Source organism: Salinicola sp. MH3R3-1 (assembly GCF_001937155.1).
GTDB lineage: Bacteria > Pseudomonadota > Gammaproteobacteria > Pseudomonadales > Halomonadaceae > Salinicola > Salinicola halophyticus.
This window is the reverse complement of record NZ_MSDP01000020.1, coordinates 1-56,824: the sequence shown is the minus strand read 5'-3', so window position 1 is coordinate 56,824 and position 56,824 is coordinate 1. Positions and strand designations below refer to the sequence as shown.

General features: G+C 63.3%; 53 protein-coding genes (1 of these 53 cut by a window edge). 24 read left to right on the top strand and 29 right to left on the bottom strand.

What is annotated here, in order from left to right:
- The 4 genes from BTW08_RS13260 to BTW08_RS13245 all read left to right on the top strand — a co-directional run.
- On the top strand, positions 1-1,007 hold the 3' portion of the coding sequence (locus BTW08_RS13260) for a beta-ketoacyl-ACP synthase (protein ID WP_075563006.1). The gene continues 175 nt to the left of window position 1, outside the view; 1,007 of the gene's 1,182 nt are visible here — the last part of the coding sequence; its start codon lies beyond the left edge, outside the window; the stop codon is at positions 1,005-1,007.
- A 60-nt stretch (positions 1,008-1,067) separates the two neighbouring features.
- Complete coding sequence (locus BTW08_RS13255) at positions 1,068-1,541, top strand: hypothetical protein (protein WP_075563005.1); 474 nt, start codon at positions 1,068-1,070, stop codon at positions 1,539-1,541.
- Positions 1,542-1,582: 41 nt separating this feature from the next.
- Positions 1,583-2,320: a 3-oxoacyl-ACP reductase FabG gene (gene fabG / locus BTW08_RS13250; protein WP_075563004.1), complete on the top strand. Its 738-nt coding sequence runs from the start codon at positions 1,583-1,585 to the stop codon at positions 2,318-2,320.
- Between the two features lie 243 nt (positions 2,321-2,563).
- Complete coding sequence (locus BTW08_RS13245) at positions 2,564-3,169, top strand: hypothetical protein (RefSeq protein ID WP_075563003.1); 606 nt, start codon at positions 2,564-2,566, stop codon at positions 3,167-3,169.
- Between the two features lie 160 nt (positions 3,170-3,329).
- Here BTW08_RS13245 and BTW08_RS13240 read toward each other — a convergent pair whose 3' ends face one another.
- The 7 genes from BTW08_RS13240 to BTW08_RS13210 all read right to left on the bottom strand — a co-directional run bounded on the left by BTW08_RS13240 (position 3,330) and on the right by BTW08_RS13210 (position 11,068).
- A complete protein-coding gene (locus BTW08_RS13240; RefSeq protein WP_075563002.1) occupies positions 3,330-4,190 on the bottom strand; it encodes a universal stress protein in 861 nt (286 codons plus the stop codon).
- 52 nt (positions 4,191-4,242) lie between these two features.
- Positions 4,243-5,730, bottom strand: a complete 1,488-nt coding sequence (locus BTW08_RS13235; protein ID WP_075563001.1) for a SulP family inorganic anion transporter — start codon at positions 5,728-5,730, stop codon at positions 4,243-4,245.
- A gap of 446 nt (positions 5,731-6,176) precedes the next feature.
- The gene (mntR, locus tag BTW08_RS13230; RefSeq protein ID WP_075563000.1) at positions 6,177-6,599 is read right to left on the bottom strand and encodes a manganese-binding transcriptional regulator MntR; all 423 of its coding nucleotides are present in this window, start codon (positions 6,597-6,599) and stop codon (positions 6,177-6,179) included.
- Between the two features lie 75 nt (positions 6,600-6,674).
- A complete protein-coding gene (locus tag BTW08_RS13225; protein WP_168170663.1) occupies positions 6,675-7,952 on the bottom strand; it encodes an Nramp family divalent metal transporter in 1,278 nt (425 codons plus the stop codon).
- Between the two features lie 166 nt (positions 7,953-8,118).
- Positions 8,119-8,823, bottom strand: coding sequence for an HAD-IB family hydrolase (locus tag BTW08_RS13220; RefSeq protein ID WP_075562999.1), 705 nt, complete (start codon positions 8,821-8,823; stop codon positions 8,119-8,121).
- 80 nt (positions 8,824-8,903) lie between these two features.
- The gene (locus tag BTW08_RS13215; protein ID WP_075562998.1) at positions 8,904-9,680 is read right to left on the bottom strand and encodes a slipin family protein; all 777 of its coding nucleotides are present in this window, start codon (positions 9,678-9,680) and stop codon (positions 8,904-8,906) included.
- Entirely contained in the window at positions 9,677-11,068 is a 1,392-nt protein-coding gene (locus BTW08_RS13210) for a nodulation protein NfeD (RefSeq protein WP_075562997.1), read from the bottom strand. Before BTW08_RS13210 ends, BTW08_RS13215 begins: the two co-directional genes overlap by 4 nt.
- Positions 11,069-11,273: 205 nt before the next feature.
- Between BTW08_RS13210 and BTW08_RS13205 the strand changes: the two genes are divergently transcribed.
- Both BTW08_RS13205 and BTW08_RS13200 read left to right on the top strand, forming a co-directional pair.
- Positions 11,274-12,263, top strand: coding sequence for a GlxA family transcriptional regulator (locus BTW08_RS13205; protein ID WP_075562996.1), 990 nt, complete (start codon positions 11,274-11,276; stop codon positions 12,261-12,263).
- A gap of 98 nt (positions 12,264-12,361) precedes the next feature.
- Positions 12,362-13,654, top strand: a complete 1,293-nt coding sequence (locus BTW08_RS13200; protein ID WP_083627864.1) for a TauD/TfdA family dioxygenase — start codon at positions 12,362-12,364, stop codon at positions 13,652-13,654.
- A gap of 88 nt (positions 13,655-13,742) precedes the next feature.
- On the opposite strand, the gene BTW08_RS13195 is transcribed toward BTW08_RS13200, so the two are convergent.
- The 4 genes from BTW08_RS13195 to BTW08_RS13180 all read right to left on the bottom strand — a co-directional run bounded on the left by BTW08_RS13195 (position 13,743) and on the right by BTW08_RS13180 (position 17,600).
- On the bottom strand, positions 13,743-14,231 hold the full coding sequence (locus tag BTW08_RS13195) for a thioesterase family protein (RefSeq protein ID WP_075563077.1): 489 nt from the start codon (positions 14,229-14,231) through the stop codon (positions 13,743-13,745).
- 17 nt (positions 14,232-14,248) lie between these two features.
- Positions 14,249-15,220, bottom strand: coding sequence for a 3-hydroxyacyl-CoA dehydrogenase NAD-binding domain-containing protein (locus BTW08_RS13190; RefSeq protein WP_075562994.1), 972 nt, complete (start codon positions 15,218-15,220; stop codon positions 14,249-14,251).
- A 264-nt stretch (positions 15,221-15,484) separates the two neighbouring features.
- Entirely contained in the window at positions 15,485-16,366 is an 882-nt protein-coding gene (locus BTW08_RS13185) for a 3-keto-5-aminohexanoate cleavage protein (RefSeq protein WP_075562993.1), read from the bottom strand.
- Between the two features lie 214 nt (positions 16,367-16,580).
- Positions 16,581-17,600 carry a GlxA family transcriptional regulator gene (locus BTW08_RS13180; RefSeq protein WP_083627863.1) on the bottom strand — a complete coding sequence of 340 codons (1,020 nt, stop codon included), beginning with the start codon at positions 17,598-17,600 and terminating at the stop codon, positions 16,581-16,583.
- Positions 17,601-17,695: 95 nt separating this feature from the next.
- Between BTW08_RS13180 and BTW08_RS13175 the strand changes: the two genes are divergently transcribed.
- From BTW08_RS13175 to argC, 5 genes are all read left to right on the top strand, one after another.
- A complete protein-coding gene (locus BTW08_RS13175; protein ID WP_075562992.1) occupies positions 17,696-18,838 on the top strand; it encodes a TauD/TfdA family dioxygenase in 1,143 nt (380 codons plus the stop codon).
- Positions 18,835-19,413, top strand: coding sequence for an HD domain-containing protein (locus tag BTW08_RS13170; protein ID WP_075562991.1), 579 nt, complete (start codon positions 18,835-18,837; stop codon positions 19,411-19,413). The genes BTW08_RS13175 and BTW08_RS13170 overlap by 4 nt, the downstream gene beginning before the upstream one ends.
- Before the next feature lie 144 nt (positions 19,414-19,557).
- Complete coding sequence (locus tag BTW08_RS13165) at positions 19,558-20,514, top strand: ABC transporter substrate-binding protein (RefSeq protein WP_083627862.1); 957 nt, start codon at positions 19,558-19,560, stop codon at positions 20,512-20,514.
- A 152-nt stretch (positions 20,515-20,666) separates the two neighbouring features.
- Positions 20,667-21,887 (top strand): aminotransferase class I/II-fold pyridoxal phosphate-dependent enzyme, encoded by a 1,221-nt coding sequence (locus BTW08_RS13160; protein ID WP_075562990.1) that lies wholly within the window; start codon positions 20,667-20,669, stop codon positions 21,885-21,887.
- A 64-nt stretch (positions 21,888-21,951) separates the two neighbouring features.
- Positions 21,952-22,929, top strand: coding sequence for an N-acetyl-gamma-glutamyl-phosphate reductase (argC, locus tag BTW08_RS13155; RefSeq protein WP_075562989.1), 978 nt, complete (start codon positions 21,952-21,954; stop codon positions 22,927-22,929).
- Between the two features lie 93 nt (positions 22,930-23,022).
- On the opposite strand, the gene BTW08_RS13150 is transcribed toward argC, so the two are convergent.
- From BTW08_RS13150 to BTW08_RS13140, 3 genes are all read right to left on the bottom strand, one after another.
- Positions 23,023-23,907 (bottom strand): NAD(P)-dependent oxidoreductase, encoded by an 885-nt coding sequence (locus BTW08_RS13150; protein ID WP_075562988.1) that lies wholly within the window; start codon positions 23,905-23,907, stop codon positions 23,023-23,025.
- A gap of 133 nt (positions 23,908-24,040) precedes the next feature.
- The gene (locus tag BTW08_RS13145; protein ID WP_075562987.1) at positions 24,041-24,556 is read right to left on the bottom strand and encodes a cupin domain-containing protein; all 516 of its coding nucleotides are present in this window, start codon (positions 24,554-24,556) and stop codon (positions 24,041-24,043) included.
- Positions 24,557-24,632: 76 nt separating this feature from the next.
- Entirely contained in the window at positions 24,633-25,868 is a 1,236-nt protein-coding gene (locus BTW08_RS13140) for an MFS transporter (RefSeq protein WP_075562986.1), read from the bottom strand.
- A 191-nt stretch (positions 25,869-26,059) separates the two neighbouring features.
- On the opposite strand from BTW08_RS13140, the gene BTW08_RS13135 reads away from it, so the two are divergent.
- Positions 26,060-26,920 carry an NAD(P)-dependent oxidoreductase gene (locus BTW08_RS13135; protein WP_075562985.1) on the top strand — a complete coding sequence of 287 codons (861 nt, stop codon included), beginning with the start codon at positions 26,060-26,062 and terminating at the stop codon, positions 26,918-26,920.
- Positions 26,921-26,939: 19 nt separating this feature from the next.
- Here the strand turns inward: BTW08_RS13135 and BTW08_RS13130 are convergent, their stop codons facing one another.
- The gene (locus tag BTW08_RS13130) at positions 26,940-27,629 is read right to left on the bottom strand and encodes a DUF4396 domain-containing protein (protein ID WP_075562984.1); all 690 of its coding nucleotides are present in this window, start codon (positions 27,627-27,629) and stop codon (positions 26,940-26,942) included.
- A 297-nt stretch (positions 27,630-27,926) separates the two neighbouring features.
- Between BTW08_RS13130 and fucP the strand changes: the two genes are divergently transcribed.
- Positions 27,927-29,225 carry an L-fucose:H+ symporter permease gene (gene fucP, locus BTW08_RS13125; RefSeq protein ID WP_075562983.1) on the top strand — a complete coding sequence of 433 codons (1,299 nt, stop codon included), beginning with the start codon at positions 27,927-27,929 and terminating at the stop codon, positions 29,223-29,225.
- Between the two features lie 96 nt (positions 29,226-29,321).
- Here the strand turns inward: fucP and BTW08_RS13120 are convergent, their stop codons facing one another.
- Complete coding sequence (locus BTW08_RS13120; RefSeq protein ID WP_075562982.1) at positions 29,322-30,170, bottom strand: oxidoreductase; 849 nt, start codon at positions 30,168-30,170, stop codon at positions 29,322-29,324.
- A gap of 415 nt (positions 30,171-30,585) precedes the next feature.
- On the opposite strand from BTW08_RS13120, the gene BTW08_RS13115 reads away from it, so the two are divergent.
- Together BTW08_RS13115 and BTW08_RS13110 are read left to right on the top strand one after the other, a co-directional pair.
- Positions 30,586-32,139: a DHA2 family efflux MFS transporter permease subunit gene (locus BTW08_RS13115; RefSeq protein WP_075562981.1), complete on the top strand. Its 1,554-nt coding sequence runs from the start codon at positions 30,586-30,588 to the stop codon at positions 32,137-32,139.
- 51 nt (positions 32,140-32,190) lie between these two features.
- Positions 32,191-33,378, top strand: coding sequence for an HlyD family secretion protein (locus tag BTW08_RS13110; protein ID WP_075562980.1), 1,188 nt, complete (start codon positions 32,191-32,193; stop codon positions 33,376-33,378).
- A gap of 17 nt (positions 33,379-33,395) precedes the next feature.
- Here the strand turns inward: BTW08_RS13110 and BTW08_RS13105 are convergent, their stop codons facing one another.
- Positions 33,396-34,196, bottom strand: a complete 801-nt coding sequence (locus tag BTW08_RS13105) for an MBL fold metallo-hydrolase (protein WP_075563074.1) — start codon at positions 34,194-34,196, stop codon at positions 33,396-33,398.
- A gap of 87 nt (positions 34,197-34,283) precedes the next feature.
- Entirely contained in the window at positions 34,284-35,225 is a 942-nt protein-coding gene (locus BTW08_RS13100) for a DMT family transporter (protein ID WP_075562979.1), read from the bottom strand.
- A 92-nt stretch (positions 35,226-35,317) separates the two neighbouring features.
- On the opposite strand from BTW08_RS13100, the gene BTW08_RS13095 reads away from it, so the two are divergent.
- From BTW08_RS13095 to BTW08_RS13075, 5 genes are all read left to right on the top strand, one after another.
- Complete coding sequence (locus tag BTW08_RS13095; RefSeq protein WP_075562978.1) at positions 35,318-36,244, top strand: LysR substrate-binding domain-containing protein; 927 nt, start codon at positions 35,318-35,320, stop codon at positions 36,242-36,244.
- 81 nt (positions 36,245-36,325) lie between these two features.
- A complete protein-coding gene (locus BTW08_RS13090; protein ID WP_075562977.1) occupies positions 36,326-36,925 on the top strand; it encodes a TetR/AcrR family transcriptional regulator in 600 nt (199 codons plus the stop codon).
- 103 nt (positions 36,926-37,028) lie between these two features.
- Positions 37,029-38,063, top strand: a complete 1,035-nt coding sequence (locus BTW08_RS13085) for an NADP-dependent oxidoreductase (protein ID WP_075562976.1) — start codon at positions 37,029-37,031, stop codon at positions 38,061-38,063.
- Between the two features lie 105 nt (positions 38,064-38,168).
- A complete protein-coding gene (locus tag BTW08_RS13080; protein WP_075562975.1) occupies positions 38,169-38,855 on the top strand; it encodes a type 1 glutamine amidotransferase domain-containing protein in 687 nt (228 codons plus the stop codon).
- A gap of 4 nt (positions 38,856-38,859) precedes the next feature.
- Complete coding sequence (locus tag BTW08_RS13075; RefSeq protein ID WP_075562974.1) at positions 38,860-39,147, top strand: DUF1330 domain-containing protein; 288 nt, start codon at positions 38,860-38,862, stop codon at positions 39,145-39,147.
- A gap of 152 nt (positions 39,148-39,299) precedes the next feature.
- Here BTW08_RS13075 and BTW08_RS13070 read toward each other — a convergent pair whose 3' ends face one another.
- The 3 genes from BTW08_RS13070 to BTW08_RS13060 form a co-directional block, all read right to left on the bottom strand.
- Complete coding sequence (locus tag BTW08_RS13070; RefSeq protein WP_075562973.1) at positions 39,300-41,012, bottom strand: thiamine pyrophosphate-dependent enzyme; 1,713 nt, start codon at positions 41,010-41,012, stop codon at positions 39,300-39,302.
- 199 nt (positions 41,013-41,211) lie between these two features.
- Positions 41,212-42,639 carry an amidase gene (locus BTW08_RS13065; RefSeq protein WP_246837741.1) on the bottom strand — a complete coding sequence of 476 codons (1,428 nt, stop codon included), beginning with the start codon at positions 42,637-42,639 and terminating at the stop codon, positions 41,212-41,214.
- Positions 42,640-42,760: 121 nt separating this feature from the next.
- Positions 42,761-43,081 carry a YrhK family protein gene (locus BTW08_RS13060; RefSeq protein ID WP_075562971.1) on the bottom strand — a complete coding sequence of 107 codons (321 nt, stop codon included), beginning with the start codon at positions 43,079-43,081 and terminating at the stop codon, positions 42,761-42,763.
- A 189-nt stretch (positions 43,082-43,270) separates the two neighbouring features.
- Between BTW08_RS13060 and zwf the strand changes: the two genes are divergently transcribed.
- Positions 43,271-44,857 (top strand): glucose-6-phosphate dehydrogenase, encoded by a 1,587-nt coding sequence (gene zwf, locus BTW08_RS13055; protein ID WP_075562970.1) that lies wholly within the window; start codon positions 43,271-43,273, stop codon positions 44,855-44,857.
- 85 nt (positions 44,858-44,942) lie between these two features.
- Positions 44,943-46,118, top strand: a complete 1,176-nt coding sequence (locus BTW08_RS13050; RefSeq protein ID WP_075562969.1) for an MFS transporter — start codon at positions 44,943-44,945, stop codon at positions 46,116-46,118.
- On the opposite strand, the gene BTW08_RS13045 is transcribed toward BTW08_RS13050, so the two are convergent.
- From BTW08_RS13045 to BTW08_RS13025, 5 genes are all read right to left on the bottom strand, one after another.
- Positions 46,080-46,631: a GNAT family N-acetyltransferase gene (locus BTW08_RS13045; RefSeq protein ID WP_075562968.1), complete on the bottom strand. Its 552-nt coding sequence runs from the start codon at positions 46,629-46,631 to the stop codon at positions 46,080-46,082. The genes BTW08_RS13050 and BTW08_RS13045 overlap by 39 nt on opposite strands.
- A gap of 5 nt (positions 46,632-46,636) precedes the next feature.
- A complete protein-coding gene (locus BTW08_RS13040; protein WP_075562967.1) occupies positions 46,637-47,584 on the bottom strand; it encodes a cyclodeaminase in 948 nt (315 codons plus the stop codon).
- A gap of 51 nt (positions 47,585-47,635) precedes the next feature.
- Positions 47,636-48,622: a hydroxyectoine utilization dehydratase EutB gene (eutB, locus tag BTW08_RS13035; RefSeq protein ID WP_075562966.1), complete on the bottom strand. Its 987-nt coding sequence runs from the start codon at positions 48,620-48,622 to the stop codon at positions 47,636-47,638.
- A gap of 83 nt (positions 48,623-48,705) precedes the next feature.
- Positions 48,706-50,136, bottom strand: a complete 1,431-nt coding sequence (locus tag BTW08_RS13030; protein ID WP_075562965.1) for an aminotransferase — start codon at positions 50,134-50,136, stop codon at positions 48,706-48,708.
- A gap of 131 nt (positions 50,137-50,267) precedes the next feature.
- Positions 50,268-51,731 (bottom strand): NAD-dependent succinate-semialdehyde dehydrogenase, encoded by a 1,464-nt coding sequence (locus BTW08_RS13025; RefSeq protein ID WP_075562964.1) that lies wholly within the window; start codon positions 51,729-51,731, stop codon positions 50,268-50,270.
- 346 nt (positions 51,732-52,077) lie between these two features.
- Here BTW08_RS13025 and BTW08_RS13020 point away from each other — a divergent pair, with 346 nt between their 5' ends.
- Entirely contained in the window at positions 52,078-52,479 is a 402-nt protein-coding gene (locus tag BTW08_RS13020; RefSeq protein WP_075562963.1) for a VOC family protein, read from the top strand.
- Here BTW08_RS13020 and BTW08_RS13015 read toward each other — a convergent pair.
- The 3 genes from BTW08_RS13015 to doeA form a co-directional block, all read right to left on the bottom strand.
- Positions 52,476-52,949: an Lrp/AsnC family transcriptional regulator gene (locus tag BTW08_RS13015; protein ID WP_075562962.1), complete on the bottom strand. Its 474-nt coding sequence runs from the start codon at positions 52,947-52,949 to the stop codon at positions 52,476-52,478. The two genes, BTW08_RS13020 and BTW08_RS13015, sit on opposite strands and share 4 nt — an antisense overlap.
- On the bottom strand, positions 52,946-53,980 hold the full coding sequence (gene doeB / locus BTW08_RS13010) for a N(2)-acetyl-L-2,4-diaminobutanoate deacetylase DoeB (protein ID WP_075562961.1): 1,035 nt from the start codon (positions 53,978-53,980) through the stop codon (positions 52,946-52,948). Before doeB ends, BTW08_RS13015 begins: the two co-directional genes overlap by 4 nt.
- Positions 53,981-54,217: 237 nt before the next feature.
- Complete coding sequence (doeA, locus tag BTW08_RS13005) at positions 54,218-55,417, bottom strand: ectoine hydrolase DoeA (protein WP_075562960.1); 1,200 nt, start codon at positions 55,415-55,417, stop codon at positions 54,218-54,220.
- A 196-nt stretch (positions 55,418-55,613) separates the two neighbouring features.
- Here doeA and BTW08_RS13000 point away from each other — a divergent pair.
- A partial coding sequence (locus BTW08_RS13000; RefSeq protein ID WP_075562959.1) for a PLP-dependent aminotransferase family protein occupies positions 55,614-56,824 on the top strand: 1,211 nt, incomplete at its 3' end.

The window sequence follows — 56,824 nt, the reverse complement described above, 5'->3', positions numbered from 1 at the left end:
ACGACAGCCAGTGGCCGCAAGATCATCGCAGTCGCAACAACCGGCTGCTGGCATTGGCGCTGGCACGCCTCGACGGTCAGGTCGAGCGCCTGCTGGCGACGGTGGCGAGAGACCGGATCGGCGTGGTCATCGGCACCAGCACCTCGGGGATCGGCGAAACCGAACGGGCAATTGCCGCCAGCAGCCGAGATGCGCCGCTACCCGAGGACTTCGCCTATGCGCGCCAGGAATTGGGGGCGCCGGCGCGCTTCCTCGCCGAACGGCTGGGGATCACCGGCCCCTGCTACGCCCTCTCCACGGCCTGCAGTTCGAGTGCCAGAGCGTTGGCCAGCGCCCGGCGCCTGCTCAAGAGCGGCCAGTGCGACGCGGTAATCGCCGGCGGCGCGGACAGCCTGTGCCGATTGACCGTCAACGGCTTTCTGAGCCTGGAAGCCGTCAGCGCCGAGCCCTGCCTGCCTTTTTCCCGTCACCGCGACGGGATCAATCTGGGCGAGGCGGCTGCGCTATTCGTGGTCACGCCGGAAGCCGGCGGCATTCAGCTGGCCGGTGTCGGCGAAAGCGTCGATGCCCACCATATCTCGGCGCCACGCCCGGATGGCAGCGGTGCCGCAGACGCCATGCGCCAGGCACTTGCAATGGCCGGGCGCGATCCGGCGGAGATCGATTATCTCAATCTGCACGGCACTGGCACGCGGCTCAACGACAGCATGGAAGCCGCGGCCGTGGCGACGCTCTTTCCCACGCCGCCCGCCTGCAGTTCGACCAAGGCCCTGACCGGCCACACGCTGGGCGCGGCCGGCGCGCTGGAGGCGGCATTCTGCTGGCTGGCACTCGAACAGGGGCGATTGCCGAAGCACGTCTTCGACGGTGAATACGATCCGGAGCTTCCCGCCTTGCCACTGGTAACAACCAACTCGGCGCCAGCACAGCGGCCACGACATGCGCTGAGCAACAGCTTTGCCTTCGGCGGCAACAACGCCAGCCTGCTGCTGACCCGGGCCGACTGACGCGCCAGCTCGCCCCGCCAAGAGACACGCAAAAGACACGCAAGAAACAATGGAATCCCCTTGACTGCATTCGACCCGGTTTCCCTGCCCTGCCCCATCGCGCCGCTGATTCCTCATGCCCGGGGCATGTGTCTGCTGACGCGCCTCATCGAGGTCGATGACGAGGGCGGCGTTGCCGAAACGACGGCCCGGCGCGACGATCTGTTCGCCGAAGCCGACGGGATTCCGGCCTGGGTCGGCGTCGAGTGGCTGGCCCAGACCGTTGCCGCCTGGGCCGGCTTCCGCGCCGCAGCATTGGGCGAGTCACCGGCACCCGGGTTGCTGCTCGGGGCCAAACGCTATCACGCTCGCGTTCCCGTCTTTACCTTCGATCAGCGAATCCGGATCGCCGTGACCGTCGAATTCGTCGCCGACAACGGCGTGACTCAAATCAGCGGCAAGCTGTACCCGGCGGAAGAGGCCGAGGCGCCGCTGGCCCAGGGCAGCCTGACGCTCTATCGGCCGGATTCGATGCCGACGCTGAACGGCGTCTGATCGCCTTGATTTCATCATCCGTAGCTCTGTACCGAGGCACCATGGAAAAACGATATTCCGAGACAATTCTGGTCACCGGGGCCAATCGCGGCATCGGCGAAGCGATCGCCAAACGGCTGGCGGGGGACGGTTACGACCTGGTGCTGCACTGCCGGCGACCCGGAGAAGACATCGACTCGGTCAAGGCCGCGGTGGAAGCCGAAGGACGCCAGGCACGCGTCGTCCACTTCGACGTGACCGCACGAGAGACGGTCAAGACGGTACTGGAAGCGGATATCGCCGAGCACGGTTGCTACTACGGCGTGGTCTGCAACGCCGGTATCACCGCGGACAAGCCCTTTCCGGCACTGACGGGAGAGGATTGGGACAGCGTCCTCCGGACCAACCTGGACGGTTTCTACAACGTGCTGCATCCGCTCATCATGCCGATGATCCAGCGCCGCCAGCCTGGCCGGATCGTCACGCTCTCATCGATGTCGGGCATGATCGGCAATCGCGGTCAGGTCAACTACAGCGCGGCCAAAGCCGGGATCATCGGCGCCACCAAGGCGCTGGCCGTCGAGCTGGCCAAACGCAAGATCACGGTCAACTGCGTTGCACCGGGCTGGATCGAGACGCGGATGACCGACGAGCTTCCGCGTGACGAGGTTCGCAAGCTGATCCCCATGCAGCGTGTCGGAAAAGCCGAAGAGGTCGCCGGCACCGTGAGCTTTCTGTGTTCAAGGGACGCGGCCTGCATCACGCGTCAGGTGATCGCGGTGAATGGCGGCATGATCTAAGAGGATGTTTACAAAAGGGCTGCGATCGGCGATACGGCGTTAAAATCGGTTTCACAATGCTCATTTACCCCTCGTAAACGGCGCTTGATCAGCCGATTTCGCCTTGCCTCGCCGTCGCTCGCCTGTTTTGTATTCACCCTCTAAGCGCCTGCTGGCTATCCATTTTAGAGAACGCTCAAGAACAGCGTTGCAGCGCCGATAAAGCGCCATGGCGACAACGCCTTCTCTTGATTGGATATCAGCATGAAATCCGGCATTTCCATCGCCCTGATCATCATCGTGCTGCTGGCGCTGGCCGCCGGTGGCGTGCTGGCCAGCGACCTTGGCTGGCCGCTGCCGGCCGACGCGCTGGCACCACTGGGCGTCTACCTGTTGACGCTGGTCCTGGCGGGTTGGTTGTGCGTGCAGCTGGTGGTGCTGGTCAGAGGGCTCATGCGTCAGCAGCAGGCGCTGATCGAGAGCCAGGATGCGGTACGCCGCCAGTTGGAATCTGCCGAACTGTCTCAACTGATGGGCCAGTTCGTGCAGCACGCCGAAGCGCTATTGGACAAGGAGAGCCTCGATCCCAACAAGCGCAGCGTGATGCGCTGCCTGGCGATCGATGCCATGCGCGGCAACAGCGGCCGCGGGGATGTCAATTACTCCCGCCTGGCGCAGCTGTTCGAGTGGCTGGATGCCGAGGCACAGCGCCACGAAGACGATGCCCACCGTCTGCAACTGATGCTGCCGACGCTCATGCAGTACGCCGAGATCGCCTGGCAGCTGTGCCAGATTGGCGAAAGCCAATCTGAGCGGTTGTCGCGCTTTCTGCAACATCGGCCGGCAGCGCCATCCCGCGACGACGGCTGAACCAGACGGCCGAGCCAGACGACCGAGCCAACGGCACCCGGTTCGACTGGCGTCCTCTGGCTCTCGACATCACGACGACATCGGCGCGGCGCGACATCCGATCAATACGCGTGTCGTGCCGCGCCGTGTCTTTCAGCGCATGTCGTTCAGCGCATGTCTTTCAGCGCAGTATCAGCGTCGCCGTCCGAGCGTGTCGGAGCATCGCTGTGGTGGTGCTGCCAACCAGCAGATGGCGAATGCGCGAATGGCCGTAGGCGCCCATGATCATCAGGTCGATCTGCTGACGATCGGCGTAGTCGGCGAGCACCTCGTCGACATCACCGGCGAGAATCGTGCCCTGGGCGTCGACCTGCCCCTGACGCAGTCGATCCAGCGCCCACTGGAGCTGGGCGCGCCGATCGTCGGTACCGGCGCCGATCATGACCACATGACAGACCAGCCCGTTGAGCAACGGGCTCTCGGCGATCATCTCCACGCCTTTGCGGGTCGTCTGGCCGCCATCGAAGGCCAGCAGCAATCGGGATGGCGGCTGGAATTCTGGCGGGGTCACCAGAATCGGCGTGTGCAGCGTGCGCACGACCCGTTCGAGGTTACTGCCCAGATGCTCGAGAGCTTCGTCCGCCGACTCGCCGCGCTTGCCCAGCACCACCAGCCGGGTCTGAGGCTCGCGCTCGGCCAGCGACTCGATCAGTTCCCCGTGCCGCAAGGCGGTCGAGACCTTGGCGCTCGGGGCCAGGCGCTCGGCTTGACCTCGCACGGCTTCCAGCAGTTCACGACCGTGCTGCTGCGCAATCTTGGCTCGCTGCTCGTCGAGTTCGGTCAACTGTTCGCGCAGATGTTCACGACTCCCCAGACCGATCTGTCCGCTGGCGTCGGCGGCGCCCAGACACGGCGCCTTGCTCAACACGTGCATCAGTTCGATCGGCGCGCCGATCCGTTCGGCGGCCCACGACGCCGCGGCGCAGACCGCGAACGCGTGGTGCGAGTCGTCAATGCAGGCCAGGACCTGACGTCCACTCATGGGTTTCTCCTTTCAGTCGTTCTTGATTGATGGTCCAGAGTGTCGGGCCGACTTAATGGCCCATGAGTTTTTCCACGGCGTCCGGCTTGTCATGCACCCCGAAACGATCGACCAGGGTGGCACTGGCCTGATTCATGCCCACCACTTCGACATCGGTGCCCTCGCGACGGAACTTGACCACCACGTTGTCCAGCGCTTCGACCGCAGTGATATCCCAGAAGTGAGCACGGGAGACATCGATCGTCACGCTTTCGATGGCTTCCTTGAAATCGAACCCGGCATTGAACCGGGTGGACGAGGCGAAGAAGACCTGGCCGACAACCTCATAGTTGCGCGTCTTGCCATCGTCGTCCATGCGACTCCCGATGTAGAGAACCTGCCCGACCTTGTTGGCAAAGAACAGCGACGCCAGCAGCACGCCGACCCCGACGCCAATGGCCAGGTTATGGGTCGTCACCACGACGATCACCGTGGCGAGCATGACGATGTTGGTCGACATCGGATGCCGACGGAGGTTGACGATGGATTCCCAGCTGAATGTGCCGATCGAGACCATGATCATCACCGCGACCAGCGCGGCCATGGGTATCTGCGACACCCAGTCACCCAGGAAGACCACCAGGATCAGCAGGAACGCGCCGGCGATCAGAGTGGATAGACGCGTACGACCGCCGGATTTCACGTTGATCACCGACTGACCGATCATCGCGCAGCCGGCCATGCCGCCGAGCAGGCCGGAGAAGATGTTGGCGACGCCCTGCCCCTTGCACTCGCGATTCTTGTCGCTCGAGGTATCGGTCAATTCGTCGACGATCGTCGCCGTCATCATCGACTCGAGCAGACCCACGACGGCAATACCCAGCGAATACGGAAGGATGATCATCAGGGTGTCGAGATTGAGCGGCACGTCGGGCCACAGGAAGACCGGCAGGGAATCGGGCAGTTCGCCCATGTCGCCCACGGTGCGAATGTCCATGCCGCTGACCATGTAGACGATCGTCAGCACCACGATGCAGACCAGCGGTGACGGCAGCATCTTGCCGATGACCGGCAGGTACGGGAACAGATAGATGATGCCGAGCCCGGCGGCGGTCATCGCATAGACGTGCCAGGTGACGTTGGTCAGTTCCGGCAGTTGGGCCATGAAGATCAGAATCGCCAGCGCGTTGACGAACCCGGTGACCACCGAGCGCGACACGAAGCGCATCAGCTCGCCCAGGCGCAAGTAACCGAACCCGATCTGGATCACCCCGGTCAACAGCGTCGCTGCCAGCAGGTATTCGAGGCCGTGGTCGCGCACCAGGGTCACCATCAGCAGCGCCGTGGCGCCTGTCGCCGCCGAGATCATCCCTGGCCGGCCGCCGGTGAACGCAATTACCACCGCGATCGAGAACGACGCGTAGAGACCGATCTTGGGGTCGACACCGGCGATGATCGAAAAGGCGATCGCCTCCGGAATCAGCGCCATCGCGACGACGGCACCGGCCAGCACGTCGGCACGGACGTTGGATAACCAGTGTCTTTTTATCATTTCGAACATGGGCAGTTCCCTGTCATAGGCCGCGATGGTCCGCCAGCGACGTTACCCATCCGCTCGATCGAATAAAGCGAAATGGTCACCTGTCATCGCGCCGAAGGTCAGCGGAGCGACGATACAGAGTGCAGTCGATGAACGGCCACGCAGTCGCGGCAAGAATGTTGAATGGAATCGGACGAACAAGCAGATGCCGTCTCGCCGATACAGCGGTATCGGTGACAGCGAAGCGCGCGCATGAGGCACGCCGAGGGGGGCATTACGCTAGGGTGGAGTCATACCGGCAATGGTGTAACCGAATCGGTCTTGCATGAGATCGACCTTGTCGAGCGCGTCATTGAATGATCGAGAATTTTAGCGAGCGAGATTCTACCACTAACGTCGGAAGGTTCCCAGACGGAATGCTGGCATCGCCAGGTCAACGCTGGAGCGGTCGACGGCAACTCGCCGGCTCAGCGGTTGTGCGCTTCCAGAAATCGCTGCATGGCTTCGACGGTAGCATCGCTGCAGTGATGCTCGATCCCTTCGGAGTCGGCTTCGGCGACATGCGGCGGCACGCCGAGCGCCAGCAGCGTCGACAACACCAGCTGATGGCGTGCCTCGACCTTCGCCGCCAGCGTGGCGCCCTTTTCTGTCAGAAAGACGCCGCGATAGGGCCGCGCCTCGGCGAGACCGTCACGCTTGAGCCGGGCGATCACCTTGGAAACCGCGGCGGCACTGACCCCGAACCGCTCGGCCAGGTCGCTGGCGCGCGCCTCGCCGTGATCGCGATGCAGCTGCGCGATCTCTTCGACGTAATCTTCCACCAGCTCCTGCTGGTGGTCGAGACGCGTACGCTCGAAGCGCGCATAACGGGGACGTGGCGTTCCTGGCATGGTGTTCTCATCGACGGGCAGAATGATCGGCGACGGGTACCTTTGCAGCGTTCGCCCGCGCGCGTGCCTGAAAGCCTACAGCAACTCGAAGGCCAACACATAACCATTCAGCAAGATGATGATCGCGGCAATGAGACACCCCAACCCGGTCACCCAGCGGCGACTGGTCAGATTGCCCATCAGCCGATGCTGGGCCGTGAAGTGGATCAGCGGGATCAGCGCGAAGGGAATGCCGAAGCTTAGCACCACCTGGCTGGCGACCAGAACCTGCTGTTCCGGGAAGCCCAGCATGATGACAACAATGGCCGGCAGCATCGTCAACAGCCGTCGCAGCCACAGCGGAATGGTGAAGCCGACGAAGCCCTGCATCACGACCTGCCCCGCCATGGTGCCGACGATCGACGAGGACAACCCGGCCATCAGCAAGGTGAAGCCGAACAGCGTGCTCGCCAGATCGCGGTCCATCAGCGGTGCCAGTAGCTGATAGCTCTGTTCGATGGTGGCGACACCGGTACGCCCATTGTCGAAGAAGACCGAGGCGGCCAGCGCCAGCATCGACAGGTTGATGATACCGGCGATGCCCATGCCGATGATCACGTCCCAGCGGTAGTAGCGCATGGCACGCTGGCGCTCGTCGTCGGTCTTGACCTCCACCCGGCGCTGCGACAGTGACGAGTGCAGATAGATGACGTGAGGCATCACCGTCGCGCCCAGAATCCCGGCGGCCAGGAAGACGGCGTAGCCGTCCGGAAAGCCGGGCACCAGTAGCCCTTCCAGCGCCGGCGCGGCCTCGGGACGCCCCATGATGATCTGGATGACGAAACCGGCAGCCACCGCCAGCAGCATGCTGCCGATGATGATTTCCAGCAGCCGGAAGCCGAAACGCTGCATGTAGAGCGCCGCGTAGGTGATCGCGCCGGTCAGCAGCGCGCCCTCGAGCATCGACATGCCGAACAGCAGATTGAACGCCAGCGCGGCGCCGAGGAATTCGGCCAGATCGGTGGCGATCGCCACCAGCTCGGCCTGCACCCAGTAGAACCAGACCAGCGGCCGCGGGTAGCGCTCGCGAATCATCTCCGCCAGATTCCTGCCGGTGGCCAGGCCCAGCCGTACCGACAGCGTCTGGATCAGCATCGCCATCAGGTTGGCCCACAGCACCACCCACAGCAGGACATAGCCGTAGCGCGAACCCGCTTCGATATTGGTCGCGAAGTTACCCGGATCGATATACGCCACCGCCGCGATCATCGCCGGGCCAAAGAACGGCAGGAAGCGGGATAACGCCGAACGCCTGCGCGCCTTGGTCGGCGCCAGCGAGCTTTCGTCGCGGGATTCGGTCAGGGAATTCGACACATTGGCCTCTGGAAGTTACCGGCGCATCAAGACAACCGAGCCTTGGTTATCAAGTTAAACCACGGTTGACAAGATATACCCCAGTTACCAGACGCGCAACGGTGACTCCTCATGAGTTATCTCAATCGGGACGATTAGCGACAGGGCAATGCTGCCATCAGCTGGCCTAGCGCCACTGCAGAACCGGCCAACCGCGCGCTTCGGCGGTTTCGCGAAGGCGTGCATCCGGCTGGGTGGCGTGGGGATGATCGACGAATTCGAGCAAAGGCAGGTCATTGAAGGAGTCGCTGTAGCCCCAGGTTTCCCAGCCTTCGGCAAAGCCGGTGTCGTGGCTGGAGAGCCACGCTTCGAAGGCGTCGAGCTTGCCGCGCTGGTAGGTCTGAATGCCGGTGGGTTCGCCGGTGAAGCGGTCGCTGGCATCGAACTCGGGCAACGTGGCCAGCGCCCCGTCCGCACCGACGGCATGGGCGATCGGTTCCACCAGATGATGCATCGAGGCCGAAATCACCAGGGTGGCATGGCCATCCCGGCCATGCTGCTGCAGACGTTCCACCCCTTCCTGCATCAGGCGCGGGCGAACGGACGCCTCGACAAAGGCCTCGACCTGCTCGCGAACGCTCCGGCGCGAGCGACCCACGAGCGGTGCCAGCGAGAAACGCAGATGATCGGTCATGTTCAGCGTGCCGGCGTGGTACTGCTTGTCGTGTTCGCGCATTTGGTTCAGCAGAGCTTCGCCGTCCTCGACCCAGCCGCACTCGATGATCCACTCGAGCCACAGATGCGTACAGTCGCCGTCGAGCAGCGTGTCGTCGAGATCGAAGATGGCGAGCGCGGAAGGCGGACGGGGTAAATGGGAGCGTGACGTAGCCAAGCGAGACTCCGGTTCAATCGATTGAGAATGCGCTCAGGATACACGCTCGCCTCGTCACGGAAAGCGTCCGTCGGCGTCGATCACTCGTCCTTCGGCTTGGCCGCGCCGGAGAATCCCTTCATCGTCTTGAACGCCTCCATGATGTCCATCGGCAGCGGGAAGACGATCGTCGAGGCGTTCTTGTTGCTCATGTCGCTCATGGTCTGCAGATAGCGCAGCTGCAGCGCCGCCGGATTGCGCGACATGATGTCGGCCGCCTCGACCAGTTTCTCGGCCGCCTGCTGCTCGCCTTCGGCATGGATCACCTTGGCCCGCCGCTCGCGCTCGGCTTCGGCCTGGCGCGCAATCGCGCGGATCATGCTCTCGTCGAGATCGACGTGCTTGATCTCGACATTGGCCACCTTGATTCCCCAGGCCTCGGTCTGGGTATCGATGATCTCCTGGATGTCGTCGTTGAGCTTGTCCCGCTCGGAGAGCATCTCGTCGAGATCGTGCTTGCCCAGCACCGAACGCAGTGTGGTCTGGGCCAGCTGGCTGGTGGCGTTGACGTAGTTCTCGACCTGGATGATCGCCCGCTCCGGATCGACGACACGGAAATAGAGCACCGCATTGACCCGCACGGTGACGTTGTCCCGGGAGATCACGTCCTGTTCCGGCACGTCCATGGTGATCACCCGCAGGTCGACCACCTGCATTTTCTGAACCACCGGGATCAGGAAGAACAGCCCCGGCCCCTTGACGTCCTGGAAGCGACCCAGAAAGAACACCACGCCGCGGCGGTACTCCGGCAGGATCCGGACCGAGGCCAGCAACAGCAGAATCAGCAGTATCACGGGTACCAGATAGGTGAATATCATGTCGTCCCCTTCTCGTGGTCATCGTCGAAACACTCGATGTCGCCATCGGCCAGCGGTGTCACCGTGACTGTCAGTCCCTCCAGTGCCGTGACACGCAGCCGGTCGCCTTTGTGGATGTCGGCCTGACCCCGTGCCCGCCAGCGCTCGCCATGCAGCAGCACCTTGCCGCGGCCGGCAGAGAAATCGCCAAGCGCCACGGTCTCGGCACCGATCAGCTCCTCGCGACCGGTCAACGGGACGCGTCGGCGCACCTTTATCAAGCGCATCACCGCCCACAGCAGGAAACCGGCGGCGATCAGCGCGGTGCCGCCGATCAGCGGCCATGCCGCCGCGCTGTTGGCTTCGTCCATCAGCAATACCGACCCGATCACGAAAGCGGCGATGCCGCCGGCACCGAGCGCCCCGAAGCTGGGCAGAAAGGCCTCGCCGACAATCATCACCAGACCCAGCAGTACCAATCCCAGCCCGGCCAGATCGATCGACAGCACCTGGAAGGCAAACAGCCCCACCAGCAGACTGATACCGCCGACGACGCCCGGCACCAGGGTGCCCGGGCTGGCGAGCTCGAATACCAGCCCGTAGAAGCCGATCACCAGCAGGCCATAAGCCACGACGGGATTGGCGATCAGCGACAGCAGCGCCGTGCGCCAATCCGGCCCTTCGCGAACGCGTTCGATGTCCTGAGTCGAAAGCGTCGTGACGCCGTCTGCCAGCGCCACCTGCCTGCCGTCCAGCTGCGCCATCAGATCGTCGAGATCCGATGCCACCACGTCGATGACGTTGCGATCGAGCGCGTCCTGCGCATTGAGATTGGCTGCCTCGCGCACCGCCTGCTCGGCCCAGTCGGCGTTACGCCCGTGACGCTCGGCGTAGCCGCGGATCGTGGCCACCGCATCTTCGATCATTTTCCTGTGCATCGCCTGGCTATTGGTATCCTCGCCCTCGCCACCCAACGTCACCGGCGTTGCCGAACCCAGATGCGTTCCCGGCGCCATCGCCGCTACGGGGCTGGCGTAGAGCAGGTAGGTGCCGGCACTGGCTGCCCGCGCCCCGCTGGGCGTGACGTAGGTCACTACCGGCACCTTGGCGGAGAGGATCGTCTGGGCCAGCCGGCGCATCGACTCGACCTGCCCGCCCGGCGTGTCGAGTTCGATGACGAGCAGTTCGGCGTTGTTCGATTCGGCCCGCCGGATGCCGCGTTCGACGTAATCCCGCGTCGCCGGATTGATACTGTCATCCAGGGTCAGCACCAGCGCCTGCTTCGTGTCGGGTGACTGTGCGAGTACCGCGAGCGCCAGCAAAGAACCCGCCAACAGACAGACGAGCCAGCCGAGGCACCGCCAGCGGCGGGTCGAGAACCTGCGCGTGTCGACCGTCGAATTGATCATACCTGCAGCGTAGCCAGTTTCCGGCGTCCGCGCCGTTAGACGCTGGTCGTGCCGATCAGCCTGTCGCACTCCCGTTTGCAGCATGATGCCGCTGACGAATGCCGACGTGTTTCCTGCGATTTTTTTTGTCACCATGAGCGCGCCACGATGGCAAAATCCATAGACACCCTCACCGTAGTGTCCGATAACGCCGGGAAGCCACATCATGCGTCTGGACTACGTTGGACCACTGCCCGAGCCGGTGGGCTTTCTGCTGATTCCGCGCTTTTCGATGATGGCGTTCTTCTCGGCGGTCGAGCCGCTGCGGATCGCCAATCGACTGGCCGGTCAGGAGCTCTATCGCTGGACGCTGATCAGCGAGGACGGTCAGCCGGTGACCGCCAGCAACGACATGACGCTGCTCGTCGATTGCGGGCTCTCCGATGCGCCCTCCTTGCCGACGCTCGCGGTCTGCGCCGGCTTCGAACCCGAACGCGACCACTCGCGCCGGCTCTCGCAATGGCTGCATCGCCAGGCCAGCGAAGGCTGCCTGCTGGGCGGCATCGACACCGGTCCGCTGATACTGGCGGAGGTCGGGCTGCTCGAGGGCCATCGTCTGACTCTCCACTGGGAAAGCCTGCCGGCCTTCCGCGAACGTTTTCCCGGGCTCGATGCCGTGGAATCGCTGTTCGAGATCGACGCTCGCCGGTTCAGCTGCGCCGGCGGCGCTGCCGCCATGGACATGACCCTGAGCATGATCGCCAGCCGTCACGGTCAGGCCCTGGCCGACGATATTTCCGAACAGCTGATTCACGCCCGCCTGCGCCCGCGCCAGGACCATCAACGGCTTCCACTGGCAAAACGGCTAGGCACCCATCGCCGTCCGCTGGTCGATGCCGTCGCGCTGATGGAACAGCATCTCGAGCAGCCATTATCGATGGCGGCGCTCAGCGAGCGGATCGGCCTGTCGTTGCGCCAACTCCAGCGTCTGTTTGTGGACGAACTCGGCAAGCGCCCGCGGGATTACTATCTCGAACTGCGTCTGGACCGCGCCAGACATCTGCTGGAAGAGACCGACCGCGACATCCTGAGCATCGGCCTGGCCTGTGGCTTCAGCTCGGCTTCGAGTTTCTCGCGCGCCTATCGCCAGCACTCTCGACAACCGCCTAGCGCCTCGCGAAGGCGTGCCGAACTTCCAATGCCTGACGCGGATTAGGGCCAATAACCTCAAAAAAATGGCGTTTTAGGTCAATTTCGCCACCGGCTCATCGGCCACGCTGATTCGATTCCTATCAGCGAGCCTCCGGAGCCTCCATGTCAGCCGATCCCGACTCTCGATCCCTGCACCATTCTCGAGTCTCGTCTCAATCCGAGACCCAGTCTCGATCTCAGCCTTTGCCCGCCACTCCGGATTTCGACGCCTGGCCGGTCGAGGTCGCCATCACCGCGATCGATCACGATCCGCAGATCTTGAACGTGACCTGGCAGGACGGCAGCCAGAGCCGCTATCACAGTATCTGGCTGCGCGAGAACGCCGCCGACGACAGCACCGTGAATCCGGCGACGCGGGAGCGGATCCTCGATCTTTCCCGGCTGGAGGCATGGCCCACGATCGAGCACGCCAAATTGGAAGCCAATGGCGCGATCACGATCGACTTCCTGCCCGAACGACGCCGGCTATCGTTCCACCCCGGCTGGCTGCGAGCCCACGATTACGCCAACCTCGTCGAGCACGAGCTCCCGTTGGTGCCACGGACGCTGTGGCTGGGGTCGGATCGCGAGGAACCGACCACGCTCGACGCGACCGGCTGGATGGAAAGAGATCACGACGCGACGAGCGTCGACTCGCTGCCGAAACAGGCGCTGGAGGCGGTGATCGGCGAGGGGCTGGTCCGACTTCGCAATCTGCCCACGGCGCCTGGCAGTCTGGATGCCATCGCCCGGCGAATCGGCCCGCCGCGACCGACCAATTTCGGCAATCTGTTCGATGTCCGCGCCAAGCCGGATCCGGATTCCAACGCTTACACCTCGCTCGCCCTGCCGCCCCACGTCGATCTGCCGACGCGGGAGTACCAGCCGGGTCTACAGCTGTTGCACTGCCTGGAGAACGATACCGTCGGCGGCGAAGCAGTGATGATGGACGGATTTGCCGTGGCCGAAGCGCTGCGCGAACGTCATCCGGCGCACTTTGCCACGCTGACCCGGGTGCGCTGGTGCTATGCCAATACCGCCAGGACCAGCGACTACGTCTGGTTCGATCCGATGATCAAGCTCGATGCTCGCGGCGAGTTTGATGAAGTCCGCATCGCCGACTTCCTGCGCGGCCCGCTGATGGCACCGTTCGACGACGTGGAACCCGCCTACGCGGCGCTGATGACGCTTCAAAGTCTGCTACGCGAGCCCGAGTTCGCGCTGCGCTTCAGCTACGCTCCCGGCGATCTGGTGATCTTTGACAACCGGCGCCTGCTCCACGCCCGGGACGCCTTCGATGTCAGCCAGGGCGGCAGTCGTTGGTTGCAAGGGTGTTATCTGGAACGCGATGAGGCTCGCTCGCGCCTGCGCATGCTGAAGCGCGCCGAGCGCCAGGCGCGGCTGGAAGACGCCTGAGCCCGGAGCCCGACCCATTCCTCCCAAAACGCAAAGACCCCGCTGTTTCCAGCGGGGTCGATGGTGTTTCAAACAGCCGGGGAAACGGTCAGCGCCGGATCCCGATCTTGCGGCCGGCTGCCTTCGGCCATTCGTCTCCGGCTTTCGGTAGCGCCTCGACGCTCGCGGCCACCGGCTCGGGGAAGGCGCCAGGGCGACCGCTTTCGATGTCGATCCCCATCAGCATCTGCTCGCTGGTCGCAAGGGTATCGCCATCGGCGTTAGTCAGCGTGAACAGCACGTGCAGGCGCTTGGCGTCGCTGTCGAGCAGCATCAGCGCCACGCTCAGCGCTTCGCCGCGATGCGCCTGCTGGCGATAGCAGAGATGGGTTTCGAGGGTATAGATCGTGTAGCCGTGCTCGGCGCGACCCGCCTCGTCGAGACCGACGCGATCCATCAACGCCTCCACCGCCAGCGAAAACACGCGGGCGTATTCGGCATCGTTCATGTGGCCGTTATAGTCGACCCAGGCGTCCTGCACCCGGGTCTTGAACAGCGGATCATCCGGAATCGTGGTCATCAGAGGCGCCTCGCTCATCAAATCCGTCTCGTTCATTAAATCCGGCCCTGGAGCCCTTCGGCTTCCGGCCAGTATTTCTGCGTCAGTTCGAGCAGCTCGGTCAGGAACGCATCGCGGCGCGTCTCGAGCTCGGCGACGCTGCGCCCGGCGGCCTGATGCTCGCAACCATCTGCGACTTTATCGATCAGCTCCTCGGTCAGCTCCGGCGCTTCCAGCTTGGTCCACGGCAGTTTCAGCGCCGGGCCGAACTGGTGAAGCATGTGGCGCATGCCGCCGTCGCCGCCGGCCAGATGGAACGTCAGGAAGGTTCCCATCAACGACCAGCGCAGGCCGCAACCGTAGACCACGGCGGCATCGATCTCTTCGGTGGTTGCCACGCCATCGTTGACCAGATGCAGCGCCTCGCGCCACAGCGCTTCCATCAAGCGGTCGGCGACATGGCCTTCGATCTCGCGACGCACCACCAGCGGGCGCATGCCCAGTGCGGCGTACTGTGCCTGGGCGCGCTCGATCACCACCGGCGCGGTGTGCTCGCCACCCACCAGCTCCACCAGCGGCAGCAGATAGACCGGGTTGAACGGGTGCGCCACGATCACGCGCCCCGGGGCCCGGGTGCAGGCGGACTGCAGATCGCTCGGCTTGATACCCGAGGTCGACGAACCGATCACCACGTCCAGCGGCGCCAACGCGTCGAGCTGGCTCAGCACGTCGTGTTTGAGCGCCAGCCGTTCCGGCACGTTCTCCTGGATCAGCTCGGCCCCTTCTGCCGCGGCCTCCAGGGAATCGACGAAGGTCAGCGCCTGCGGGTCGGCGTCATCGGCCAGCCCGAGCCGTTCGAGCGACGGCCAGGCGCGCTCGACGAACGCACGGGTGCGCTCTGGTGCGGCGGGGTCGAGGTCGAAGGCGGTGACCCGGCAGCCGGCAGCCAGGGCGCGGGCGATCCAGCCGTTGCCGATCACGCCGGTACCGATCACAGCGACATTGCGGGGAAGTTCGGAAGTAGTCATGGATACCTCGCGGGAATAAGGGAAGATGTGAAACCGCACGCTCGGCGGCATCGAGCGCGCGATCGCGATGGGCGAAGCGAGCGACGCGCTAGAGGTTCAAGCAGCCGGAGGGGGTTTACAAAGTCGGCGAGCGAGGACAAGACAAGGCAAAATCGGCCGAAAAACGGACCGGGCTGGCGCTCCAGTTTACACGGGGGTAAATGAGCATTTTAAGGCCGATTTTAACGCCGTATTGTCGAGCGCAGGCAGTTTGTAAACCTCCTCTCAGGGCTTGCGCAGCGCGAGCGACTCCCGCGTCTGCGCCGGCGTCTGCACCTTGCCGCCGAGGTTTTCGGCGATCGTCACTGCGCGCTCGACCAGTTGGGCGTTACTGGCGAAGACGCCCTTGCTCAGGTAGAGGTTGTCTTCCAGGCCAACACGCATGTGCCCACCCATGATCATCGACTGCGCCGCCATCGGGAACTGCTGACGACCGATGCCGAAAGCCGACCAGATCGCGTTTTCCGGCAGCTTGTTGCGCATCGCCAGCATGGTTTCGGTATCGGCTTCGGCGCCCCAGGGAATGCCCAGGCAGAGCTGGAACAGCGGATCGCCGTCGATCAGGCCTTCCTCGACCAGCTGACGCGCGAACCAGACATGGCCCAGATCGAAGCACTCAAGCTCCGGCTTGACCCCGGCCTGCTGGATCAGGCGCGCATGCTCGCGCAGCCAGTCGGCGGTGTTGAGATAGACCATGTCGCCGAAGTTGAGGCTGCCGCAGTCCAGCGTGCACAGCTCCGGCAGCAGCTCGCCCACCGGATGATGACGTTCGGCCGCGGTCTGCAGATCGGTACCTTCGAGGCCGTGAATCACGCCGTCACGAATCTCGGGAAAGAGATCGCCACCGCCGCCGGCGGTAATGTTGATCACCGCATCCACGTCGGATTCGCGGATACGCTCGACGACTTCACGGAAGTGATCCGTCGAGTGGCTGACACCGCCGGTTTCCGGGTCGCGCACGTGAAGATGGACAATGCTGGCGCCGGCGCGGGCGGCGTCCAGCGCGCTGTCGGCGATCTGCTTGGGCGTGACCGGAAGATCCGGGTGCTTGCCGGCAGTGTCGCCGGCACCGGTTACGGCACAGGTCAAAATGACGTCGCGGTTCATAAGATAACCTCTCGGTCCGACCCCGAGCCGTCAGCAGCCCGGAGCAATGGTTGAGCGCACCGGATGGTGCGTTGCGATGGACCCATTGTGGGTGCCGAACCGGCGCATCGGTTGCCATGAAACGCCGCGAACTTGACTCCGAACGACGACCGCTAATCGGCAACGACGCACGCTAACTCCAAGCAGCGACCGCTAATCGGAAACGACGCCCCGCTCACGGCGAGCGTTTGCCACGCTGTGCCGTGGTTCGTGGCGACTCCCCGAACCGCTCGCGATAGACCCGGGAAAAATGCGCGGGCTGGCCGAACCCGGCCGCCAGCGCGGCCTGGGTCACGCTGGTACGGCTATCGGCGAGAATCTGCTGGGCGCGGTCGAGACGCAGCGAGAGATAGCGCCCTTTCGCCGTCTCGCCCCGGTAGCGCTGGAAGAGTCGGTTGAGCTGACGCTGGGATTGGCCGATTCGCTGGCATATGTCGGGAATCGTCAACGGCTGCGCCAGATGGTCCTCCATGATCGCTTCCGCCCGGCGAACGCTGCGGGGGCAATACGCCGAGCCGATATCGACGTTACGCTCATCGTCGATACGTGGTTCGAGACGGGAATGGACCAGCTGGCGGCTCAGGGCAGTCACCAGATTGGCGCCGTGTTCGCGCTCGATGAAGGCCATCATCAGGTCGAGGCTTGCCGCCCCGCCGCCACCGGTCAGGCGCTGTCGATCGAAGCGGTAGCGCGCATCGCTGAGTGCCAGTGTCGGAAACTCCTCGACGAACGCCGGGGCACTTTCCCAGTGCAGTGCCGTCTCATAGCCTTCCAGCAATCCGGCTCGCGCCAGGATGAAGGCGCCGGTGTCGAGTGCGGCGAGCAGCCCGCCGTGGGCGGCAACCCGGCGCAGCACGACCCACTGTGAAGGCGCTACGGTCGCCTCGGCTTCATAGGAAGCGATGACGAACAGATTATCGAAGATTGGCGTTTCACCCAGTGCAGCGTCGACGTCGACGGTCACGCCGTTGCTGGCGGTCACCGCTTCACCGTCGTTGGAGAACAGCCGCCAGGCGAACAGCGAACGACCGAATCGGTTGGCGACGCGCAGCGGCTCGAGCAGACAATAGAGCGTCAGCATCGAGAATTTGGGCAGCAGCCAGAGATTGACCGTGATGTCCGCTTCGTCCGGCGAAAGCACGGGCGGCAGGTCGGGGCGCGGATAGAGCCATTGCGGCGTCGGATGATCGGTCATGGCGAAAATCCTCGCTGATACGGCCAAAAAACTCAAATCGCCTCGCGTCATACCTCATAGGGTGTCAACACACTGAGACACCAAGAGATGTCGCCATGGACGTTTTCGTCGAGATCATTCCGGAAACCCACGCCCGCCAGTTGAGAGTGATCGTGGATAACCGGGAGACGCGGCTCCACGCGCTGTGGCTGCGCGAGCGCTCGCCGGATGCCGAGACCCTCGATCCGCGCACCGGTCAGCGTCTGATCGAGGCCGCGGCGCTGCCGCTGGACCTGGCACTGGTCGAGGCGAGCTGCCGCGGCGACCGGATCCATCTCGCGTTCAGCGATGGCCATCACGCCGATTTTGCCCTGGGCGACCTTGTTCCCGCGTCGTCGGACGTGATCCACGAACACTGGGATGCATCGTTGGCCGAACTGCCCAGCGCCGATTTCGAGCGCGCCCTCGAGGATGACGGGGCGTTGGCCGCGATGCTGGAATCGCTCGAGCGTTACGGTTTCGTCAAGGTCCGCGGCGTGCCGTTGACGCTCGACGGGATGATGCCGCTGGTGGAGCGCCTGGGGCCACTGCGCCGTACCAATTGGGGCGGCATCGCCGACGTCAAATCGATCGCCGATGCCTATGATCTGACCATGACCCAGCGCGGGCTCGAGCCGCATACCGACAACCCCTACCGCGATCCGATCCCGGGTTATATCTGGCTGCACTGCCTGAGCAACGCCGATAGCGGCGGCGACAGCACGTTGGCCGACGGCTTCATGGCCGCCGAGCGGCTGCGTCGACAAGATCCCGACGCTTTTGATTGCCTGACCCGGATCTCGACGCGGTTCCGCTACGTCGACGACAGCGCGCATCTGGTAAGCGAAGGCCCCTTGATCGAACTCGATAGCCGGGGCGAAGTGGTCCGGGTGCGCTACAACAATCGCACCGAGCGCATCCCCCCGCTGCCGCCCGAGCAGCTGGAGCGTTACTACGCTGCCCGGCGCGCGTTCTTCGCGCTGATCACCGACCCAGAACTGACGCTGACCCCCAAACTGGCACCGGGAGAGATGCTGATCATGGACAACTACCGGCTGTTGCATGGGCGAACCGCGTTCCGGCTCAGCCAGGGCGTTCGTCATCTGCGCCAGGGCTACGTCGATCGCGATACCACCGCCAGCCGACGCCTGATCTTGCGCCGCCAGCCCTCGATCCACCAGCCCGACGCCCCTTCATCTTCGCTGCAGGAGTCCGCATGAGCGCCAACTTCACCCGTTTCGATAACAGCCAGGCGGAGGACTGGCGCGAGATCGACGCGCACTTTCGTGACTATCGCGAAGGCGTCGTCGAGCGCGTCGTCACGCATCTGCTGCGCCTCGAGGGCGATACCCACGGCTATCCGGTCGATCGCTACACCCACTGCCTGCAGACGGCGACCCGCGCCGAACGCGCCGGCGCCGACGACGAAACCATCGTCTGCGCCCTGCTCCACGATATCGGCGACGACCTGGCGCCGGACAATCACGCCGAGATCGCGGCGGCGATCCTGGAACCGTTCATCGACCCGTTGAACGTGTGGATGATTCGTCATCACGAGCTGTTTCAGGGCTATCATTATCGCCACTTCTACGGCCTGGACCGCCACGTTCGCGACGACTACCGCGGTCATCCCGGCTACGAACGCACGGTGCGTTTCTGCGACGAGTGGGACCAGACCTCGTTCGATCCCGACTACGACACGCTTCCCCTCGAGCACTTCCGCCCGCTGCTCGAGCGGGTGCTGGCGCGCCCGCCGTACGAAGGCGAAGGTCTGCCCAGCGTGGCGACCGGCTGAGCCCAGCGCTGGCTGGCCGTAACGCCTTGCTCTCACAACAACGACCTACTCTCACAACGATCTGCTTTCACAACAACGACCAGCTCTCACGACAACGATCTGCTTTACATAACGACCTACTCTACACAACGACGAGGAGTCACCATGACACTGCGCCCCGCGCTTCTGGCCGCCACGCTACTGCCGCTATCGCTGATGACCGTATCGATGGCGGTTTTCGCTCAGAGCCCGCAGCATGACAAGGCCGACAGCGTCAATTTCGTCGTTCCGCCGTGGCCCGGCGTCACCGTCAAGACCGAGGTTTTCAGCCAGTTGATCGCACCGCTCGGCTACGACAGCGAGACCCAGGAGGTCAGCAGCACGGTCGGCTATCAGACGCTCCAGACCGGCGATAGCGACGTGTTCCTGGCCGGCTGGATCCCGGCCCAGCAGGAGAGCCATGACGAGGCCATGGCCAGTGGCAAGATCGAGGATCTCGGCAACAACGTCACCGGCGCGCGGATGGGCTTCGCGGTGCCGGGTTACGTCTACGACGCGGGGATCCACAGCGCCGAGGACCTGGACGCACATCGCGACCGCTTCGACGGCCGCTTCTATTCGATCGAATCCGGCTCGACGGTCAGCACCTTCATTCATGACGCGCAGGACCAGGACGTCTACGGCCTAGGCGACTGGCAGATCCTCGACTCCTCGACGCCGGGCATGCTGTCGGAAGTGAAAGCGGCCTATGAGGCCAAGCGCTGGATCGTCTGGTACGGCTGGACCCCGCACTGGATGGCGCCGGCCTACGACATGCACATTCTCGATGATCCTGAGTCCGTCTACGGCCCCGACAACGGCAAGAGCGACGTGCGCACCATCGTCAACAAGGACTTCGCCGAGGCCAATCCGAATCTGCTCAAGCTGCTCGAGCAGTTCACGCTGACCGCTGACGAACAGAGCGAATTCATCGACGGTTACGGGCGTCAGGAACGCTCGGCCAGGGATGTCGCCCGCCAATGGTTGCAGGATCATCCCGAGCGAGTTGCCGAGTTCCTCGACGGCGTCAAGACGCGCGATGGCCAACCGGCGCTGGACGCCGTCGAAGCCAGCCTGCGATAAATCCGCCAGATTGCCCGAGAACTCGGGATCAGGGTTGAGCGACTGCCAGCCGCCGGACGGGATCTCGCCATCCGGCGGCTGTTCGTCGGGACGCGTAACCGTTAGTCTGCTCTGTTATCAGTAGGCTTTCGATTCGCGACCTGGGAACCGCCATGAACTATTCCGCCCTGACACAGCGCATCGCCGGCGAAGGCGCCAGCGCCTGGAACATCCACTTTCGCGCCAAGGCGCGCCAGGCCCGCGGTGAAGACGTCATCATCCTGTCGGTGGGCGATCCCGATTTCGACACGCCGCCCTCCATCGTCGACGCCGCCGTGACCAGTCTGCGCAGCGGCGCCACTCATTACGCCGATGTACAGGGCAAGCTGGCGCTGCGCGAGCGTATTGCCACCTTTCACCGTGCCCACGGCGGCCACGCAGACGCGAGCGCGGACAATGTCGCCGTGCTCGCCGGCGCGCAGTGCGGCCTCTATGCCACGGCGCAGTGCCTGCTCGACCCGGATGACGAGGTGATTATTCCCGAACCGGCCTACGTCACCTATGAAGCCGTGGTCCAGGCCACTGGCGCCGTGCCGGTCTGGGTCCCGTTGCCTGCCGACGAGGGCTTCCAGCCGCGGACGGCCGACATCGCCGCGGCGATCACCCCGCGTACCAAGGCGATCCTGATCAACAGCCCGCACAATCCCACCGGCCAGTGCCTGACGCCGGCGATGTGGGAGTCGATCGCCACGCTGTGTCGCGAGCGAGATCTATGGTTGATCGTCGATGCCGTCTACGCCGATCTGATCTTCGAGGGCGAGCACGCAAGCCCCGATCGCCTGCCGGGCATGCGCGAGCGCACTGTGGTGATCAGCAGTCTGTCGAAATCCCACGCCATGACTGGGTGGCGGCTCGGCTGGGTCGTCGGCCCGCCGGCGTTGATGTCGCATCTGGTCAATCTCGCGCTCTGCATGCTCTACGGCTGTCAGCCGTTCATTCAGGACGCCGCCATCGCCGCGTTCGACGAGCCACCGGCGGCACTCGCCACGATGCGCGAGACCTACCGCCAGCGCCGCGATGCGGTGGTCGAGACGCTACGCGATAGCGAGGTGGTTGCCACGCTGCCGCCAGCCGCCGGGATGTTCATGATGATCGATATCCGCGCCACCGGTCTCAGCACGCACGCCTTCGCCGATCGTCTCCTCGATGAACACGGGGTCTCGGTACTCGCGGGCGAGGCTTTCGGCCCTTCCGCTGGGGGTTTCGTGCGGCTGAGCCTGACCGTGGACGCCGAGCGTCTGCGCGAGGCGTGCCGACGGATCGAACGCTGCGCCCAGGAGTGCCAGGGCGAATCCCGGCTGGCGGCCCGGCCGCTCGACGGCATGACAACCTGACGCGAAAACCGCACAATATCGCGATCACGACATCGTCAAAGACCCACGGCAGGAAAGCACGCTCATGGCATCCAAGGGCTCATTCAAGGTTTATGTCGACGGACAGGAAGGGACCACCGGCCTGCGGCTGTTCGATTATCTTCAGGCACGCGACGATATCGAACTGCTGCGTATCGACAGCGACAGGCGCAAGGACCCGGTCGAGCGCGCGCGGCTGCTGAATGCCGCCGATGTCGCGTTCCTGTGCTTGCCGGACGCGGCCTCCCGCGAAGCCGCGGCGATGGTCGAGAATCCGGACACCTGCCTGATCGACGCCAGCACCGCTTTCCGTACCGATCCCGACTGGGTCTACGGGTTGCCGGAGCTGGATGACGGCCAACGCGATCGGATTCGCGCCAGCAAGCGCATCGCCAACGTCGGCTGTCACGCCAGCGCGTTCATCCTGCTGGTTCGACCGCTGGTGGATGCCGGGCTGCTGCCGGCGGACTATCCGCTCTCAGCGTTCTCGCTGACCGGCTACAGCGGTGGCGGGAAGGCCATGATCGCCGAGTACCAGGCCGCTCTCGACGAAAAGCGCAACGGCGACGACCGCCTGAGCGCGCCGCGCCCCTACGCCATGGCACTCGGCCACAAGCACCTGCCGGAGATGCAACAGCATGGCCGGCTGGTGCAGCCGCCGGTGTTCTCACCGATCGTCGGCCCGTTCTTGAAAGGTCTGATGGTCAGCGTGCCGCTGCAGCTTTCTCATCTTGGCGCGGGAACCCGGGCGGAAGATCTGCTTGATGCCTACCGCACGCACTACGCCGATGAACCTTTCGTCCGAGTGTGGCCGTTCGAAGCCCTCGACAATCTGGACAACGGATTCTTCGACGTGCAGGGCGCCAACGAGACCAATCGCGTCGATCTGTTCGTGTTCGGCAACGAAGAGCGCGTCTGCCTGGTGTCGCGGCTCGACAATCTCGGCAAGGGCGCCGCCGGGTCCGCTGTACAGAACATGAACGTGCACCTCGGCGTGGACGAAATGACGGGCCTCAGCATCTGACGCGAACCTCGCCGGGCCTGGATTTCATCGATCCAGGCCTAGCGAGTTCAGGGGTCGTATGCTGCCGAGAGTCAGTCTGTGAGCGCCGATCGATCAGCGGCGATACGTTTCCAGAAACGCATAGATCGCCGCAATATCCTGCTCGCCATGCCCTGCATTGACAGCATCGAACCAGAGATTGCGGATATGGGAGAGCGACGGCAGCGCCTTGTCGTCGCCCGCCTCCAGTGCCAGCCCGAGATCTTTCAGCCCCCACTGCATCGCCATCTGCGGATCGAATTCGCCGCTGGCGATCATGTCCATCTTGAGCTTCATGTAGGGCGTGGCCAGCGGGCCACCCTCGAGCACCTGCCAGAGATCGTCGGTGGTGAAGCCGAGCGTATCGGCAAGCTGTGCGGTCTCGGCGATGCCCTGCATCATCGAGATCAACCAGGCGTTGATGACGACCTTCATCCGCGCGCCCTGCCCGGCCTGTCCCAGCCACTGGGTCTTGTTGCCCAGCACCTCGAAGACCGGCTCGACCACGGTGCCCGCGCGATCACGATCGCCGCTGGCCAGAATGGCGATCTTACCCTGCTGCGCCGGCGCCTTGGTGCCGGAAACCGGCGCGTCGATGAACACGACGTCACTGCGCGCGTCACCGACTTCAGCGATCAGCCGGTCGGTTTCGGCCACGCCCAGCGTGCCCATCTGGATCAATATCGCGCCTTCCGTCATCGCGGCCAGCGCGCCGTCGTCGCTCAACAGCACATCCCGCGTCACCGTGAGGTCGGGGAGCATCGTGATTACGGCCTGGGCCTGAGCCACCGCATCGGCGGGAGACTCGGCAAGGCGCGCGCCATTCTCGACGAGGCCGCTGGCCTTGCCGGGAGAGCGGTTCCAAACCGCTACATCAAAGCCGGCTTGCAGGAGATTGGCGGCGAAGGCATGGCCCATGGCACCCAGGCCCAGCACGGCAATGGAACGAGAATCGGACATCGGAGTGTTCCTCGAGAAAAGTGTAGGCTGCTAATCACACAGGAAACTATAGACGAAAGTCACATCCTTCAAGCTCAAGGCCCGATTTCAACGCGATGCCCTTCCGCTATCGTTCCCTTGCCTTGGCGCCTTTTTAATGATGACCGCGCCATAGCGACAACAGCGCCCCGCCGACGGGATCGTCGTCGGGCAACGCGACCGCAGCCACCCGGCGGCGGGCGGCATCGAGTTGGCCGGGCTCTCCGCGCTCTACCTCCCACGACTGCCCCGGCGGATAGGCGCCGACCATGGTGAAGTCATCGCTGGCCTCGAGACAGGCATGACCGACGCCCGCCGGCAGCACCAGCACGTCGCCTGCAGCGATATCGTGCTCGCGGCCGTTGGGGCCGCCCAGGCGAATATGCGCTCGGCCACGGAAGACGCCCAGCGCCTCGTGCGCGGTGGAATGGAAATGATCGAAATCGTAGAGCCCATAGCGCCACTGTGGCGGCCATTGGTGACGAGCGAACAGCGCCTCGAAACCGGCGGCCGGATCCGACTCGGAGGCGTCGAGAACCTGACGGTAGATCAACACCGGCAGCGACGAGTTGGGAAAGCCGCTGGCCTCATCGGCGTCGAACGTGTGCGTTTCGGGTTGCGGCGTCGCCATGGTGTTCTCCCTGAGTCTGGATCATCGATTCGACAAACAGCTTAGGAGACGCTCGCCGGCTCGTCATTCGGGCTAATCATTCGGACTCGCCATTCGGGCTCGCCGACAGCGGCATCCGGTAGACCGCGAAAAGACTCAAACCGGCGAACAGCAGCATCGGCCACAGCGCGAGGTTCGGGTTCGAGTATGCCTCCGCGAGCCAGCCGCCCACCATCGGCATGACAAAGGCCAGGGAGTAGCCGACGAAGGACATGCCGGCGGTCAGCGAGGCCACCGCCTCCCCGCGTTCCAGACACGGCGGCAACGCCATGATCAGCGTGAGTTCCAGAGTAATGCCGAAACCGGAAATCACCAGCGCGATCAGCGCCGGCCAGCCCTCCATCCCCAGAAAACCGACCAGCCCCAGCACCCCGAGCGCGGCGAACATCCCCAGCGGCCGACGGCGGGTGATCCAGCGGCGCCCCCGCCACAACATGACCAGCGACGCCGCCAGGGGGCTGGCGTTGTAGAACAGCAGCGCCAGCGTCAGCAGGCCAGCCTCCCCGCGAGCGTCGAGGACGGTGCTAAGATAGGCGTTGGTGGCCATGAAGATCCCGATCGACGCCGCCAGCGGCACGCCCATCAGCCATACCCGTGACGAGCGCAACGACATCGAACGGGAAGGCACCGTCTCGGATGCGGCCGCGACCTTGCGATGTCGCGAGCTCTGGCGAAGACGCATCGCCAGCAACGCGACGATCACCAGCGCCGGCAACGACCACAACAGCAGCGCCCACTGCCAGCTATCGCCTGCCAACGCCAGCACGACGGGGCGAGTGCCTCCCGCGCCGATCAATTCGCCCACCGTCATGCCGTTGAGATAGATCGCGCTGCCCAGCCCCAGATGGCTCGGCGTCCAATCCCGCAGCAACGCGGGCACCGTGACCTGCATCACCGCCAGCCCCAGACCCATGACGACCGACGCCGTGAACAGAACGGGGGCGGAGAGCGTCAGCCCCCGTGCCGCGGAGCCCAGGGCCACGATCGCCAGCGCCAGCGTCAATGCCTGCAGCATGCCGATACGCCGGGCGAATCGGACCGCCAGCATCATGCTCAACGCCAGCACCACGTAAGGCACCGTCGTCAGCGCCCCGACCGCCGCACTGCCCAGCGACAGCGACTCGGCGATCTCCCCGGCCAGCGGTGGTGCGATCAGGATCGGTAAGCGCATGTACAGACCGACCAGCCACAGCAGCGTCAGCGCGCCCCAGGGCAGGGCCGAATCGACGATCGATGCAGGAAGAAGAGATCGCATACGCGAACGCAGAGCCATGCGGCCACCTGATGAGCGAGCGCCCGCAAAAGCCGGGCGCGATGAAGGAGCCTTGAAAAATAACAGAACCAGAGCCGCCAATCTGCGGCACCTTACCCAAGGTACTATTGCTCGGTAGCGATCCGTCGACCGATAGTGCTTATCAGCCGAACTCAACGAACTCAAAAAAACTCGACGGAAGGAGGCGCGTGATGACGCCAAGCGTTGCATTGATCGCTCCGGGTGCCATGGGTGCCGCTATCGCTCGACGCCTGACGGATCACGGCGTCGAGGTCCTGACCTCCTTGACGGGACGCAGTGAGCGCAGCGTCGAACGTGCCCATCAGGCGGGAATGCGTGATGCCACCCTGTCCGAACTAATGCGGGCCGATCTGCTGCTTTCCGTGGTGCCGCCAGCTGAAGCCGAAGCGCTGGCCCTGCAACTGGCGCCGCTGCTGGCGGGTAGTGAAAGGCCACCGACTTACTGCGACTTGAATGCCATCAGTACCGTGACGCTGGCCCGCGTGGAACGTGTCGTTCGTGATAGCGGTGCGACATTCGTTGATGGCGGCATCATCGGCCCACCTCCTTCCGAGACCCAAATGCCCCGCATCTACGTCGCCGGTGAACGCGCCTCTGCCTTGGCGAGGCTGAACGATCACGGTCTGGACGTTCGCGTGCTGGAGGGAGAGATCGGCAGCGCTTCCGCGCTGAAGATGTGCTTTGCCGGCATCAACAAAGGCATGACGGCGCTGACCACGATCATGCTGCTGGCCGCCGGCCGCAGCGGTGCCGGAGAAGCACTGCGCGGCGAGTTGGAACGGAGCCTACCGGAAGTGATCACGCGTATCGACCGCGGCGTCCCGGCCATGCTGCCCAAGGCCTGGCGCTGGCATCCGGAAATGCGTGAAATTGCGGATTTCCTCGACGCGGCCGCACCCGGCGGCACCGATGCCGCCGGACGCAGCGTTTTCGAAGGATTCGCCGCGCTTTATGAACGGCTCGGCGACGAAGAAGCGGACGGCGAAATCCGGCGCGTACTAGCCGAATTGATCGATGATCGGAGGACCTAGCCCCAAGAGGCTGAACCGACTACATGCCGTGCTTGATGCCGCGATTGATCAGCACCCAATTGGCCGGGTAGGACGTGGCGAAGCCTATCAGCATCGCGACCTGCATCATGAACCAGAACGGTGCCGTGAACGCGTTCATCTCCCCCATCCAACCGTACAGCGCGATCAGCATCCAGACGTACATGCCGATCTGAAAGGCAATCAGCGACAAGGTATCGGCCTTGATCGCATCTTTCAGCGCGTCGCCGGGGCTCGAATCGCTCATCGCGCGGATCGGCAAATACTGGAACAGCACGCCGAACAGATAGGCGCCGATGAACGCGAGCACGAAATGCCCCAGCACCGCGGAGCCCAGCAGGGCGAAGCCGGTGGCCGTGGCGATCGGGGCCGTCACCACGTCACCAAGCGTGCAGCCGCCGCCGCAGTGGGTGGCGGAGACGAAGACGCTCTGCCACTTGGGTTTGTCACCGCCGTGATGTTCATGGCCGCCGTGCTGTTCGTGGGCTTGATGTGCCTGCTCCCATTTAGTCGGCGCTCGGCCCATTCGGCGATAGGCCCACCATCCGAACACCGGCATGTAGAGCCCGGTAATCGGCCAGGTCAGATTCATGATCGCCATGGGCTGGGGGCGTTTCAAAACATCGACGGCAATGATCAGTGCCGTCGCGATACCCAGCAGCAGAAAGATCCATGACCAGAAAATCAGCATTATTGCCCTCCTTGGCGATGTCTCGGCTATCTGTCTCCGCGATATGTCCGCGATCGAGTGGTCGCGTTCTTTCGAAGATCGCTTCAGGTATAGAAACGTTCGGCGACTTCAACAAGCGAGGTCCCGGACCCAGGTTCGCGCCTTCGTATGGCGCATTCCATTACCGTTCTAATAATGAACAGCTGCTTTATAAGCCGCCTCGCTTAATGCATTATCTTGTCCAGCCAGCGCGCTGACACGATCAACGTCGGGGCAACGGCCCATTCTCTGGACACTTCATCACAGGATTCTCCGAACATGTCCGAAACGCACAGACCCAATTACCGCAGCGCGCTGACCGTCGTCACGACGATCTTTTTCATGTGGGGTTTCATCACCTGTCTCAATGACATTCTGATTCCCCACCTGAAAGCGGTCTTCTCGCTGAACTACACCCAGACCATGCTGATCCAGTTCACCTTCTTCGGCGCGTATTTCATCATGTCGCTGCCGATGGGCAAGGTGCTCGCCAGGATCGGTTATAAGAACGCCATCAGCCTGGGACTGTTGATCGCCGCCGTAGGCGCGGTAATGTTCTATCCGGCGGCGCGGGCGCCCTCGTATCCGCTGTTTCTGACCGCGCTGTTCGTGCTGGCCAGCGGCGTCACCATGCTGCAGGTCGCGGCCAACCCCTATGTCAGTCTGCTGGGGGCCGAGGGCTCCGCTTCGAGCCGGCTCAATCTGGCCCAGGCGTTCAATTCGCTGGGCACCACGCTGGCCCCGTACTTCGGGGGCATGCTGATCCTTGGCGCCGCGGTGCTGGGGGCCAGTGAGCTCGCCGACATGTCCAGCGCCGACCGAATGGCCTACAAGGTTCAGCAGGCCCAGAGCGTGCAGCTACCCTACCTGCTGCTGGCCGGTGTACTCGCTGTTCTGGCGGTGGTGATCTATCTGTGGAAGCTGCCCAATTTCAAGGATCAGGCCCGCGACGATAGCCCCACCGAGAACGTCACTGCCGCTCAGGCCTTGCGTCACCCGCATGTGCTGTTCGGCGTCATCGGCATCTTTGCCTACGTGGGTGCGGAAGTTTCCATCGGCAGCTTCCTGATCAATTACATCTCGCTGCCGGACATCGGCAACATGAGCGAAAGCAGCGCCGCCAGCTACGTTGCCTATTACTGGGGCGGCGCCATGATCGGTCGCTTCATCGGCTCGGCGCTGATGCAGAAGATTCGCCCCAGCCTGATGCTGGGCGTGTTCGCCATCGTTGCGGCACTGCTGACCGCCGCTACCATGCTGACCTCCGGTCATATCGCCATGTGGAGCATCGTCGCCATCGGCCTGTTCAATTCGATCATGTTCCCGACCATCTTCACGCTGGGTATCGCCAAGCTCGGCCCGCTGACCAGCAAGGCGTCGAGCCTGCTGATCATGGCGATCGTCGGCGGCGCCATCCTGCCGGTGGCTCAGGGCGCGATCGCCGATACCGTTGGCATTCATCACGCCTTCGTGCTGCCGCTGATCTGCTATCTGTTCATCGCCTTCTACGGCTTCCGCGGCTCGCGGGTCATCAATCCGCACCCCGCCGCTCAAGGTGAAGCCAACGCTTATTCGTGAACGCCCACCCGTCAACGACAAACGCCCCTCCATTGAGGGGCGTTTGTCGTTGGGAACGTCGTTGCCTACGCTCCGGTCATCTGTTTCCGACGGCGTTCACTTGCCCGGATAGTCGGTCGCTTCACCGACCGCTCGCCACTCGCGAATCTCCGCCAGCCGCTCCTCGAGATTCTCGATCACCTTGTCGACACCCCAAGCCCCCAGCACCAGATGACGCGGCGGCTGCGGCTGCGCGACCAGATCCATCATCGCTTGAGCGGCACGCACCGGATCGCCCGGCTGCTTGCCACTGTTGCTGCTGGTTCCTGCCATGCGCGCCTTGGCCGTCTCGGCGTAGTCGTCGATCTTGCTTGGCGTCTGCTGCAGCGAGCGTCCGGCCCAATCGGTGCGAAACGGCCCCGGTTCGACACAGGTGACGCGAATACCCAGCGGCCCGACCTCGGCCTTGAGCGAATCCGACCAGCCTTCCACCGCGTGCTTGCTGGCAGCGTAGTAACCGGAACCTGGAAACCCGATGAAGCCGGCCACCGAGCTGATGCTGATGACGTGTCCGGCACGGCGTTCGCGCATGCCGGGCAGCACCGCTCGCGTCACCGCGAACAGACCGAAGACGTTGGCGTCGAACTGCGCTCGAATCGCGCTCTCTTCGCCCTCCTCGCAGGAAGCCTGATAGCCGTACCCGGCATTGTTGACCAGCACATCGATCCGGCCGAACTTGTCGTTCGCCGCCGCGACGACCTCATCGATCTGCGCCGCATCGGTGACATCCAGCGCCAGCGCGAGAACGCGATCTTCGGCGCCTTCGACCAGATCCGCCACACGCTCGCGGGAACGCGCCGTCGCGATGACTTTCCCGCCCTGCTCGATGATCAACTTGGCCAGTTCGCGGCCGAAACCGGTGGAACATCCCGTGATCAACCACACGGGAGAATCGGGCATGGACATGCAATACCTCCTTTCGAATATCGAGAACACGAGCTTTCGAGAACACGACGCCACGGGAAATAGATCATGACCGTATGGCAGCGCCGTCGGTGAACGTGAGTCTCTAGCGTAGACGATCCCCACGGCAACCGATGCCGCCGCCAAGGCCCGATTCGGCGTCCGACGAGTGCCACCGCTTCGTTCTTCGCGCGAGAGCCGGTTATCGTGCGACCTTAGTCGCAAGCACCTTGAAAGTCATACAACCAAGTCGGGATAATCGCTTAGCGAGCAAAAAATAGACGCGTTATCGATTCGCCTGCTTCCTTCATCGCCCGATCTTTGCAAGCTGCATTTTTGCCTCCTGCACCGTTCAAGGATACCCATTGCCTTTCACCCATCGGATCGCCGGCGCCATCGATACTTCGGATGATGACGCATGACCCAGGTCGAGCAGCTTTTCGAGCGCTACGGTCCACGCTATCGGCTGTGGGTGACGTTGACCGTGATGCTGGGCCTGGTGGCGCTGGGCATGTCGATCACCATCGTCAACGTGGCCATCCCCTACATCAAGGGCGCCTTCGGCATGAGCGACTCGCAGGTCCAGTGGCTGTCTACCGGCTTTCTGGCCTCGACCACCGTATCGCTGCTGGTCGCGCCGTGGCTGGTGGCCGCCGTCGGTCAGCGAGCCACCTTCGTCGGGCTACTGTTGACGTTCATCGCAGCCTCGATCCTCGGCGGCCTGGGCCAGGGCATGGCGGCGCTGGTGGCGGCGAGGATCGTCCAGGGCGGCATGACCGGGTTGATTCGCCCGGTCGCCATGCAGGCGCTGTTCGCCGTCTATCCGCCTGAGGGGCGGGGCATGGCGACCGCCATGTACGGCATGTGCCTGGGCCTGCCGCTGACGTTGGCGACCGTCGTCGGTGGCTGGCTGGTCGAACATTTCACCTGGCGCTACGTGTTCTTCGTCACGCTGCCCATCTGCGCTGCCGCGATCGTGATGGGTCTGTTCTTCCTGCCCACCCGCGAACAGAAGGGTCCGCGCCCACCCTTCGACTGGGCCGGTGTGGTGCTGCTGTTCGTGGCCGTGTTTTCGCTGCTCGCGGCGCTTTCCAACGGCCAGCGCTGGGGCTGGTACGATCCTCGCGTTCCCGAGCTGATACTGGTGTCGGTGCTCTGCGGGGCCACGTTCATCGCCTGGCAGAATCGCGCCAGGCACCCCCTGCTCGAGCTGGCGATCTTCCGCAACCGCCTGTTCGTCGTCGGCACGCTGGCGATGTGCCTGTTCGGCGGCACCTTCTACGGCATCATGTACCTGCTGCCACAATTCGTGCAGGGGGTGCTGCACTACAGCCCGATCACGGCCGGCCAGATATTCCTGCCCTCCACCGCCGTACTGGGCATTCTGGTACCGCTGGTGGGTTGGTTGAGCGATCGTTATCCGCCGCACTGGATCACGCTGCCCGGCCTCGCCTGCACGCTGTTCTCGGTATGGCTGATGGCGCAGATGGACTGGAATACCTCGTTCGTCTATCTCGCCATGGCGATGGGTGTTCTCTCCATCGGCATGGCCTCGTTCCCGCCGCCTACGTTATCCAACGCCATTGCCGGCCTACCCGCCCACCTCACCGGTCATGGTTCGGGCGCGATCAACTTTGCGCTGCAGCTGGGAGGCGCGTTGGGCACGGCGGGGCTGGTCATCCTGCTCGATCGTCAGACCGCCTATCACGGCCAGCTCCTGAATGCCGGCGTCAACGCGGGTAACGCCATCGCCCGTCAGCAGCTGGGCCAGTTGACCGAGATGGTGGGCCGACTCGGCGTACCGGAAACCCACCAACCGGCCATGGCCGGCTATCTGATGGGCCGCATCGAGGCGATCTGGGCCTCGATATACGCCTATCAGGACGGCTTCTGGATCCTGATCGGGAGCCTGTTTCTGGTGGTGATCCCGTCGATACTGCTCAGCCGCTGGCGAGGCATGTCCCGCGCCTGATATTGCTGACCGCCTTTCGTTCATCCGACTCTTGAAGGACCCGTTCACGCCATGACCGCCGATTCCCCTCGACCCGCCAAGCGTCGCCTGCCCCGCAGCGTGAAACTGCTGATACTCGCCATCGTCGTGGTGCTGTGTCTGATCTGGATCGGGCTGGCGATCGCGCACCGTCTATCCCATGTCAGCGCCCAGGACGCCCGCGTCATGACCGACCAGGTCACCGTCAGCAGTCGTCTCGACGGTCGGGTCACCGATTTCACGCTCACCGAGGGCGATACGCTCGAGCAAGGCGACGCTGTCGCCACGCTCTACAGCAAGCCCGACGAGCGCAGGCTGGCCTCGCTCGAAGCCGATGTCGCCGCCCAGCGCGCCAAGCTCGACTACGAGAAGGCCCGCCTAGCGATGGCCGGGAAGCAGCTGAAGGGGGGAATGAATCTGACGCATCGCCAATTCGAGGCCAGCCAGGCCGCCGAGAAAGCTGCCCAGGCGCGGCTCACCGAAGCCCAGCGCGAGTTCAAGCGCACCGATACGCTGTACAAGAAGAAGTCGATCTCCGAGCAACGCCGTGATCAGGATTACTACGCCTACCAGGCCGCTCTCGCCGAACATGCCCAGGCGCAGCAGGAAGTGGAAGTCAGCCAGGCGCTGGCCGACAACGCTCAGGTGGGCTTCATCAATGGTTCGCAGATGCCGCTGCCCAACCCCGACGTGCTGCACCAGCAGGTGAAGATCGCCGAGCGCGATCTCGATTCGGCCGAGGCCAAGCGCGACGAGGAACGTCTGCGCCTCGACGATCTCCACGTCACCAGCCCGGTCGACGGCGTGGTCGACAAGACACTGATCGACCAGGGCGAATACGTCAGCGCCGGACAGCCGATCCTGATGATGCACGATCCCGCGAAGCTGTGGGTGGAAGCCAACATCAAGGAGACCGATGTCGGCGCGCTGCGCACCGGTCAGTCCGTCGCCATCACCGTCGACGCCTTTCCCGACCAGACCTTCAGCGGTCATGTCGCCGTCATCGGCCGCGCCGCGACCAGCCAGTTCGCACTGTTACCGGATCCCAATCCTTCCGGCAACTTCACCAAGATCACCCAGCGAATCCCGGTACGCATCCGCTTCGACGACGGCCCCACCGAGCTGATCGGCCCCGGTATGATGGTCGGGGTGGATATCGATATCAGTGGTGCCGACCCGCACCAGAGGGACACTCAGGCAGGCTCCCCTTCCGGAAGCTGACAGGACGTTGGACATCGCTACTCGCTGCGAACCGCTCGACAGTGCCGCTGCGCCGACTCCTCGATGACGTGCTTGGCATCGATCAGGATCTCGCGCCCCCAGAACGCGGAGTAGGCGCTGTCGAAGTCGAGCGGTTCGAGGCGTCTGGCGATGCTCTCGACCGTTCCCGCATCGAGCGGAATATTGTTGGGGTAGGACCACATGAACGACGCCATCCGATCCGGCGTCACCAGTAGCGTGTCACCGGTCAGCAGGACCCGATGCTCGGACCAGTGAAGCACGCTGGCACCGGGAAAATGACCGCCTAGACGGTAAACATCGACGCCGGGCAGTATCTCGCGTGACTCCCCTTCCCAGAACTCGATTCCAGGATCCGCCACGGTGACCCAGTCACGGTCCGCGGCGTGGACGTAGATCGGGCAGTCGAACGCCTGCGCCCAATCCGCCATGGTGGAAAAGAAATGCGGATGCGACAGCACGATGGCATCGAGCCCGCCGAGCCCTTCGATGATCTCGATGGTCGCCTCGTCGAGCAGCGTCAGGCAGTCCCACAGCACGTTGCCGGCTGGCGTTCGTACCAGGAAGGCACGCTGGCCGATGGCGAAGCTTGGCGTGGTGCCTATCGCCATCAGCCCCGGCGCCATGTGGCGGAAGGTGTTGGTGTGACGGGTCGCCAGTTGGGTTGGCGTCGTCCAGCGCTGGCCCTCGACCGGCACGAACTGGCGCTCGTCCTCGCAGATTTCACAGTGTTCCGGCGGTGTCTCGCTCGGCGGATATTGCACGCCACAGGTGGCGCAGATAAAACCGTGGTTACGCATCCCGACCTCCCATTGGAACCGACTCAGATCATCGCTCTTTTCATTCTTCATCAACGTCGCTTGTTATCAACGTAGTTGATTATCGAACTAGCTTGAGGTCCTGCGCTTGCCAGCGATCATAACGCTTTGCTGACGGATCATCAGCCATCCCGCGATCAGGATAGTCGCCATGCCCACCAGCGTTGGACCATCGGGAACCTCGCCGAATAACCAGAACCCCCAACCGGTCGCGAATAGCAGATAGGCGTAATCGAACGCTCCCACCAGCGACGAGGGCGCAAGCTGATAGGCTCGGGCAACCGCAGTATTGACGCTCACCATGAGCAACGCGTAAAGCAGGACCAGCAGACACGGCACCGTAGCGAGTCGCTGCCAGCCACGGGTGAGAAACCCGGATGATGTCTCAGACACGAGGACAGTCACGATGACACTGCCGACCACGCCCGCCAGCAGGAAAGCGACATTGAGCCCGAGGGCCAACAGCCACGGAGACACGTCGCGACAGCGCGTTCGCGTCACAACCATCGCCCCGGCATAGCAGAGCGCCGCCAGTAACGGAAGCAACATGGCTGGCGAGAACAGCGCCCCACCGGGACGCAGCACGGTCAACACGCCAGCGAAGCCGAGCCACAGTGCGGCCCAGCGTCGCCCCGTCAACGGCTCGCCCGTGAGCGCGGCCAGCATCGCGATAAACAGCGGCGTGGTGTAGATTCCGACGGCGGCAATGCTCAGTGGAATCCAGGGCAGCGCGGCATAAAACGCAATCCACATTGCCAGCAGCAGCAGGCTCCGCAACGCGATCCAGCGCCGGCTATCGAGGCGCCGAGGAAGATTGCCGTTCTGACGCCGCCAGCCTATCAGCAGTATCGGCAACGAGATCGAGGGCGCGATTACCAATAGTTGCCAAAGTGAGAGGCTGTCGCTGAGATACTTGACTAGCGCGTCTGCCAGGGCGAGGAGAAAAACCGCGCCGACGATCAGCAGAATGCCGCGGCGAGGGTTATCTTCAAACGTGGAAGGTGCTTTCATGGCGGTTCCTGTCGGTGGCAACCGCCAGAGCGTGCCCCACCGACCGCCGCCGTCACCAGCGATGGTTGCGTCACTATCCATGAGCCAGGGTTATGTTTCCGCTGAACCGTTCACTGCCGCCCCTCGCTACCCTGCTCCCGTTCGAAGCCGCCGCCCGCTGGGAGAGCTTCACTCGCGCCGCCGAAGAGCTCGGCCTGACTCAGGCGGCCATCAGCCGCCAAGTGCGATCGCTGGAAAAGGACCTTGGCGCGACCCTATTCGAGCGCAGAAACCGCGGCGTCTTCCTGACGCCGGCCGGACGCGAACTGGCCAACGTCATCACCGATGGATTGTCCCGGATCGCACAGCAGGCCGACGATCTCCGCGGCGGCGAGCGCGCGCCCCGAGTGATTCTATTCTGCCAACTCTGCGAAGCGTTCTACTGGCTGATGCCCCGGTTGGCGACGTTCAATCAGCGCCACCCCGACATCGATCTGAAGCTGGTGACATCGACCCGACCGATGACCGAGCAACGCGACCCGTTCGATATCGCCCTGCAGACGCATGGCAGACCTAGTGGCAACCACACGCTGGCATTTATCGCCGCGGATACGATCTATCCCGTCTGCAGTCCCGATCATTCGGCCGCGCGGAACGCGCCAATTCCGCTGGAAGCGTTGGCGGGCGAGGAGCTGCTTCATCATCGCGCAGAACCGCCCGACTGGATGGAGTGGAGCGGCTGGTTCACGGCCATGGATCAGGAAGTCTCGTCACCGCTGCCGGGGAAAGTGTTCGACAGCTATCCGCTGATGTTGCAGGCGACACTGGCCGGGCACGGTATCGCACTGGGATGGCGACGCACGACAGAGCGTTTGATCGACGCTGGAGAACTGGTAAGGCCGGTCGAGGAATTTCTCGTTCAACCCGAGGCGATCGCCGTCTATACCCACCGAGAAGCGATGGATCGCTACGCGTGTCGGGCGCTGCTCGACTGGCTGGCAGAAACACTGAACGACACACTGAACGATACACCCAGCTAGCGACGACTCCACCCGCCCGTCATGGCGACCTCTGATTAACGAGCACTAGACGACCGGTCTATTCAAGGCTAGAGTGGACGCATGAACAGCTCACTAGCCACCCGCGACGTCAAGACGCAGATCCTGGATATCGCTCAGTCCACCATGGGGAGCCGAGGGTTTTCCGCGGTCGGGCTGAATGAAATTCTCAAGGCGGCCCAGGTACCCAAAGGCTCTTTCTACCACTACTTCGAGTCGAAAGAGGCGTTTGGTGTCGCACTGCTGGAACGTTACTTCAGCCGCTATCTGGCCGAACTTGATGAGTTGCTCGCCACTCGCGACGAGAGTTCCGCCGTCTCAAGGCTGATGCGTTACTGGCAACGCTGGGTGGATACCCAGACCGGGCACGACCTGCAAAGCCGTTGTCTGGTGGTCAAGCTGGGTGCCGAGGTCAGCGATCTTTCCGATTCGATGCGCCAGGTACTGGAAAACGGCACGGATCGAATCATCGAACGCCTGACCCGCGAGCTGACCCGCGCCCGGCAGAATGGAGAAATCACCGCCGATGACGATGACGGAGAGCTGGCCGCCTCGCTGTATCAGATGTGGCTAGGGGCCAGCATGTTGGCTAAGGTGACCCAGGACGATAGACCGTTGCAGTCGGCATTGAGCACGACACGACGCTTGCTCGGCCGTCACTGAATCGAGAGTGAATCCAGGGCCGATGATTTGGCCCTTTTATTTACCTTGGGACTAGACGACTGGTCTAATCGAATCAGATTCATTGAAGTGAAAGGAGTACATCATGACGCAGAATCATACGATCAACCGACAGTGGGTACTGGCCTCGCGCCCCCACGGCGAGCCGCGTCAGGATAACTTCCGCCTGGAAGAGACCGAGATTCCCGCCGCCACGGAAGGCACGGTCTTGCTGCGCACGGTCTATCTCTCGCTCGACCCCTACATGCGGGGCCGCATGAGCGACGCACCCTCTTATGCCCCGCCCGCGAAGATCGATCAGGTCATGGTGGGCGGCACCGTCAGCCGCGTCGTCGAATCTCGACATGCCGATTTCCAGCCAGGCGATTGGGTGCTGGGCTACAGCGGCTGGCAGGACTACGCCCTGTCGGACGGCACGGCCCTGACCAACCTGGGACAGCAGCCCGAGAATCCTTCCTACGCTCTTGGCGTCATGGGCATGCCGGGCTTTACCGCCTACATGGGGCTGACGGATATCGGCAAACCCAAGGCGGGTGAGACCCTGGTGGTCGCTGCCGCTACCGGCCCTGTCGGTGCGACGGTTGGGCAGATCGGCAAGATCAAGGGCATGCGGGTCGTCGGTATTGCCGGCGGTGACGAAAAGTGCCGCTATGTGGTCGAGACACTGGGCTTCGATGCCTGTATCGACCACCGAGCCGACGACTTCGAAGCCCAGCTCGAGGCCGCCTGCGATGCCGGCATCGACGTCTACTACGAAAACGTGGGTGGCAAGGTCTTCGATGCGGTCCTGCCGCTGCTGAATACCAGCGCTCGGATACCGGTCTGCGGGGTGGTCGCTCAGTACAACGCGACGGATCTACCGGAGGGGCCGGACCGCCTGCCACTGCTGCTGGATACCATTCTCAAAAAGCGTCTCACCGTGCGCGGCTTCATCATCTTCGATGACTACGGTCACCGCTTCGACGAGTTCTTCAACGAGATGTCGGGCTGGGTCGAGGAAGGTCGCATTCACTATCGCGAAGAGATCAAGGAAGGCCTGGAAAATGCCCCCAAGGCGTTCAGCGGTCTGCTGAAGGGTGAGAACTTCGGCAAACTCGTCATCCAGGTCGGCGAGCGCTGATCCCATGTCGCTCGATCTCGTCCCCCTCGATCTCGTCCTCCTCGACTTCGAAGCACCGGATCCCGCGGTCATCGATTGCGTAACCACCACAAAGGCATTCATCCCATGAAAGTATTAATGGTACTGACATCACACGATCAACTTGGCGACACCGGTGAGAAAACCGGCTTCTGGCTCGAAGAGCTGGCAGCGCCTTATGTCGTCTTCCAGGACGCCGGCGCCGATATCACGCTGGCCTCGCCCAAGGGGGGGCAGCCCCCGCTGGACCCTAAAAGCGACGACCCGACGGCGGATACCGAAGAGGTCAAACGTTTCCGCGCTGACGCGGAGGCCATCAAGGCACTGGCCAGCACCCACGTGCTGGCAGATATCGATAGCAACGATTTCGACGCAGTCTTCTACCCTGGCGGCCACGGCCCGCTGTGGGACCTGGCCGAAGACAAGGCATCCATTGCGCTGATCGAACGTACCCTGCGGGCCGGCCGTCCCGCGGCGCTCGTTTGCCATGCGCCTGGCGTACTGCGTCACGTGAAGGACGCTGACGGCGCGCCGATCGTGAAGGGTAAAAAGGTCACCGGCTTTTCCAACAGCGAGGAAGAGGCTGTCGGCTTGACAGACGTGGTGCCGTTTCTGGTCGAGGACGTGCTCAAGTCACAGGGTGGCGACTACAGCAAAGGCGCTGACTGGTCCTCTTACGTTCTGACCGACGACCTGCTGATTACCGGCCAGAACCCGGGCTCCTCCGCCGAAACCGCGAAGGCCCTGCTGAAACGACTCAACGAAAAGGGGTAGTTCAATGAGCACTTACGTGATCTTCATCAAGGACGCCACCCTCGATAGCGAGGAGATGGCGATCTACGCCGACAAGGCCAGCAAGGCAAGGGGGGAGGTCCCTCCCAAGCCCCTGGCATTCTATGGCGATATCACCACGCTAGAGGGCCCCGAAGCCGAGGGTGCCGTGGTGCTGGAGTTTCCCGACCGCCAGGCCGCGCTGGCGTGGTATGAAAGCCCGGCCTATCAGGAGGCCAAGCAGCATCGGCTCAAAGGCGCCGACTATCGTGTCATGATGGTGGAAGGGGTTTAACGGCTAGCGGTTGCCGGTAGAAATTCCAGTGTAAAGGGGGCGGCAAGTGATAATGCCGCCCCTTTATTGTGCAGCCTCTCCGGTATGGACCGACAACCTCCGGCCGTCATCGATGCCACCGCCAGCTCGGCAGAAAAAAACCGCCGGATCGTCTACTTCCAGAAGTTGCTCTTCATCAGATCGACGACGTCGCTCATGCGGCCGTTGAGCACGGCCTTGCCCGAATAGAGCGCGGTGGACGTCACCTGCCCCGGTTCGATCTTAGGCGGCATCACCAGCTCCATGCGGTTGACCTTGACGTCGAGAATCGCCGGGCCGGGATGGGCCAGCCACTCGGCGATGGCGTGCTTGAGTTCATGTTCCTGCTCGACCCGCCGCCCCCACAGGCCGATCGACTGCGCCAGCAGCCCGAAATCCGGGTTGTCGAGATCGGTGTAGCTGTCCAGCAGACCGTCGACCTTCTGCTCCAGCTCGACGAAACCCAGCGAGCTATTGTTGAAGACGACGATCTTGAGCGGAATCTTCTCCTGCTTCAGGGTCAGCAGGTCGCCCATCAGCATGGTCATGCCACCGTCGCCGCACATCGCGATGACCTGACGCTCGGGGAATGCCTTCTGAATGCCGATCGCCTGCGGATAGGCGTTGGCCATAGTGCCGTGGACGAGGCTCGACAGCGTCCGACGCTTTCCGTTGGCGCGGATGTGACGCAGCATCCAGACCATCGGGCTGCCGCCATCGGCGGTAAAGAAGGCGTCGTCGTGGGCGGCTTCGTCCAGCGCCAGCGTCAGTTCCTGCGGATGGATCAGGCCGTCGTCGTCGGACTCGTGAGCGTCGCGCTCCAGCGCCTTGTGGTAGCTCTTGCGGCAGCGCTCCAGCCAGGACGTGTCGCTCTGCTCGTCGACGATCTGGGCCAGCGCGGCACAGGTATCGCGCACGCTGCCGAGCAGTCCGATGTCGACCGGGTGACGTTTGCCGATCTGCTGCGGATCGATATCGACCTGAATGATCGTCGCCTTCTCGGGATAGAACTGCGTCCAGGCGAAGTTGCAGCCGAGCAGCAGCAAGGTGTCGCATTCGGCCACGGCGTGGTAACCCCCGGCCAGGCCGAAAACGCCGGTCATGCCGACCTCGAAGGGATTGTCCGGTTCGATGAAATCCTTGGCCCGCGAGGTCCACGCCACCGGCGCGTTGAGCTTGGCCGCCAGCACCATCACCTCGTTACGCGCGTGCTCGCAACCGGAGCCGGCGAAAATCGAGATCTTGCCCCCGGCGTTGAGCGCCTTGATCGCCGGCACCAGCTCCTCGGCGCTCGGCCGGGTGATCGGGTTGAATCGATGGGCGCGATACGGCAGATCCTGGCTCGGCTTCTGGGTGAACAGATCGCCGTGCACGATCAGCACAGCAACACCGTTCTCGGCCAGTGCCGCCTGGGCCGCCAGAGCCGTCATCCGGCGCACCTGATCGGGATTGATGACCCTTTCGCAGAAGACGCTGCACTGCTCGTAGATCGGCTTGGGATCGACATCCTGCGGAAAGCCGACGCCGGTATCGGCGGTACCCACCTGAGAGGCGATCAGCACCACCGGGGAGCCGCTACGATGGGCTTCGAACAGGCTGTTGACGAAATGTAGCGTACCCGGGCCGCAGGTACCGGCACACAGCGCCAGTTCCCGAGTCATGTAGGCTTCGCCACCGGCGGCGAAACCGCCGACCTCTTCGTGGCGCACATGCACCCACTCGAGATCGCTGCGCCGGATCGCGTCGGTGAAGTGATTGATGGTATCGCCGACCACGCCATAGCAGCGCTTGGCGCCCGCCTCGGCAAGGGTTTCGACGATGATTTCAGCGACATTCTGATGACTCATGAGGCGACTCCTGTCACGGCCAGACACTGCCGAAGCGTTGCTGCACTATTCTCGGCGACTTCGACCTCGTCGGCCCGATGAACTGGGCGATGAATGAGATAAAAAAGAGTGAAACAGTGGGCACTGACGAAACGAGGCACTACACGACAGGTGCAGCGCCTCGTTCAAGCGTAGTCGGCAATCGGTGAATCGCCTTGACTCAGGCCATTTCCGCCGGGTCCGGCACCCGCGGAAAACGCGGCGGATGCGCCTGCATATAGGCATGGCAGGCGCGGAGCACGCGAACGTCGTCATGCTTGCCGCCGGCGAGCTGGAAACCGACCGGTAGCCCGCGGTCGGTGAACCCGCAGGGAACGGAAGCCGCCGGCTGCTGGCTGAGGTTGAACGGATAGGAAAACGGCGCCCACTCTTCCCAGTCGCGCATACCGCTGCCCGGCGGCACCTCATGGCCGGCCTCGAATGGCTCGATCGGCACCGTCGGTGTCATTAACAGATGATACTTCTGGTTGAAGCGTTCCAGGCATTCGGTGAAATTGGCTCTCCGGCCCAGCGTCTGGAACAGATCGAGCGCACTCCACTGCTCGGCGGTGCGCGCGTTGGCGACCAGCCCGGGATCGAGCTGCTGGCGCTGTTTTTCACTGCACTTCGACCAGAAATCCAGTGATGCGGTGAACCAGAGCTTCTGGAAGATATCGATCGGTGACTCGAATCCCGGGTGAATTTCCTCGACCTCGGCGCCCAGCTGCTCCAGGTTGCGTGCCGCCTCGCGCACTCGGGCGGCGACCTGCTCGTCGACCTCGGCATAGCCCAGTGTCGGCGAGTAGGCGATACGCAGCCCGCGCAGATCCTGATCGAGATCGGCGCCCCAATCCGCCGGCTGACCCCGCGTGGCATAAGGATCGCGATAATCGTAGCGGCCGATCACGTTGAGCATGCGCACGGCGTCTTCGACGCTGCGCGTCAGCGGGCCGATATGGGATAGCGACGGCTCGGTGGCCGGTGGCCATTGCGGGGTCCAGCCGTAAGTCGGCTTGAACCCGAAGACGCCGGTAAAGGCCGCCGGAATGCGGATCGAGCCACCGGAATCGCCACCCTGGTGCAGCACGCCCATGTTGAGCGCGGCAGCGGCAGCCGCGCCGCCGGAAGATCCTCCCGGTGTCAGCCGCGTATCCCAAGGGTTGTAGGTGGCGCCGAATACCCGGTTGTCGGTCACTGCCTTCCAGCCGAACTCCGGGGTATTGGTCTTGCCGAGAATCACCGCGCCCGCTTCCCGCAGCATCCGGGCTGGCGGGCAGTCCTCTTCACACACGGCGTCCGACGAAGTCAGCGAACCGCCACGCGCCGGCATGCCGGCCACTTCGGCCAGATCCTTCATCGACACCGGGATACCGTCGATGGCGCTCAGCGGCTTGCCCTGCCCCCAGCGCCGCGCCGACGCCTTGGCAGCCTTCTCCGCCCCCTCGCGATCCACGTAAACATACGCATTCACGGCGCCGTTGAAGCGATCGATACGGTCGAGCGAGGCCCGTGTTGCCTCCAGCGGCGATGCTTCGCCGGATCGATACATTCGCTCGAGGCTTACGGCGTCCATATTGCCAAGATCAGTACCTGAATCGGGTTTGCTCACAATCCCTCCACGTCCTGTGGGTGTGGTGCGGTCATACGAATTTCGTCGCGACCAAGCCTAGTCGGCAATCCAGCGGCGGCGCAATGTCGATATCGGACGAGATCGGGTTCGCTGGCCCGCGTCAGAAGTCGTGTTCGGCGGCGCTCGGTGCCGACGAATTGGCATTCATGCGCTGCAGATGCAGCCGTCGCGCCAGGCGGATGACCGGTCGAATCAGCATCTCGACACTACCGATCACGAACAGCCAGGTTCCCGCGTACGCCAGGGAGTCGTAGAAGAAAAAGATGCTGCCGATGACGAACCAGACGCCGACAAGGATATCGTTGGCGATGCTCACGATTTCGTAGCGTTGTCGAATGACCAGCTCGTCGTGGCCAAAATGCAGCGTCAGCGACTCGTTGCCGTCAGAGGTTTGAGTACGTTGGCGGGAACTATGGCTCATGATCACGAGACTCCGTTCGAACTGAAAGACATGTCGCCCCAGTCTGGTTCAGCACGTTGGAAGGCGCAAAAGGAGATCCGACTCGGACTCGCCGAGCCATATTCACTGGCTCCGTGACAAATTGTCTTCCATGATGGAATCGAACGAGACGACCTGCTTTTGGCAATCCACGTAACGAGGTGAGAGTCCGTGCCCAATTCGACGCCAGCGCAACATGAGCGCACGCCCGCCGCCGACAACACCACGATGTTCATCTTCGGCGCCGGCGGTGACCTGGTGAAGCGGCTGCTGATCCCGTCACTCTACAATCTGGATCGGGACCAGTTGATCGACCCTGAAATGCAAATCGTCGGCATCGATCTCGCCGAGTATGATGACGACGCATTTCGCGCTCATCTCAAGCAGTTCATCGCCGAAAAGGCGGCAGACAGTCATTCGGAAGGACGCATCAAATCGCTGGATGAATCGCGCTGGGCCGAGTTCGAGCAGCGGATCCATTATCTAAAGGGCGACTTTACCGATGAAGCCGTTTATCGCCAGATCGAGGATGCCATTGCCGCCTCCGGCAACGACAATGCGATCTTCTATTGTGCAACGTCGTCGCGGTTTTTCAGCAACATCGCCAAGCAACTCGGCCAGGCCGGACTACTGACCGAACAAGGCGAAAATTATCGACGGTTGATCGTCGAAAAACCGTTCGGACACGATCTCGAATCGGCACGGGCATTGAATGCCGATCTGCTCGAGGTGATGCGAGAAGATCAGATCTACCGAATCGATCATTTCCTGGGCAAGGAGACAGTCCAGAATATCCTCGTCGCCCGCTTTGCCAATGTGCTGTTCGAGCCGTTCTGGAATAACCATTACATCGATCATATCCAGATCACCGCGGCGGAAACGGTTGGCGTCGAGGAACGTGCGGCTTTCTACGACAAAGCCGGCGCCATGCGCGACATGGTGCCCAATCACCTGTTCCAGCTGCTCGCCATGGTCGCCATCGAACCGCCGGCCGCCTTCGGGGCCGATGCTCTGCGCAGCGAGAAGTCCAAGGTGCTGGGTGCCATTCGCCCCTGGACGCCCGAGGAGGCCGCCCACAACTCCGCTCGCGGGCGTTACGAAGCCGGGCAACTCGACGATCAGCCGGTACCGGGCTACCTCGACGAAGATGGCGTCGATGCGGACAGTCAGACCGAAACCTTCGTCGCGATGAAGGTGATGGTGGATAACTGGCGCTGGGTCGGCGTGCCGTTTTATCTGCGTACCGGCAAACGCATGAGCGCGCGGGATACCGAGATCGCGATCTGTTTCAAACCGGCCCCCTACGCCCAGTTCCGCAATACCGACGTGGAGCGGATGGCCTCCAACTGGCTGATCATCCAGATCCAGCCCAACGAGGGAATGTGGTTCGACTTCCAGGCCAAAAGGCCCGGCCCCGAACTCGAGATGGATACCGTCAAGATGGGCTTCGCCTACAAGGACTTCTTCGACCTGCCTGCCGCTACCGGCTACGAAACACTGATCTACGACTGCCTGACCGGCGATCAGATGCTGTTCCAGCGTGCCGATACCATCGAAAACGGCTGGCGCGCGGTAGAGCCTTTCCAGCAAGCCTGGTCCGGCGAGTCCACGACCGGAGAGAACGATATCGAAGGCTACGCCGCCGGGTCCGACGGTCCCGATGGCGCCCACGAGCTAATCCAGCGCGACGGCCGGCTATGGCACCAAGTTGGCTCTCCGACTGGCCCCGGCGTCGCGCCGGTGCCGAGTGGCCGGTGAAACACCGGGAGAACTCGACGGTGGCAGTAACCGATGATCCGGGCTGACATGGATGCTTTCGATGGTACGGAACGGGAAGGTTTGCATGCCTAGCGCCAGCAAGACCTGGATCGCCGTCGCCGCGATGTTTGCCTTGAACGGAGGCCTGTTCGGCACCTGGGCGTCACGCATTCCCACCGTGGTCGAGCGTCATGCTCTCGATGGCGGCCAATTGGGGCTACTTCTGTTGACCCTGGCCGCTGGCGCCATCGCCTCGTTTCCGCTCGCCGGACGGGCCTCGGATACCTTCGGCGCGGCGCGCGCGACGCTCATCATCGCACTGGCTTACACGATCGCGCTGATCCTGATCGCGTGCGCGCCCAACGTCTGGCTGATCGGCGCGGCGCTGTGTCTGTTCGGTGCCGGCCACGGAGGCATGGACGTCACCATGAACAGCTGGGCCGGCGAGGCCGAAAGGCATATCGCCAAACCGGTCATGTCCACGTTTCACGCCATGTGGAGCCTGGGTGCCGGCGCCGGTGCGATGGGCGGGTACCTGGCGACATCGTTCGAGCTCGGTCTGCTGGCGCACTTCGCGCTGGTCGGCATCGTGTTCTGGGTGCTGACGACCTGGCTCGCCGCGATTGGCTGGCCATCGGACACTCGCAAGCCAGTCAAGGGGGCCAAGCGCTTTCCGCTGCCTCACGGTGCGCTTTTCTGGATCGGTCTCGTCGCAATGTGCGCCGCGCTCGGCGAGGGCGCCATCGCCGACTGGAGCGCGCTGTTTCTGGTCAGCGTCACTTCGGCGACCCAGGCTCAGGGGGCGCTGGGTTACGCGGTGTTTTCAGCGGCCATGGTTGTCATGCGCCTGTTGGGGACGAGCGTGATCATGCGGCTGGGGGAAGTCAATGTCGCCCGGCTCGCCGGCTGTTCGGCGGTCGCGGGCGTTCTGCTGGCCGTCATCCCCGCCAGCTTCGTGGCGACACTGGCGGGCTTCGTGCTGCTCGGGCTGGGCTACGCGCTGATCATGCCGCTGGCTTTCTCGCGCGCAGCCAACGACCCGGACACCCCGCCTGGCGTAGCAATTGCCAGCGTTGCCACGCTCGGCTATGGCGGCATTCTGATCGGCCCGCCGCTGATCGGCTTCACCGCGCACTTCATCACGCTGCACTACGCCTTCGCTTTGCTCGGCGTTCTGGCACTGGTGATCGTCGCCAAGGCCTCGGCGCTGGGGCGCCCCGAATCACACGTCGCCCCGGCCGCCGAGAGATCTCGCCAGTAGCTTCTCGACCAGTGGCTGGCCATTGATCTCGAAGTCCTGATCCAGACACTGATCGTGAAAGCCGTAGGCTTCGTAGAATCGAATAGCCGGCAGATTGTTGGAGAGAACCCAAAGACCGACGTCACGAAAGCACTGTGCTTCAAGAACGCAGAAAGCTTCGCGCAGCAAACGTGAGCCTAGCCCACAGCGCTGGAACGAAGGTGCGATATAGAGCCCGTGAATTTCGGCCCAATCTTGAGTCGCCAATCTTACGTCGGGGCGAGTCGCAGGTGGATGTCGAAACGCCCCGAGGCAAGTCCAACCCACCACAGCTCTTTGCTGCACCGCCACCAGCACTTCCGCCCCCAGTTCTAGCTCCCGCCGCCAGGTTTCCAGTCGGCTGTCGAAATCTCTTCTGGCCAGCGTGTCGTCGTCGATTAGGTCACGGTAATTGTAGCGCCAGGCATCGACATGAATTCCCGCGATCGCTTCTGCATCGTCCAGCGTTGCCAGGCGGACGGTCAAAGGGTCCACGGCATTCACTCCATCAGCCGCGCCAACGCAAGACCGGCAATCGCGGTGTCCTGCACGCCGGTACCGGTGAGATCGCAGACGGTGATCTGGGAAGCCGCGCTACGCAGGCTTTTGCCGCTGGCGATCACGCGGCCCAGCTCGTTGACGGTGAACGGCGGTTGGTGGCCGGCGTAGGCCTTGAGCTCACCGTTGTTCTCGCTCTGGGCGCGGGTATCGGCGACGTAGTGATCGGCTCGCTCCATCACCGAGGTATCCAGCTCGCGCTTGTCCGGGCTATCCGAGCCCATGGCGGTGACATGAACGCCTTCACGTAGATGCTCACCACTCAGCAGCGGCTCCCGCGACGGCGTGGTGGTAACGATGATGTCCGCCTCGCGGCAGGCCTCGCCGATATCGGTATGTACCGCCACGGTCAGCCCGTATTTTTCCTGCATCCGCGCCGCGTAGGCCTCGGCCTTGGCGACATCCCGCGCCCAGACATCGAGGGTGTCGATGTCGCGCACCAGCATGAGCGCGGCGACCTGCAGCTCCGCCTGCAGCCCGGCGCCGAGTACGGTGACGCGTTGACTGTCGGCACGTGAAAGATGCTTGGCGGCAATGGCGCCGGCCAGTGCGGTGCGAATATCGGTGAGGTAGCCTTCATCGAACAGCACCGCCTCGACCAGCCCGGTCTTGGCCGAGAACACGATCATCAGGCCGTTGAGACTCGGCAGTCCCAGTTTCGGGTTGTCGAAGAAGCCAGGGCTGACCTTGATCGCGAAGCGAGAATTGCCCTTGATATGCGCGGTCTTGACGTCGACCTCACCGTTGGCCTCCTCGATCGCCATCGACAGGATCGGCGGCTGCACCACGTTGCCCTCGCCCAGCGCGCGAAAGCCCGCCTCGACGGCTTCGAGAGCGGCGTGATCGAGACTGACGACGTCCTGAATCTGCTGGCGGTTATAGAGTTCCATCGGGATGACTCCTGAGTCCATTCGGTTGAATTCGTAACATCATTCGAGCGCTCAGCGCTCTGGATAGTCGATCAGGGTTTTCGCCCGCATCAGGGTTTCGGCGTCGACGCCATTGCCCGAGACGATCAGCGCCACCTTCTCGCCCCGAACGTCGATGCCGTGCTCCTCGATGGCGGCGAGCCCGACCGCGGCGGCGCCCTCCACCAGCATCTTTTCATGCTCGAAGAAGTGCAGCATGGCGCGGGCAATGGCCGCTTCCGAGACCTGGTGGTGGTCGTCCATCACCTCGCGAACCAGCTCGAACGTGCAGCGGTTGTCGAGCCCGATCCCGCCACCCAGCGAGTCCGCCAGCGACGCTTCTTCCTCCACCTCGACCGGCTTGCCAGCGGCAAGGCTCTCGATCATTGCTGCGCCCTTCTGCATGCTGACGCCGGTCACGTGAACCTTCGGGTTGATGCCTTTTACCGCGCGCCCGATGCCGCCAAGCAGCCCGCCACCAGAAAGCCCGATCAGCACCCGGTCGAGCTCAGGGATATCTTCCATCAGTTCGAGCCCGATGGTGCCCTGGCCTGCCGCGATCAATGGATCGTCGAAGGGCTCGATCAGCGCCATCCCCTCCTCGGTGACCAGACGCCGCGCCTCGACGAAGGCATCGTCCTGGGAGCGTCCGATGATCCGGGCTTCGGCACCCAGCGCCTCGATGGCCGCGACCTTGTTGGCCGGTACCAGTTCGGAGACGCAGATGATGGCGCGGGCGCCGAGCCGCTTCGACGCCCAGGCCACCGCGCGGCCATGATTGCCGGTGGAGGCCGTGGTCACGCCGCGCTCCAGCTGTTCCGGCGACAGCGACGCGATCTTGTTGAGCGCGCCTCTCAGCTTGAAGGCACCGCTCGGCTGCAGGGTTTCCAGCTTGAGATAGATCTCGGCATCGAAGCGCGTCGAGAGGCTCTGGGAAAGTATCAGCGGCGTCCGCGCCGCCTGGCCGGCGATGCGGCTTCGCGCCAGATAGATGTCGTGAAGCTTCACGGGGTCTGACATCGTTGAGCGATTCCCGATTGAGAAAATGGAAACGGCAGGGTGGACGTTTCCACCCTGCCGCAGTCTCGTGGTGCCATCAACACTCAGGCGTTCAGCTTGCCTTCGCGCGTCAGCTCATCGGTGATCTTGTCGACGGCTCGCTTGGCGCGGGCGATCACTTCATCCACCTGGCCACGATCGATCACCAGCGGCGGCGCGAAGCCGAGAATATCGCCATTGGGCATGGCACGGGCGATCAGGTTCTCTTCCATCGCCGCGGCCGCGACCCGGGCACCGACCTTGAGCGACGGATCGAAGGGTGCGTACGCGCCCTTGGTCGGCGCAAATTCCAGTGCCGCCATCAGCCCCTCGCCGCGTACGTCACCGACCAGCGGGTGCTCGCCGAAGGTTTTCTTGAGCTGGGCATTGAAGTAGGCACCAGTCTCGGCGGCGTTACCCACCAGGTTTTCGCGCTCGATGATATCGAGATTGGCCATGGCGGCGGCGGCGCCCAACGGGTGGCCGGAGTAGGTCCAGCCGTGGCCGATCGGGCCGTATTCGCCGGTGCCATCTTCCAGCGCCTTCCACACCCGTTCGCCGACGATCACGCCGGAAAGCGGCTGATAGGCGCTGGTCAGCCCTTTGGCGATGGTCACCAGATCCGGCTTGATGCCGTAATGCTGGAAGCCGAAATCGCTGCCCAGACGGCCGAAGCCGCTGACGACTTCGTCGGCGATCAGCAGGATATCGTGGCGCTTCAGCACGGCCTGGATCGCATCCCAGTAGCCTGCCGGGGGCGGGATGATGCCGCCCGTGCCCAGCACCGGCTCGCCGATGAAGGCGCCGATGGTTTCCGGACCTTCGCGCTGGATCATCGCTTCGAGCTGTTCGGCGCAGTAGGCGGAGAATTCGCGTTCGCTCATCTCGCCGCGTGGACGTCCGTTACTGTCTACACCGCCCCGGGGCCGGCGGTAATAATATGGTGCCTCGGTATGCAGCACGCCCTCGATGGGCAGGTCGAAATGCTGATGGAACGCGGGCAACCCGGTGAGCGAGCCGGCGGCGATGCTGGAGCCGTGGTAACCGCGCTGACGCGAGATGATCTTTTTCTTCTGCGGCCGGCCGGTGACGTTGTGGTAATAGCGCACCAGCTTGATTTGAGTCTCGTTGGCGTCGCTGCCGGAAAGCCCGTAGTAGACCTTGTTCAAGCCGTTGCCGGCGAGCTTGGCAATGCGCTCGGAAAGCGCGATCAATGGCTCGTTGGAGTGGCCGACATAGGTGTGGTAGTACGCAAGCTCCTTGGCCTGGGCGTAGATCGCCTCGGCGATTTCGGTGCGGCCATAACCGATGTTGACGCAGTAGAGCCCAGCAAAGGCGTCGATCATCTCGCGGCCGTCGCGATCGACGATGGAGATCCCCTTGCCACCGGTAATCACGCGTCCCGGCGCATCGCCCCGGGCGTAATCGCGCAGATGGGTGGACGCATGAAAAACGTGACGGCGATCGTTGTCGATCAGGGTACGAGTATCGGTCATACGATTTCCTTACCGGAAGAGGATTGCTGCCGTGCTCGCACTATCGAGCGTTGTCGGAAACGGCAGCAATCCGGGCGGGCGCAGCGATCGGAACGATCCTTGTGTCATACCCGCGTTGAAATTCCTGAAACTTATGAATTGCTCGCCGACGGCATATTGCCCAGACAGTAGTACTTGGTATCGAGATACTCATCGAGCCCCGCAGCGCCACCTTCACGACCCAGCCCCGACTGCTTGACCCCACCGAACGGGATCGGCGCGCCGGTCATCTTGACGCTGTTGACGCTGACCATGCCGTACTCGAGTCCGCGCATCAGCTTCCAGATCCGGCGCACGTCGTAGGTGTAGAGATAGGCAGCCAGACCGTATTCGGTGTCGTTGGCCAGCCGGAGAACCTCTTCGTCATCGTCGAACGCGCAGACACCGGCGACCGGCGAGAAGGTCTCCTCGCGGAACACGCGCATCTCCGGGGTGATGTCAGCCAGCAATGTAGGCATGAAGAAGTTCTCGCCGGGCGCCGGGCGCTCTCCACCCAGCTGGCGCGCGCCCTTCTGGATGCCGTCCTCGACGATACCCCGAGCGGAATCGACCGCACGCTTGTGAATCAGCGGGCCGATATCGCTTCCCTCCAGGCCGTTGCCGACCTTCAGCGCCTGCATGTGCACCACGAAGCGTTCGACGAAGGCATCGTAGATCTTGCGGTGAACGAAGATGCGGTTGGCGGCGAGACAATCCTGCCCGGCGGTCTGGAACTTGGCGGCGACCGCTTCTTTCGCCGCGGCATCCGGGTCCATGTCGTCGCAGACGATGAACGGCGCGTTACCGCCCAGCTCCAACGACATGCGCTTGACGCTGGACGAGCTCTGACGCATCAACAGCTTGCCGACACGGGTCGAGCCGGTAAACGAGATGTTGCGGATGCGGTTGTCGTTGCATAGCACTTCGGAGACGGTCGCCGGATCGCCGGTGACGACGTTGAACACGCCCGCCGGGATCCCGGCCCGCTCGGCCAGTTCGGCCAGTGCCAGCGCGGAATATGGCGTCTCGTTGGCCGGCTTGACGATCACCGTGCAACCGGCCGCCAGCGCCGCCCCCGCCTTGCGCGTGATCATCGCCAGCGGGAAGTTCCACGGCGTGAACATCGCCGAGACGCCGACCGGTTCCTTGATCGTGCCCAGCGCCGCGTTGGGAATATGGCTGGGAATGGTCACGCCGTAGGCGCGCTTGGCCTCTTCGGCGAACCACTGAATGAAGCTGGCGCCGTAATCGACCTCGCCCCGGGAATCGTCGAGCGGCTTGCCCTGCTCGTAGGTCATCAGCAGCGCCAGGTCTTCCTTGTGCTCGTGCAGCAGGCGATACCAGGCGTGCAGCTTCTCGGCGCGCTCATGGACGTTGATCGCTCGCCATGCGGCGAAAGCATTCTCTGCCGCGGTCACCGTGTCAGTAATCTGGGCCGCTTCCAGCAGCGCGCAATGACCCAGAGTCTCTCCTGTGGCGGGATCGACGACCGCTTCTTCGCGACCCTCGCTACCGTGGGTCCATTTGCCATCGATATAGGCGTACTGGCGGAAGAGTCTGGGATCGTTGAGTTTCATATCGCCTCCTGCAGGGGTGTCGGCGCGGTGGGGCAGAACGGGTTGCCTATCCTGCGAATGCGACCATGGTATCGATTCGGCAGCAGGAAACTTTTCGTCTCGACCGCTTTGCGGCACGCTTTCTTCCGAAAGCCCGGTCAGGAGTTGCGGTTTTTTTGGCGGGATAAGCTTCACTGCTCGAGTCATCGCTTTGCTTGACCGTCAATTAGCCACCGGTGAGCTTGGTTGAGCGACTGATAGAAAGCCAAGCCATTCAAAAAGCGTTACTTCATCGTCATCGCCGGTGACTTGATCCAACAGACGTTCACCACTCAATGCTGAATTGCTCGCCATCAAGGAAAATTTTATGACACCGCGTTTCAAGCAGATAGATCACATACACGTTCATGTTCTCGACAGAGCGACCGCCGAAAAGTGGTACGCCGACACGCTCGGCTTAAAGCGAGTTACCGAATTCGAGCAGTGGGCCACTGCGGATGGCCCATTGATGATTGCAGACGATGAGCGAGCTGTTTGTCTCTCGCTTTTCGAGCGCCCGGCCAGCGACAGGCACGCCACGATCGCATTCGACGTCGATGCTGCGGAATTTATTGCTTGGAAAGAGCATCTCGAAAAATGCTTGAAACAGCCGCCAACACTCGAAGACCACGAATTATCGTGGTCTCTCTACTTCAAGGACCCGGATGACAACCCTTTCGAGATCACTTCATATGACTGCGAAAAGCTCAAACACCATCTAACGAGCTAGTCCGATATTGAAGGCAGTACCGGCGGCCCTTCGCGCTTGACCGTCTTGGTGACGATGTAGGTGAAGTAGCGCTCGATACCCAGATCGGATACGAGCCAGGCATCGATCAGGCGCTGATAGGCGTCGATGCTGTCGGCAGCGATCTTGACCAGGTAGTCGACGCCGCCGCCGACCGCGACGCACTCGGCGACGGCGTCGGTCTCCCGGACCATGCGCTCGAAACGGGCAAAGCTTTCGGCATTGTGCTGCTTGAGCTCGATCTGCACCCACACCGGCGTGCGCTTGACGATGGCGTCGGGATTGATGCGGGCGCTATAGCCTTCGATGACCCCGGCTTTCTCCAGCCGCTTGACCCGCTCCCAGCACGGGCTGACGGAGAGACTGATTGCCTCCGCCAGCCGCGACTTGGTAATGCGGCCGTCGTGACTGAGAATCTCGAGGATCTTGAGGTCGTAGCGATCGAGCTTCATCGGTTCTGATCACGCTCGAGCGACTCGACCACTTCCGCGACCACGGCGATGGTATCGCCCATTCCGACCTTGGCCGGGAACCGCCGCGCGATCAGCACGCCGTCGCGCTGGGCGCGGTATTCGACCGGTTCGGCCCCGGTGCGACTCATGTCGTAGACCCGCGCCAGCACGTCGCCCTGCTGAACCATTTCTCCCAGGGACACCGTCAGTTCCAGCAGGCCGGAATGCTCGCTCTGCACGTAACAACTGGCATCCGGCATATCGACGTAGATCATGGGTTCGGTCGGCTTCTCGATCTCGCCAGCCATCAACCCATAGTGAATCAAGAAATTGCGCACGCCGCGCTCGGTCAGCGCCAGACTCTGCGGCGTCGAGGTGCCGCCGCCGCCGAGTTCGGTGGTGACGAAGGTCTTGCCCTGGGATTCCACCGCGGTGTCGTAAAGCTTGGTGGCATCGAGTTCGAACATCATCATCGCGTAGGGCGCGCCGAAGGCGACGGCGCCGGCGAGACTCGCGCGCTCCTGGGCGAGATCGTCGAGCCGATGCGCTGCGGCGAACGGCACGATGTCCAGCGTGCGACCGCCGGAGTGCAGATCCAGCGCCACGTCGCACATCGGTACCAGCACCCGAGTGAAATAGTCGGCGATCTGACTCGTCACGCTGCCATTGGGGTCGCCGGGAAAGCTGCGATTAAGGTTGCCGCCATCCAGCGGCGACGTTCGCTTGCCCGCTTCTGCCGCCGGCGTGTTCATCATCGGCACGATGATTACGCGACCGCGCACGTCTTCTGCCTTGAGCGTACTGGCGAGCTTGAGCAGCGAGGTGATGCCTTCGTACTCGTCGCCATGGTTACCGCCGGTCAGCAGCGCCGTGGGGCCTTCGCCGTTGGCGACCACGGTGATCGGGATCATCACCGCGCCCCAGGCGGAGGTGTCGATGGAGATCGGCAGCTTGAGAAAACCGTGCTGAACGCCCTGGGCATCGAAGTCGACGGTGGCGCTGATCGGGCTGGGACGCAGGGTTACGGACATGCGAACTCTCCTCAATGAAACGGATGACGCGCCGCAGCGGATCGCTAACAGGCGCGTCATTGAAAGGTAGCAAAATAGCCGGGCGGGGCGGATCCCGGGCGGGCATCAGGCCCGCTATCCGGCCTCGTTCCACCAACGACCGGCGACTCTTGTTTAATGCACATATTTGACGAACAGCTGCCGCGGCTTATCTAACCAACAGCTGATCCGGTTTATTTGACCAACAGCTGATCCGGCTTACTTGACGAACAGCTGGCGCGGAAAATTGCACAGCGGCTCGGCGCCATTCTCGGTGATCAGGATGCTTTCGGTGATCTCGAGGCCCCAGTCGTCCATCCACATGCCGGGCATGAAGTGAAAAGTCATGCCGGGCTCGAGGATCGTCTCGTCGGAAGGACGCAGGCTCATGGTGCGCTCACCCCAGTCCGGCGGATAGCTGATCCCGATCGGATAGCCGCAGCGCGCGCCGCCGCGATCGAAGCCGTACTTGTCCATCGCCGCGCCCAGCGCCAGCGCGATATCGGCACAGCGATTGCCGGGCTTGGCCACCGCCAGCCCGTTGTCGATCCCTTCAAGCAGGGCCGATTCGCCGCGGATGAAATCCTGCGGCGGCTTGCCCAGAAAGACGGTGCGCGATAGCGGCGCGTGATAGCGCTTGTAGCAGCCGGCGATCTCGAAAAACGTGCCTTCGCCCTGGCGAAACGGGGTGTCGTCCCAGGTCAGGTGCGGGGCGGCGGCGTCGCTGCCGGTCGGCAGCAGCGGCACAATCGCCGGATAGTCGCCGCCATGGACCGTGCCATGCTCATCGGTCCAGCCTTCGGTGCCCACGCGGTAGATCTCGGACACCAGCTTGCTCTTGGCCAGGCCCGGTTCGATCATCTCGATGATCCGCGTGTGCATGCACTCGACGATTCTCGCCGCCGTGCGCATGTAGGCGATCTCCTGCGGCGACTTGATCGCCCGGCACCAGTTGACCAGCGCCGTGGCATCGATCAGCTGCGCGTGTGGCAACTCCTTGAGCAGGCTGACGTAAGCCTTGCCCGAGAAGTAGTAGTTGTCCATCTCCAGCCCGACATTGCCGGTATGCCAGCCATACTCCGGAAGCACCGACTGGGCCAGATACTCCATCGGATGCATGTCCGGATTCTGAACATAGTAGTCGGGGTAGTAGCGCACGCGCTCGGCGTCCATCCAGCAGGTACGCCAGGCACCGTTGGCGTCCTGGCGCCGCCCGTACCAGACCGGCTCGCCTTCCAGGCCCACCAGCACGCACTGATGCACATAGAACGACCAACCGTCATAACCCGTCAGCCAACCCATGTTGGAGGGGTCGCTGACGACGAGAACATCGATTCCGCGATTCGCCATGGAAACGCGCACTTTGTGCAAACGGCTGGCGTACTCTTCACGCGAGAAAGGCAAGGAAACCTGAAACATGGCGCCACTCGACTAACGGGACTGAATGATCGAGACATCGGCCATCGAGGGGCTCGGGTCGAATGTCCTGCCGCTTGCCGACCGGGTGAGAAATTGTCATGATTTAAACCGTAATATTCATGACAATTATCGGTCAATGCATCGAGGACGATAGTAGCATCGTCGCTCAGCGTGCCGTCAAAGGCTTTATTGCATCATGACAATCGACCTGACTCCCTTCCTTGGCGGCCACGGCCCCAAATACCTTTCCATCGCCCGCGCCCTCGCCGAGGCGGTTCGCCACGGCGTGCTGACTCCGGGCATGCGCCTGCCGACGCATCGGGAGCTGGCAGAGACCCTGGGGGTCAGCGTGCAGACGGTATCTCGAGCCTACGAACAGGCCGAGAAGAGCGGTCTCGTTCAGGCGCGTGTCGGCAGTGGCACCTGGATTCGCGATGCCGAAGGTGACTCCGAAAACGAGTATCTGCGAGCGCCGGCGGCGGTCACCGATGCCGCTCCCATCGATCTGTCGATCGCCCATCCGGTGTGCCCGCCATCGCATCACCGGCGCTTTCGGCAGGCGCTGGCGGAACTCGCGGAAACGGCCCACGCCGACGTCATCGGCGCCTGCCGGCCGATCGCCGGTCTTCAGCACCAGCGCGAACGCGCCAACGCCTGGCTGAAGGAGCGTCTCGGCGTGCCGGGCGAGACCGACGATCGGCTGCTCTGCAACGGCGCCGCCCATGGGCTAATGCTGGCGATCGCCACGGTCGTGCAGCATGGCGATATCGTGCTGACGGAAACGCTGACCGACCACGGCCTGATCGCGCTGGCCCGCACGCTCGGTTTCCAGCTCCATGGCGTGGCGATCGACGAACAGGGCGTCATTCCGGAAGCGCTGGAGGCCGCCATCGTCAAATACCGCCCGCGCGCGGTCTGCCTGACGCCGACCCAGCTCAACCCTACCGGCGCGACCATGGAGAACGCCCGGCGCGATGTCGTGGCCGATATCCTGCTGCGTCACGACGTGTGGCTGATCGAGGACGACGTCCATGCGCTGCTGGAGCCCGAGGGATTGACCCCGTTGACCGCCCGCCTGCCCCAGCAGAGTTTCCACGTCACCAGCCTGACCAAGGCGACCGTCCCCGGGCTGCGCGCCGGCTATCTCAGCGTGCCCCGTGGGCAGATGCATCACACGTTGCCGAGACTGCGCGCCACCAGTTGGATGGCGACGCCGCTGGTCTTCGAAATTGCGGATTACTGGCTGGCCAGCGGCATGGTCGACACCCTGGCGCACGAGCAGCGCCAACTGCTGGCGGAGCGCCAGGCACTGGCCGCCCGCAAGCTGGCGGGCCATGCCATCGAATCGCGCCCCAGCAGCCTGCATATCTGGCTGGCGCTTCCCGAACCGTGGCGGGCGGAAGAGCT

Excerpts from the sequence above, each read along its gene's own strand:
- BTW08_RS13170 (WP_075562991.1), top strand. The coding sequence starts at position 18,835 with ATGAGCGCCAACTTCACCCGTTTCGATAACAGCCAGGCGGAGGACTGG.
- eutB (WP_075562966.1), bottom strand. The coding sequence starts at position 48,622 with ATGTCAGACCCCGTGAAGCTTCACGACATCTATCTGGCGCGAAGCCGC.
- BTW08_RS13195 (WP_075563077.1), bottom strand. The coding sequence starts at position 14,231 with ATGAGCGAGGCGCCTCTGATGACCACGATTCCGGATGATCCGCTGTTC.
- BTW08_RS13100 (WP_075562979.1), bottom strand. The coding sequence starts at position 35,225 with ATGAAAGCACCTTCCACGTTTGAAGATAACCCTCGCCGCGGCATTCTG.
- BTW08_RS13180 (WP_083627863.1), bottom strand. The coding sequence starts at position 17,600 with ATGACCGATCATCCGACGCCGCAATGGCTCTATCCGCGCCCCGACCTG.
- BTW08_RS13130 (WP_075562984.1), bottom strand. The coding sequence starts at position 27,629 with ATGCTGATTTTCTGGTCATGGATCTTTCTGCTGCTGGGTATCGCGACG.
- BTW08_RS13075 (WP_075562974.1), top strand. The coding sequence starts at position 38,860 with ATGAGCACTTACGTGATCTTCATCAAGGACGCCACCCTCGATAGCGAG.
- BTW08_RS13215 (WP_075562998.1), bottom strand. The coding sequence starts at position 9,680 with ATGATATTCACCTATCTGGTACCCGTGATACTGCTGATTCTGCTGTTG.
- BTW08_RS13235 (WP_075563001.1), bottom strand. The coding sequence starts at position 5,730 with ATGTTCGAAATGATAAAAAGACACTGGTTATCCAACGTCCGTGCCGAC.
- BTW08_RS13245 (WP_075563003.1), top strand. The coding sequence starts at position 2,564 with ATGAAATCCGGCATTTCCATCGCCCTGATCATCATCGTGCTGCTGGCG.
- BTW08_RS13115 (WP_075562981.1), top strand. The coding sequence starts at position 30,586 with ATGACCCAGGTCGAGCAGCTTTTCGAGCGCTACGGTCCACGCTATCGG.
- doeB (WP_075562961.1), bottom strand. The coding sequence starts at position 53,980 with ATGTCCGTAACCCTGCGTCCCAGCCCGATCAGCGCCACCGTCGACTTC.
- BTW08_RS13210 (WP_075562997.1), bottom strand. The coding sequence starts at position 11,068 with ATGATCAATTCGACGGTCGACACGCGCAGGTTCTCGACCCGCCGCTGG.
- BTW08_RS13160 (WP_075562990.1), top strand. The coding sequence starts at position 20,667 with ATGAACTATTCCGCCCTGACACAGCGCATCGCCGGCGAAGGCGCCAGC.
- BTW08_RS13015 (WP_075562962.1), bottom strand. The coding sequence starts at position 52,949 with ATGAAGCTCGATCGCTACGACCTCAAGATCCTCGAGATTCTCAGTCAC.
- mntR (WP_075563000.1), bottom strand. The coding sequence starts at position 6,599 with ATGCCAGGAACGCCACGTCCCCGTTATGCGCGCTTCGAGCGTACGCGT.
- BTW08_RS13080 (WP_075562975.1), top strand. The coding sequence starts at position 38,169 with ATGAAAGTATTAATGGTACTGACATCACACGATCAACTTGGCGACACC.
- argC (WP_075562989.1), top strand. The coding sequence starts at position 21,952 with ATGGCATCCAAGGGCTCATTCAAGGTTTATGTCGACGGACAGGAAGGG.
- BTW08_RS13025 (WP_075562964.1), bottom strand. The coding sequence starts at position 51,731 with ATGAAACTCAACGATCCCAGACTCTTCCGCCAGTACGCCTATATCGAT.
- BTW08_RS13090 (WP_075562977.1), top strand. The coding sequence starts at position 36,326 with ATGAACAGCTCACTAGCCACCCGCGACGTCAAGACGCAGATCCTGGAT.
- BTW08_RS13190 (WP_075562994.1), bottom strand. The coding sequence starts at position 15,220 with ATGACTACTTCCGAACTTCCCCGCAATGTCGCTGTGATCGGTACCGGC.
- BTW08_RS13050 (WP_075562969.1), top strand. The coding sequence starts at position 44,943 with ATGCCTAGCGCCAGCAAGACCTGGATCGCCGTCGCCGCGATGTTTGCC.
- BTW08_RS13205 (WP_075562996.1), top strand. The coding sequence starts at position 11,274 with ATGCGTCTGGACTACGTTGGACCACTGCCCGAGCCGGTGGGCTTTCTG.
- BTW08_RS13165 (WP_083627862.1), top strand. The coding sequence starts at position 19,558 with ATGACACTGCGCCCCGCGCTTCTGGCCGCCACGCTACTGCCGCTATCG.
- BTW08_RS13145 (WP_075562987.1), bottom strand. The coding sequence starts at position 24,556 with ATGGCGACGCCGCAACCCGAAACGCACACGTTCGACGCCGATGAGGCC.
- doeA (WP_075562960.1), bottom strand. The coding sequence starts at position 55,417 with ATGTTTCAGGTTTCCTTGCCTTTCTCGCGTGAAGAGTACGCCAGCCGT.
- BTW08_RS13040 (WP_075562967.1), bottom strand. The coding sequence starts at position 47,584 with ATGGAACTCTATAACCGCCAGCAGATTCAGGACGTCGTCAGTCTCGAT.
- BTW08_RS13020 (WP_075562963.1), top strand. The coding sequence starts at position 52,078 with ATGACACCGCGTTTCAAGCAGATAGATCACATACACGTTCATGTTCTC.
- BTW08_RS13095 (WP_075562978.1), top strand. The coding sequence starts at position 35,318 with ATGTTTCCGCTGAACCGTTCACTGCCGCCCCTCGCTACCCTGCTCCCG.
- BTW08_RS13185 (WP_075562993.1), bottom strand. The coding sequence starts at position 16,366 with ATGAACCGCGACGTCATTTTGACCTGTGCCGTAACCGGTGCCGGCGAC.
- BTW08_RS13030 (WP_075562965.1), bottom strand. The coding sequence starts at position 50,136 with ATGACCGATACTCGTACCCTGATCGACAACGATCGCCGTCACGTTTTT.
- fabG (WP_075563004.1), top strand. The coding sequence starts at position 1,583 with ATGGAAAAACGATATTCCGAGACAATTCTGGTCACCGGGGCCAATCGC.
- BTW08_RS13070 (WP_075562973.1), bottom strand. The coding sequence starts at position 41,012 with ATGAGTCATCAGAATGTCGCTGAAATCATCGTCGAAACCCTTGCCGAG.
- BTW08_RS13105 (WP_075563074.1), bottom strand. The coding sequence starts at position 34,196 with ATGCGTAACCACGGTTTTATCTGCGCCACCTGTGGCGTGCAATATCCG.
- BTW08_RS13060 (WP_075562971.1), bottom strand. The coding sequence starts at position 43,081 with ATGAGCCATAGTTCCCGCCAACGTACTCAAACCTCTGACGGCAACGAG.
- BTW08_RS13120 (WP_075562982.1), bottom strand. The coding sequence starts at position 30,170 with ATGTCCATGCCCGATTCTCCCGTGTGGTTGATCACGGGATGTTCCACC.
- BTW08_RS13175 (WP_075562992.1), top strand. The coding sequence starts at position 17,696 with ATGGACGTTTTCGTCGAGATCATTCCGGAAACCCACGCCCGCCAGTTG.
- BTW08_RS13200 (WP_083627864.1), top strand. The coding sequence starts at position 12,362 with ATGTCAGCCGATCCCGACTCTCGATCCCTGCACCATTCTCGAGTCTCG.
- BTW08_RS13085 (WP_075562976.1), top strand. The coding sequence starts at position 37,029 with ATGACGCAGAATCATACGATCAACCGACAGTGGGTACTGGCCTCGCGC.
- BTW08_RS13135 (WP_075562985.1), top strand. The coding sequence starts at position 26,060 with ATGACGCCAAGCGTTGCATTGATCGCTCCGGGTGCCATGGGTGCCGCT.
- BTW08_RS13240 (WP_075563002.1), bottom strand. The coding sequence starts at position 4,190 with ATGAGTGGACGTCAGGTCCTGGCCTGCATTGACGACTCGCACCACGCG.
- BTW08_RS13110 (WP_075562980.1), top strand. The coding sequence starts at position 32,191 with ATGACCGCCGATTCCCCTCGACCCGCCAAGCGTCGCCTGCCCCGCAGC.
- fucP (WP_075562983.1), top strand. The coding sequence starts at position 27,927 with ATGTCCGAAACGCACAGACCCAATTACCGCAGCGCGCTGACCGTCGTC.
- BTW08_RS13140 (WP_075562986.1), bottom strand. The coding sequence starts at position 25,868 with ATGGCTCTGCGTTCGCGTATGCGATCTCTTCTTCCTGCATCGATCGTC.
- BTW08_RS13150 (WP_075562988.1), bottom strand. The coding sequence starts at position 23,907 with ATGTCCGATTCTCGTTCCATTGCCGTGCTGGGCCTGGGTGCCATGGGC.